The organism is Caballeronia sp. J97 (genome assembly GCF_905220305.1).
Taxonomy (GTDB): Bacteria; Pseudomonadota; Gammaproteobacteria; order Burkholderiales; family Burkholderiaceae; genus Caballeronia.
Map to the genome: position 1 here is coordinate 1 of NZ_CAJMZL010000040.1, position 56,473 is coordinate 56,473.

Genomic DNA, 56,473 nt, shown 5'->3' on the forward strand with positions numbered 1-56,473 from the left:
AGCAATACACCACCGCAACGCGTAAACTGCGCGTCTCTCAAGCGTTAGAATTCCCTCTACGTTTTCCGAAAGCGCGGCCAGCGCCGTCGATGTCCCCATGCTACGTCTAAGCGAACTCAAGCTCTCGCTCGATCATCCCGAATCGGCTATCGAACCTGCGGTTCTCGCGCGTCTCGCGGAGATCGGGGTCGGTGCGAACGAACTCGTGAGCTTCCGCATATTTCGCCGGGCGCACGATGCTCGCAAGCGCGCCGATATCAAACTTACCTACATCATCGATGTCGAGCTGAAAGACGAGGCGTCGGTATTGAAACGCCTCGAGACGCATCCGTATCCGCACTGCGGTGTGACGCCGGATATGGCGTATCGTTTCGTGGCGAAAGCGCCGGCATTGTCGACGCTGCTGCGTCCGGTCGTCATCGGCATGGGTCCGTGCGGGCTGTTTGCTGGTTTGATCCTCGCGCAAATGGGTTTCCGGCCGATCATTCTCGAGCGCGGCAAAGCCGTGCGGGAGCGAACGAAAGACACGTGGGGTCTCTGGCGACGCAACGAACTCAATCCAGAGTCAAACGTGCAATTCGGCGAGGGCGGCGCTGGTACGTTCTCGGACGGCAAACTCTATAGCCAGATCAAGGATCCGAAACACTACGGTCGCAAAGTGCTCGACGAGTTCGTCAAAGCCGGCGCGCCGGAAGACATCTTGTACTTGAGCCGCCCGCACATCGGTACGTTCCGGCTGGTGAGCATGGTCGAGAAGATGCGTGCACAGATCCATCAACTCGGCGGTGAAGTGAGATTCCAGCATCGCGTCGAAGATATCGAGATCGAGGCTGGCAAGGTCCGCGGGCTCAAGCTTTCGACCGGCGAGACGCTGCGCTGCGATCACGTCGTACTTGCCGTCGGGCACAGTGCGCGAGACACGTTCCAGATGTTGCACGATCGCGGTGTCTACATGGAAGCCAAGCCGTTTTCGCTCGGCTTTCGCATCGAGCATCCGCAAGGTGTGATCGACAGAAGCCGCTTCGGCAAATTCGCCGGACATGAAAAGCTCGGCGCAGCGGACTACAAAGTGGTCCATCACTGCAGCAATGGCCGCGCAGTCTATAGCTTTTGCATGTGCCCGGGCGGCACGGTCGTCGCGGCGACGTCTGAACCCGGACGCGTCGTGACGAACGGCATGAGCCAGTATTCTCGCGCCGAGCGCAACGCGAACGCCGGGATCGTCGTGGGCATTACGCCGGACGACTATCCGGGCGGCCCGCTTGCCGGCATCGCGTTTCAGCGTAAATGGGAAGAGCGCGCGTTCGAATTGGGCGGCGGCGACTACTCCGCACCGGGACAGCTCGTCGGCGATTTCATCGCGGGCCGCGCATCCACTTCACTCGGTTCTGTGGCGCCGTCTTATAAGCCAGGCGTGAAGCCGACCGACCTGAGCACCGCGCTGCCCGATTACGTGATCGAAGCGATTCGCGAAGCTTTGCCCGAGCTCGACAAGAAAATCAAGGGATTCGCGATGCATGACGCCGTGCTGACCGGCGTAGAGACGCGCACATCTTCGCCGATTCGCGTGCGCCGCAAGGACGACTATCAGAGTGTCAACGTCGAAGGTCTGTATCCGGCGGGAGAGGGTGCGGGCTACGCTGGCGGGATCTATTCCGCGGCGATCGATGGCATCGAGGTCGCCGAGGCGGTGGCCATCCAGATGATGGCGCAGCACGCGGCGACCGCCTGACGACAAAAAAGGCGCATCGGCAAGAGCGATGCGCCTCGACATACTCGTCAGGTCACCACGCCCACCTGCCAGGGCACGAACTCACTCTGCCCATATCCATGCAGCTCGCTCTTCGACGCCACGCCTGACGCGCAGTCGAGCATCATCTGAAAGATTGCATCGCCGAGCTGTTCGATCGTCGCGGAGCCGTCGATCACGCCGCCGCAGTTGATGTCCATATCCTCTTCCTGCCGTTCCCACAGCGCAGTGTTCGTCGCGAGTTTCAAGGAAGGCGAGGGCGCGCATCCATAAGCCGACCCGCGACCGGTCGTGAAGCAGATCAGATTTGCGCCCGACGCGACCTGTCCCGTCGCGGACATCGGATCGTAGCCGGGCGAATCCATGAAAACGAAGCCCTTTGCGTCGATTCGCTGAGCGTACTCATACACTTCGACGAGATTCGTGGTGCCACCTTTCGCGACCGCGCCGAGCGACTTTTCGAGGATCGTCGTCAATCCGCCGACCTTGTTCCCTGCTGACGGATTGTTGTCCATCGCCGCGCCGTTGCGCGCGCAGTATTCTTCCCACCACTTGATGCGCGCGAGCAGCTTTTCACCGACTTCGCGGCTCACAGCGCGGCGCGTGAGCAGATGCTCCGCGCCGTAGACTTCAGGCGTTTCCGACAGAATCGCAGTGCCGCCATGCGCGACGAGTTTGTCGACCGCGGCGCCCAAAGCGGGATTTGCCGAAATGCCCGAATAGCCATCCGATCCGCCGCACTGCAACCCGACGATCAGATGCGACGCCGGCAGCGGCTCGCGCTGCACGCGATTCGCATCGGCGAGCATTTCCTTCACCATCGCGATGCCGCGTTCGATCGTCTTGCGCGTGCCGCCGCTATCCTGGATCGTAAAACTGCGCAGCTTCTCGCCGTCCTTCAGACCGCTCGATTCGAGCACGCCCGAAATCTGGTTCGTCTCGCATCCCAGACCGACGAACAGCACCGAATGAAAATTCGGATGCACCGCGTAGCCCGAAAGCGTGCGGCGCAGAATGCCGAGCCCTTCGCCCTGCATGTCGATGCCGCATCCGAGACCATGCGTGAGGGCGATCACGCCATCCACGTTCGGATATTCCGCGAGCGCTTCCGGATGCACGTCGCGCCGGAAGTGATCGGCGATCGCGCGCGCGACCGTGGCCGAGCAATTCACGCTCGTCAGCACGCCGACGAAGTTGCGCGTCGCGACGCGGCCGTCGTCGCGGCGGATGCCCATGAAGGTCGCGGGCTCGTCGACGAACGGCGTCGGGTGCAGATCGACGCCGAACTCGTGCTCGCGCGCGAAATCGGCCATCGACAGATTGTGCGTGTGCACGTGCTGTCCGCGCGCAATCGCCTCGCGCGCCACGCCGATGATCTGGTTGTAGCGCTTCACGGGCGCGCCCGCGGCGATATCGCGCGTCGCGATCTTGTGACCCGGCGGAATCAGCCCCGCGACGACGAGGTCCTCCGACGCGATGCGCGCGCCGGAGAGCAACTGACGCGTCGCGATCACGACATCGTCGTTCGGATGCAGCCGGATGACCGCATGGTCGGTGGATGGGGTGGACATGGTTTTGGTCTCGGACTCAGATCGTGGAAGGCGCGCGGCTGTCGCGGCGGGATTGCTCGTCTTCGGCGCGATTGAGCGGCTCGATCTTGCCGACGATTACAAGATAGCTGAACGCGCCGAGGAAGCAGAAGCCGCCCGCGACGCACAGCGGAATCACGAACGAGCCCTTGGTGATCGCGAGCATCACGCCGGTGAAGGTCGTGATGACGATGCCCGCCAGGTTCGACGCGAAATTTTGAATGCCGCCGATGGATGCGACATGATCCGGCGTCGGCGCGACGTCGCTCGGCAGCGACCAGATGCTGGCGGCGGCGAACGCGAGGCTGGCGTAAGCGATGCCGAAAAACGCGAGCATCAGATAAATGTTGGTTACGAACGCGCACAGCGTGATGACCGATGACATCAGCATGCCACCGACCATGCATGTCTTGCGTGCGGCGGTCAGGCTCCAGCCGCGCTTGAAGAGCGAATCCGACACGACGCCGCCGAGCCAGCCGCCCGGAATCGACATCAGCGCGGGAATCGTGCCGAGCGTGCCGAGCGATTTCAGCGAGAAGCCGTGCGCCTGCACGAGATAGCTCGGGAACCAGGTGATGAAAAAGTAGATGACGAAGTTCAGGCAGAAGAAGCCGAGCATCATGCCCCACAGCGTGCGGTACTTGAACAGCGAGGCCCACGACACCTTGTTCTTCGGCGCAACCGGTTGCACCGGCGCGACGTCCGTTTCGCCGGTCAGATCGCCTTTCGACTTGTTTCGGTAGATCAGGAACCAGCCGAGAATCCAGACGAAGCCGATCACGCCGGTGATGACGAACGACGCTTCCCAACCGAACGAACTGATGATCAGCGCGACGACCGGAATCGAGAGCGCCGAGCCGACGCGCGAACCGCTATCGAAGATGCTGGTCGCGAACGCGCGCTGCTCCTTCTTGAACCATTGCGACACGAGTTTCGCGCACGACGGATACGCCCCCGCCTCGCCGACACCCAGCATCAATCGGCAGCCGAACATGCCGACCACGCTCGACGCGACGGCGGTGAGCGCGGTGAACACCGACCACCAGCCCACGGCGAGCGGCAGCGCGATGCGCGCGCCGACGCGATCGACGAACCAGCCGAAGGGCATTTGCATGAGCGCGTAGCTCCAGAAGAAGCCGCTCAGGATGAAGCCCATTTCAGCCGGTCCGATGCCGAGCGCCTTTTCGATTTGCGGCGCGGCGACCGCGAGGTTTGCGCGATCGATGTAATTGATCGCGATTGCCAGAAAAGCCAGAAATATCACTACCCAACGCATTTTGCGCATCGTTTTGTCTCCTCAGTGGGCGGCACTTCATGTATTTCGGCTCGAGCCGCGATGCCGACGCGGTGAGCCGTGATTCGAAAATGGTCGTACCGCTCTTCAGGCGGTTTTGAGCGCCTCGCGCAAACGCTTTTGCTCGATGTCGAGATTCAGTTCGCGCGCGAGATCGATGACGGGCTGAAAGCGTCGAACCTTTTTCTCATCGTGATTGCGCGCGATGTCGGCGAGCCGATGAACGAGAAACGGATTTTCGAAGCGATCGCGCACGCTAGCGAGATAGTCCGTGGCGACATCGCGCTGGCCGAGCGCCGCGAATACCGGCAGCACTTCGTCGCGCCACGTCGCTTCCAGCGGCTCGCGATACGCCGGTTCGCGCATCGCGTCGAGCACGGTCATGTCGGGCGAACCGTCGTGCGTGCGCCAGATTTGCGCGAGCATCGTGTGGCCGAGATTCAGCATCAGGAGCTTGAGACGCTCGTAGTGCGCGAGATCGTCGGTGATGACGATGTCCTCGTGCTCGCACGGCAGCACCATGCCGGCCCGGCGCTCGATCGCCCACAGCGCGTACGGCTCGGCAATCGCGCCGACCGGCTGGATCGGCTCCGACACGATGCGGTCCACAAGCGAATTCACCCAGACACAGCCTTTCGTCAGATAGCCGATGAACGCCTCGTCGACGTTCCAGCCGCGCGCAACGCCGATGACGAGATCGCGCAGCGTGTCGCCGTTGCGCGAAACCAGTTCGCAAGGCAGGAGCGTAATCGGCTCGGCGCCGGCGCGATATCGCGCGTGGAGCAACACTGCGAGCTTGGCCGCGAAGCCGCGCGGTGTGCGCTGGCCATCGAGCAGATCGGCGGTGTCTTCGTTGAAGAGCGCGTAGCCGGCATCCGCCGTGTTCGAGACGATCACTTTCACGTCGCGGTTCATGCGCTCGATCAGCAATGGCCAATCTTCGTTCGCGTGGAGCGCCTCGGTGATGGAATCGCACTCGACCGTCGTATCGATGGTTTCATTCCGCTGACGGCCACGGATGCGTACCGGATAGCGCCCGGCCGATCGCAGCGCCTCGACGCGCGCGCGGCTGTCGGCGCTGGACGTCGTCTGAACGACGGTAATCTTGCCGAGCGCTTTCGCCGGGTCGCGTCGCGCCGCGACGGTCACGAAAAAATCGATGTGCGCCTGCAGAAACCGGCTCGTGCCGAACTGGAGAATCGGATTGTTCATGTTTGCGCGTGCCGCTCGTCGTGTCGGCCTGATCCGGGCTGGTTCGTGTGGGAACGGTTCCAGATCGCCCAAAAAAAATTGGCCACCTGGCCTTACCGGATTGCATACTAGTGTCTTGAAATAGAATTGGTCAAGCCACTTGTAAAAGGTTCGCGAACGGCAAACGCCCGTCGCACGGTGCGTCAGCCCTTCCACTGATTACAATCCACGTTTTCCCCGAGACAAAAGCAGGAGCCAGCACGTGAGCGTGAAACCAGCCGAAACGCGCCGCCTCTATCTACAGATCGCCGACAAGCTGCGCGGGCTGATCGAGCAGCAGGATTTCGCCCCGAACGGCCGCTTGCCGTCCGAGCGCGAGCTGGCGCAGACGCTCGGCGTATCGCGGCCGTCCGTGCGCGAGGCGCTCGTTGCGCTGGAGCTGGAAGGGCGTGTCGAAATCCGCATGGGATCGGGCGTGTATATCGTCGCGACGCCGGCGGCCAAGCCCGCGGCGACCGAGGCGGAACTGGGCGAAAGTCCGATCGAGATCATGAACGCGCGCAGCGTGATCGAGGGCGCGATCGCGGCGAGTATCGCGCCCTTCGCGAAGCCGAAGCAGTTGAAGGCGCTGCGCGCGGTGTACGAAACGATGGCGCGCGAAGTCGCGCACGGCCAGGTGCCGATGGCGGCCGATCGCGCATTTCACATCGCGATCGCGCAGATGACGGGCAACGACGTGCTCGTGCGCACGGTAGGCAGTCTGTACGACGAACGGCACAGCCCGCTGTCATCGACGTTGCGTGGGCACTTCGAAGGGGAAGAAACGTGGGCGGCCGCGCTCGGCGAGCATCGCGAGATTCTGGAGGCGCTGGAGGCGCGCGACGCAATACAGGCGCAAGCCGCGATGCAGCGGCACATGCGTCAGTCCGCAGCGCGCCTCATGACCAGGCGCAAAAACTGACCCGGGCGCGCGCTCGAAAGGCGCGCCGGTTTCGAAAGCGTGAGCGCTTCAGCCAGGATAGGCTTCATCGACCTTCAGACCCGCTAGCTTGAAGATCACGCGCAGCGTCTGCGGCGCGATCTCCCGCCGCGAGGCGAGCGTCGTCAGGACGAAATCCATCACTTTGGCGTACTTCAGCATCGTCAGGCACGTTTCGATGTCGGTGGAGCCGTCGCGCATCGACTCGGCGAGGCGCAACATTTCCACGGATATCTCTCGGGCCATCTCCAGTTCCAACTGCTGCTTTTCGCTCCACGCGGGCATCGCGGTCAGTGCCGCGAGCATCTCCTGGAATTGTTTCTCTGCTTTCTTGTCCGGGATCGCATCCATCGCCGTCCTCTCATGTTCATGGCGTCGGCGAGTCGCATTCGCCGCGCTGTGCGTTAGGTGTTACGTAACAAGGCTGGGCGCGGTGACGACGTTGCACGTCTCGAGGCGCGGCTTGCTACTGGCTTGTTGCTCCTGCTTGCTGCATCGGTACGCGGCCTGCGGCCACGCTGTGTCGTCTTTCCAATGGTCTCATTGTCGGACGTTGCACAATCTGTTCCATGCGTTTTGCTGCCACGCATTGGCGATCAGCCGGGCTGGAACAAGAGCGTCTTCGCGCTTTTGGGTAAACTTCCCCTTTTGAGACGGCAGAACCAGCGGTTAGCGCACATTCGGCGCGAACAAGCTCCGCTTTTTTTATTCGACACACCTTCAAGATGACCAGGAAGTCCTCCGCGCCGGCTTCGGGTACGCCCGACCCCTCCACCAAACACGAGATTCGTCCAGGTCAGTCGATCGAACTGCTGAAGGAACTCCACATCCTTACGCGCGACGGCAAGATGAACCAGGACAGCCGCCGCAAACTGAAGCAGGTCTACCACCTCTATCAGTTCATCGAACCGCTTCTCGCCGAAGTGCATGCGAGCCAAGGGGCCGTATCACTCGTCGACCATGGCGCGGGAAAATCCTATCTTGGGTTTATTCTCTACGATCTCTTCTTCAAGACTCTGCGCGATCGGTCACACATCTTTGGAATCGAGACGCGCGAAGAGCTTGTAAAAAAATCCGAAGAATTGGCGCAGCGCCTCGGGTTTACAGGGATGTCATTTCTGAATCTGTCGGTGGCCGAATCAATCGATTCGGATCGTCTACCTGATTCGATCGATGTCGTCACCGCGCTGCATGCGTGCAACACGGCGACCGACGACGCCATCCACTTCGCTCTGCAAAAGAAAGCGAAATACATCGTCGTGGTGCCGTGCTGTCAGGCCGAAGTGGCTTCGGTGCTGCGCAAGAACAAAGGGCACTCGCTCTCGAAAAACGTGCTGACGGAAATATGGCGGCATCCGTTGCACACACGTGAATTTGGGAGCCAGATCACCAACGTGCTGCGTTGTCTGCAGCTCGAATCGCACGGATATCAGGTGAGCGTGACGGAACTCGTCGGCTGGGAGCACTCGATGAAAAACGAGCTCATCATCGCGCAATTCAAGGATTTGCCGCGCGGGCGGCCCGCGCAGAGACTCTCGGACGTGCTCGAATCGCTCGGGCTGGACGAACTGCGAGCGCGTTTTTTCACGTCCGCGAACTGATCAGGTTTTGTCCTTCATCCACGCTGCGAGGCCGTCGTGTCCGAGACGGCGCAGCGTTTCGATATTCCGCTCATAAATATCGGATGCTTCGGGGAACGCATCGACGGCGCGATCGATGCTCGCTTCGCGCAGCAGATGAAAGATCGGATACGGCGCGCGATTCGTGTAGTTGTCGATATCGTCGGGCGCGGTGCCTTCGAACCGATACTGCGGATGGAAGCTCGCGATCTGCAATTCGCCCGCCAACCCCAATTGGTCGAGCAGGCGCTCGGCGAAAAAAAGGGCGTCGTTGTAGTCGGCAAAATCCGCGAACGCGCGCGGCGTGATGAAAAGCGTGGTGTCGACGGTTTCGTGATCCGCGTCGTGCAAGAGGCGAAGCTCGTCCGTCAGTTCTACGACCAAATCGTCCACATCGCGCGCCTCGCTCACCACATAGCGAATCTGCTTTTTGACATGCACGCTCTTCGCGAACGGGCACAAATTGAGACCGATCACCGCGCGGGTGAGCCAGTGTCGAGTCGCCGCGATCACATCGTCGCGGGTGGTGCTGTCAGTCATTACCTTCCTCTTTGCCATGCGCGGGACAAGCCGCGGCGATCAGCGTGCGCGCGATGCGCGGCGCGGCGCGCAGCGGACCCGAGCCGGGGCCGTATGTCTGGCTCGTCGCGTAGATGCCGTCTACCAGCAATGCGAGCGATTCAGCCAGCTCAGCGGGATTATCCGCTCCGGCCGCCGTCGAAATCTCGACGAGGCGCGTCATCAGGTAACTTTTATTGCGCTCGACCAATTGCCGCGCGGGATGCGCCGGATCGCCGAATTCGCATGCGATGTTGACGAACGGGCAGCCGCGATAGTCCGGCGAGGATGCGCGTTTCACCAGATCTTCCAGTCCCTGGACGAGCTGCTTCGCCGGTTCGCCCGGATGTTTCGCGACGCTCGCCTCGAAGCGGCGCCGAAATCCTTCATCCATGCGTTCCAGATAGGCGACGACGAGCTCGTCCTTCGACGCGAACCGCCGGTACAAGCTCATCTTGTTGACGCCCGCGCGCTCGACGACGGCATCGACGCCGATTGCGCGGATGCCGTCGCGATAAAACAGCTCCTGCGCGGCGTCGAGCAATTGCTCCTGCGCGGTCGCGCCGTCGGTGCGGACACTGCGGCGGGCGTGGTTCTTCGGCTGGTCGGAGGTTGATCGGGTCAAGGTCGGATCCTCGAGGATTTCCGTTGCATGCTTGACATGTTACCGATCGGTAACTAAGCTCGCAACTCTGATGTGACAGAGCGGTAACGTCGCGAGACAAAAATCAACCTCACGGAGCAGCGATGAACTGGGTAGCGAGACGGCTGAATGGCCGGGTGCATTACGGCTGGGTGGCGGTGGGCGTCGTGTTTTTCGTGCTGCTCGCGGCGGCCGGCACGCGCGCGACGCCGAGCGTCATGATGTTGCCGCTCGAAAAGCAGTTCGGCTGGTCGCGCGGCACGATTTCGCTCGCGATCTCGATCAACCTCGCGCTCTACGGTCTGGCTGGCCCGTTCGCCGCGGCGGCGATGCAGCGCTTCGGCGTGCGCCCGACGGTGCTCGCGGCGATCGCGACGCTGGCCGCCGGCGTCGGCATTTCGTCGATGATGACCGAGCCGTGGCAAATGGTGCTCGTCTGGGGCGTGATGGTCGGCAGCGCGACGGGCGTTGCCGCGCTCACGCTGTCGGCGACGATCGTGAACCGCTGGTTCACCACGCATCGCGGTCTCGCGATGGGCATTCTCACCGCGAGTTCGGCGACCGGCCAGCTCGTGTTCCTGCCGTTTCTGGCGTCGATTTCCGAACGCTTCGGCTGGCGTCCGGTCGTGTTCGTCGTGGCGGCTGCTGCGGCGGTCGTGCTGCCGCTCGTCGCGTGGCTGTTGCCAGAGCGCCCGGCTGATCTTTCGCTGCGCCCGATCGGTGAAAAGGCGGATCTCCCGCCCGGCGCGCTTCCGGTGCCGAAAAATCCGATCAAGGTCGCGTTCGGCACGCTTGCTTCGGCCAGCAAGACGCGCGATTTCTGGCTGCTTTTCTTCAGCTTCTTCGTCTGCGGCGCGAGCACGAACGGGTACGTCGGCACGCATCTGATCGCGATGTGCTCCGACTACGGCATGACGCAAGTGCAAGGCGCGACGCTGCTCGCCGCGATGGGCATCTTCGATCTTTTCGGCACGACGCTTTCCGGCTGGCTTTCCGACCGCTTCAATGCGCGCGTGCTGCTGTTCTGGTACTACGGCCTGCGCGGACTGTCGCTGATCTATCTGCCGTATGCGTTCGGCATCGATTTCTTCGGTCTGCCGCTGTTCGCCGTGTTCTACGGTCTCGACTGGATCGCCACCGTGCCGCCGACCGTGCGTCTCGCCACCGATGTCTACGGCAAGGAATCGGCGCCGATCGTGTTCGGCTGGGTCGTCGCGGGCCACCAGCTCGGCGCGGCGTTCGCGGCGCTCGGCGGCGGCATGCTGCGTTCGAGCCTCGGCAGCTACACCGTCGCGACGATGATCTCGGGCGGACTGTGCCTCGTCGCGGCCGTCACGGTGCTGCGCATCAATCGCGCGGGCCGGTCGATGGGCGTCGCCGCCACCTGAGGTCCTGCACGCGCGCGCGAGCTTGTTTATCCTTGTCGCCTTGAACGGCGCGCATTCTTGCCGATGCGCGCCGTTCTTCTTTCATCAAGCCAACCAGGACCGAACATGAGCAAAAAGCCCGCGCCCGCCGATGTCGACATCCATGAACTGATCGCCGGCCGCTGGAGTCCGCGCGCCTTCTCCGATGCGCCGATCGAGCGCGCGCAGTTGCATCGCCTGCTCGAAGCGGCGCGCTGGGCGCCTTCGTCGAACAATCTGCAGCCGTGGCGCTTCATCGCGTTCGATCGTCGGCGCGACGAAGCCGCGTTCAAGCGCGCGTTCGACACGCTCGCGCCGTCGAACCAGAAATGGAACGTGAGCGTGCCGCTGCTCGTGTGCGTGACGGCCTCGACACTGACGCCGAAGGGCGACACGAACCGCACCGCGACTTACGACACCGGCGCGGCCGCGATGGCGCTCGTGCTTCAGGCGCACGCGCTGGGACTGGCGACGCATCAGATGGGCGGTTTCGATCGCGAAGCCTTCCGCCAGGCGTTCTCCGTTCCCGCCGATGTCGACATCATCGCGATGATCGCGATCGGTCATCATGGCGACGCCAGCCAGCTCGACGAAACGCTGCGCGAGCGCGAGGCGGCGCCGCGCGCGCGTAAATCGCTGGGCGAGACGGCTTTCGAAGGCGCGTGGGACAAGGCGTTCAAGTAATTGCGCTCAATGCTCGTCCGCCGCCGAAAGCGGACGAGCGACCTCTTCGAGCGATTTGCGCTCCGCCGCGACGCCCCAGATTCCGGCGACGACCGCTGCCGCGAGCATGAGCAGCGAGCCGATCAGATATCCGACGAACACAGCGCCGCGCTCGTGGGTGTCGATCAGTTGCCCGAAAAGCGTCGGCCCGACGATGCCGCCGAGCGCAGTGCCGAACGCGTAGAACACCGCGATGGCGAGCGCGCGGATCTCCAGCGGGAACGTTTCGCTCACCGTCAGATATGCCGAGCTGGCTGCCGCCGACGCGAAAAAGAAAATCACCATCCACGCGATGGTCTGCGTCGTCACAGTCAGCATGCCCTGCATGAACATCCAGCCACTGACGGTCAGCAGCACGCCCGACATCGCATAAGTGAAGGCGATCATCCGGCGCCGGCCGAGCACGTCGAAAAGCTTGCCGAGCAGCACGGGACCGAGGAAATTTCCGGCAGCGAACGGCAGCACATACCAGCCGATGTGATCGCCCGGCACGTGATAGAAATCGGTGAGCACGAGCGCGTAGGTGAAGAAAATCGCGTTATAGAAGAACGCCTGCGCCGTCATCAGCATCAGTCCGACGAGCGAACGGCTGCGATGCGCCTTGAACAGCGTATGCACGACCTCGCGGATTGGCGTTTCCTCCCGCGCGTGCAGACGCAGCGAATTCACGGGCGTGTCGGGAATCTCGACGCCGTGCTGCCGGAAATGCGCCTCGATCTCCTCGACGACCCGTTTCGCTTCTTCTGCGCGATTGTGCGTGATCAGCCATCGCGGACTTTCCGGCACCCACATCCGCATGAAGAGAATCGTGAGTCCGAGCGCCGCGCCGATCAGGAAGCACGCGCGCCAACCCCAATCGGGCGGCAGCAGGGCGGGATCGAGCAGCACGATCGAACCTGCCGCGCCGATGCCCGCGCCGACCCAGAACGTGCCGTTGATCGCGAGATCGGTCCAGCCGCGCAGGCGGGCGGGCGTGAATTCCTGAATCGTCGAATTGATCGCGGTGTATTCGCCGCCTATTCCCGCGCCTGTCAGGAATCGAAACAGCACGAAGGTCGCGAGATTCCACGAAAACGCGGTGGCGGCGGTCGCGGCCACGTAGAGAAAAAGGGTGATGAAAAACAGCTTGCGTCGGCCGAGCCGGTCCGTGAGCCAGCCGAAGCCGAGCGCGCCGAGCACCGCGCCCGCGATATACGCACTGCCCGCGATGCCGACATCGGCGTTCGAAAACCGCAGCGCCGGGCTCGACTTGAGCGCGCTCGCGACCGAGCCCGCGAGCGTCACCTCGAGACCGTCGAGCAGCCATGTAATGCCGAGCGCGAGCACGATCAGCGTGTGAAAGCGCCCCCACGGCAGACGATCGAGCCGTCCGGGCAAGTCCGTTTCGATGATGCCCGGATGATCGGTGACTTGATCGCTCAAACGAATCTCCTGTTGCGCGGCGGTTTCGTTCATGCCTGGAAGGCGTGCATTTCACAGCGGCAAGCGGCGTTTCGCACGCGAAAAAGTGAACAAATTGCCTTAAGGCGAGCAAATTGCATTCCGTTTTCGTCGAATAAACCTATTGGTTTAAAATTATCCAAAATGCGGTTGATGCGCCTTCCGGAACGTGATAAAAACGCCGTCCATGTTTGAATGCGGCGTCCGTCACGACGTCGCCGATGCCCATGACTTATTGCGCGATCGATTTCGGCACGTCGAACTCCGCGGTGGCTCTCCCTGACGGCTTGTCGATCCGGCTGGCGCCCGTCGAAGGGGAGGCGACCACGTTGCCTACCGCCGTTTTCTTCAATACCGACGAGAATAACCAGTCCTACGGCCGCGCGGCGCTCGAGGCGTACATCGACGGCTTCGATGGCCGCCTGATGCGCTCGATGAAGAGCATTCTCGGCTCGCCGCTCGCGGACAACAGCACCGACCTCGGCGATGGCTCCGCGATCAAGTACACGGACGTCATCACGCTCTTTCTGCAGCATTTGAAGCAGAAGGCGCAGGCGATCGCCGCCGAGCCGCTCACGCGCGCGGTGCTGGGCCGCCCGGTGTTTTTCGTCGACGACGATCCGCGCGCGGACCACCTGGCGCAAAAGCAGCTCGAAGCGTGCGCGCATGCGATCGGCTTGCGTGAGATCCACTTCCAGTACGAGCCGATCGCCGCAGCCTTCGACTACGAAGCCGGCCTGACGCAAGAAGGCCTCGTTCTGGTGGCGGATATCGGCGGCGGCACGTCGGACTTTTCGCTCGTGCGCGTCGGGCCGGAGCGTGCGCGCCATCTGGAGCGCAAGGGCGATGTGCTCGCGCATCATGGCGTTCACGTCGCCGGGACGGACTTCGACCGGCGCGTCGAACTTGCGACCGTGCTGCGCGAACTCGGCTACCAATCGCTCGATCCGAAAGGGCGCGAAGTGCCAAGCCCGGTGTATTTCGACCTCGCGACCTGGCATCTGATCAACACGGTGTACACGCCCAGGCGCGTGGGCGAATTGCAACTGATGCGCCATCTCTACACCGATGTGCGTCATCACGACCGCCTGATGCGCGTCGTCGATCGCCGGCTCGGGCACGCGCTGACCGCGCATGCCGAAGAAGCGAAGATCGATGTCGCCGCGGGCGGCACGACCGAGATCGACATGGAAGAGGTGGAAGAAGCGCTGCGCGTCGCATTCGACGAGGCGCAACTTATTGCAGCCGGCGCGGATGAGACGCGGCGCATCGTCGAGGCGGCGCAGGAAACGCTGAAGCGGGCGGGCGTCGCTCCCGCGGACGTCGGCGCAATCTATTTCACCGGCGGCACGACGGGACTGAGATTCCTGTCGGAAGCGTTGTCGGCGGCTTTTCCCGGCGCGCGGCCGGTATTCGGTGACCGCCTCGCCAGTGTGGCGAAGGGACTCGGGATCTACGCGCAACGTGTCTTCGTGTGACGCCGGATTGCTGATCGCATCCGGAAAACAAAAAACCCCGCCGAAGCGGGGTTTTCTGTACGAATTCTAGCGGGTCTTAGACCGGCTTGATGTTCGCGGCTTGCTTGCCCTTCGGGCCAGTCTTCACTTCGTAGGAAACCTTTTGGTTTTCCTGAAGCGTCTTGAAGCCTTCGATGCGGATTTCCGAGAAGTGCGCGAACAGATCTTCGCCGCCGCCATCCGGAGTGATGAAGCCAAAGCCCTTTGCGTCATTGAACCACTTGACGGTACCGGTTTCCATGTTACTTGTTCCAAAAAAATGATGAATAAGGCCGAAGCCCAGGGGTGCGGAAAATCAAGGAAGGGGCAATGGGACCAACCGGAGTACCGTGATGGCGAACTCGAAAGAACCAATTCACTCGCCACTTGAAATCCTGCAAGAAGGTTTATACGGCGAAACCATTTCGCGGTCAATTAATATCCGACTAGTCTGAGGGGATTTTTTTGAGACGCGTAACGAAACCTTACAAGACTTGCAATTACGGACACGATCACCTCGAAAAACACAATATTGAGGCAAATTTTCTTTCCAGTCTGCACCGCATTCGAAAGGTGCAACCGTTAAACTACGCGCCTTTTAGAGGGTTGCACCTGGCATCGCCCGATCGCCGGGAACGTTCCTCGCATCCCTCGGCGAGCGCGGCTTCGTCGGCCGCGAGCGATGCGCGTGCAGCGCGAGACACTGGAGAGAGATTTGAAGAGTTCGATACAGAGAAATATCGGTCCGATGGCGCTACTGCTGACCGGCCTCGGGTCCATCATCGGTTCAGGCTGGCTATTCGGGGCGTGGAAGGCCGCCAAGATCGCCGGGCCAGCCGCGATCGTCGCTTGGGTGATCGGCGCCGTCGTCATTCTGGCAATCGCGCTGACTTACGCGGAACTCGGCGCAATGTTCCCCGAGTCCGGCGGAATGGTGCGCTACGCGCGTTACTCGCACGGTGCGCTCGTCGGGTTCATCAGCGCGTGGGCGAACTGGATCGCGATCGTGTCGGTGATTCCGATCGAAGCCGAAGCGTCCATTCAATATATGAGCACCTGGCCGTACGACTGGGCGCACGCGCTCTTCGTCAACGAGTCGCTCACCCCGATGGGCCTCGTGTTGTCGGCGCTGCTCGTGATCGTCTATTTCATGCTGAATTATTGGGGCGTGAAGGTGTTCGCGCGTGCGAATTCCGCGATCACGATCTTCAAGTTCCTGATTCCGGGCGCGACCATCGCGGGCCTCATCTTCACCGGATTTCACTCGGAAAACCTCGGCACCGCGTCGAGTTTCGCACCGTACGGCTGGCCGGCCGTGTTGACCGCGGTGGCGACGAGCGGCATCGTGTTCAGCTTCAACGGCTTTCAGAGCCCGGTGAACCTCGCCGGCGAGGCGCGTCATCCGGCGCGCAGCGTGCCGTTTGCCGTGATCGGATCGATTCTGCTCGCGCTCGTGATCTACGTGCTGCTGCAAATCGCGTATATCGGCGCGGTGAGTCCTGGCGACGTCGCGAAGGGCTGGTCGCACTTCAATTTCGCGTCGCCGTTTGCGGAACTGGCGCTCGCGCTGAACATGAACTGGCTCGCGATCCTGCTGTACGTCGATGCGTTCGTCAGCCCGAGCGGCACCGGCACAACCTACATGGCGACGACCACGCGCATGATCTACGCGATGCAGCGCAATAACACGATGCCGAAGATTTTTGGCGTCGTGCATCCGTTCTACGGTGTGCCGCGTCCGGCGATGTGGTTCAACCTGCTCGTCGCGTTCATCTTCCTGTTCTTCTTCCGCGGCTGGAGTTCGCTCGCGGCGGTGATTTCGGTCGCGACTGTCATCTCCTATCTCACTGGCCCCGTCAGCCTGATGGCGCTGCGCCGCGCGGCCACCGATCTCGATCGCCCGCTCAAGCTGCCGATGATGGGCGCGATCGCGCCGTTCGCGTTCGTGTGCGCGTCGCTCGTGCTGTTTTGGGCGAAGTGGCCGCTGACCGGCGAAATCATCCTGCTGATGGTCGTCGCGCTTCCTGTCTACTTTTACTTTCAGGGCAAGACGGGTTTCGAGGGCTGGGGCCGCGATCTGAAGGCCGCGTGGTGGCTGGTGGCCTATTTGCCGTCGATGGCGGTGATGTCGCTGATCGGCAGCAAGGACTTCGGCGGAAACGGTTTGCTGCCGTACGGCTGGGACATGGCGGCGGTCGCCGTGCTCGCGCTGATTTTCTACTACTGGGGCGTGCACACCGGCTATCGCACGACCTATCTCGACGAACGCGAAAGCCGCGACGACATTCTTCACGAAGTCGGCGCCTGAGCGCTTCGGTTCGACGGCCAGGAGCCCGCTTGAGCGATCAGGCGGGCTTTTTTGCGATCAATCGTCGGTGAAGACGTAGTTGGTCATCGCAAGCGCGCGCTGGAACGTGCCGAGCGACTGGATGCCGAGCCGATAGTCATCCGCCGCCGCGCCGAGCGCACCGAATACCGGCAGCAGATGTTCATCGGTCGGATGCATCAGCGCGGCATGCGGCGCACGAGCGCGATAGTCGAGCAGGGCGTCGATGTCGCGCTCGGCCATGCGGCCCTCGAACCAGTCGGTGAATTCGGTCACGCGCGGATCGGCGTCTTCCGGGCGCGCGCTGAAATCGGCCATGCGCAGATTGTGCGTGATCTGCCCGGAACCCACGATCATCACGCCGTCATCGCGCAAATCGCGCAATGCGCGTCCGACGCGGAAGTGATGCGCGGCATCGAGCTGCGGTTGGATCGAAAGCTGCGCGACGGGCACGTCGGCATCCGGAAACATCAGGAGCATCGGCACCCATGCGCCGTGATCGAGTCCGTGGTCCGTCGTCGCGGCGGGAATCCCTTGCGCACCGAGCAGCGCGGCGGCGCGTTTCGCGAGATCGGGCGCGCCGGGCGCCGGATAGCGAAGTTCATAGAGCGCGCGCGGAAAGCCGTAGAAGTCGTGGATCGTTTCGGGGCGTTCGGACGTGCTCGCGACTGGCTGGCCAGTGCCCCAATGGGCGGACAGCACCAAAATGGCGCGCGGACGCGGCAGCGATTTTCCGAGCGACGCGAATTCGGATGACGGCATCGACGGATCGATCGGCAGCGTCGGTGCGCCGTGGGAAATGAAGACGGTAGGCAATCGGCTCATGGCAGCAAAAATTCCGTGGGATCTGCCATCAATGTAGTGCCGTCGGCCGGGTTGATAAATGGGCGAGCCGGCAACCAATTGTGTCGCCGCCGTTGTCAATCACCGGATGTCAGTCCGTTTCGCCGCGCAGACCTTGCCAGGCGGACGCAACCGGTTGCCCGAATCCAAATAGATCGATGACGCGCGCGACGGTGTGATCGACCATTTCGTCGATGGTCGCGGGCTTCTGGTAGAACGCGGGCAAAGGCGGAAAGATCACGCCGCCCATTTCGGTGACGGCCGTCATATTGCGCAGATGCGCGAGATTGAAGGGCGTTTCGCGCACGAGCAGCACAAGACGCCGGCGCTCTTTCAGCACGACATCGGCGGCGCGCGTGATGAGGTTGTCGGACAGACCGTGCGCGATGCTCGCGAGCGTGCGCATCGAGCAGGGCGCGACGACCATGCCGTCGGTCGCGAAAGAACCCGACGCGATGGTCGCGCCGACATCGCGCACGCTATGAACGACGTCGGCGAGTGCGTGAACCGCGGTTTTGTCGAGATCGAGTTCGTGCTGAATATTGAGCCAGCCGGCGCTGGAGACGAGCAGATGTGTTTCGACGCCGGAGAGGCGGCGTAGCGTCTCGAGCAGACGCACGCCGTAGATGGCGCCCGTTGCGCCGGTAATCGCGACGATGAGCCGTCGTTTTGCAGCAGCGGGCGCGCTCACTTGCAGAGCACTTAGGCGGCGGCGAAAAGCTGCTGCAGTTCGCCCGATTGATACATCTCCATCATGATGTCCGAGCCGCCGATGAACTCACCCTTCACGTAGAGTTGCGGAATGGTCGGCCAGTTGGAGAATTCCTTGATGCCCTGGCGGATCTCGTCGTCTTCGAGGACGTTCACGGTCATGATCTGATCGACACCGCATGCCTTGAGCACTTGAATCGCACGGCCGGAGAAGCCGCACATCGGGAATTGCGCCGTGCCCTTCATGAAGAGGACGACCGCGTTTTGATCGACGATTTGTTTGATGCGTTCTTGCGTATCCATGGCGTTCCTGCGCTTGAATGTCGTTGGAGGCTGATGGTTGAAATGATAGCGGATTTCGCTGTCCCGGGCTGACGACGGCATTGTGCTCAGGCCGTGAACACTCCGCCCGAGCAGCGTTCGATGCCGGCGAGATCGCGCATCGAGCGTACGTCCGTGAAGCCGCGCGCCTCCAGCAACGCGCGCACGGATGCCGCCTGATCATAGCCATGCTCCAGCCAGAGCGCGCCGTTGTTTGCGAGCAGAAACGGCGCTGTCTCGATGATCGTGCGGATCGCGGATGAACCGTCGGCGTCGTCGGTGAGTGCGCCGCGCGGTTCGAAGCGCAGGTCGCCCTGCTCCAGATGCGGGTCATCGCTGGCGATGTACGGCGGATTGCTGACGATCGCTTCGAACAGCAGCGACGGATCGATGTTCGCGGTCCAGTCGCTTTCGATGAAAGCCAGCGGGCCGCCTGCGCGCTTTGCGTCCAGCAGACGTCGCGCATTGCCGCGCGCGACATCGAGCGCTTCGATCGACCGATCCACGGCCCACACGCGCGCATCGTGACGCGCATGCCCGATCGATACCGCGATCGCGCCGGTTCCCGTGCCGAGATCCAGCACGCGCGGGTTGGCGGCATCGGCGATGGCTTCGAGCGCGAGTTCCACGAGCAATTCGGTTTCCGGCCGCGGGATCAGCACGTCCGGCGTCACGCTGAATTCGAGGCCGAAGAATTCTCGCGTGCCGGTCAGTTGCGCGATCGGCTCGCCCTTCAGACGTCGCGCGGCAAGCGCTTCGAAACGCGCGACGGCATCCTGCGGCAGCACTTCACGATCGCGCGTGATGAGCTCCGTGCGCCGCCAGCCGAGCACATGCATCAACAGGACGCGTGCTTCGAGTTGCGGCAGCGCGCACGCCCGCAACAATGCGGCGGCATCGCTCACTCCGATTCTCCGAGCGCCGCGAGCTGCTCCGCCTGATGCTCGGATACGAGCGCGCCGATCAGTTCATCGAGATCGCCGTCCATGATGTATTCGAGCTTGTACAGCGTCAGGTTGATGCGGTGATCCGTCATGCGCCCCTGCGGAAAGTTGTAGGTGCGGATGCGCTCGGAACGGTCGCCCGAGCCGATCAGGCTCTTGCGCGTCGCGGCTTCCTTCGCGTGCTGCTCGTGGTACTGCTTGTCCTTGATGCGCGCGGCGAGCACCTTCAGCGCGCGATCCTTGTTTTTGTGCTGGGAACGATCGTCCTGACATTCGACGACGATGCCCGTGGGCAAGTGCGTGACGCGCACGGCCGAATCGGTCTTGTTGATATGCTGCCCGCCCGCGCCGGATGCCCGGAACGTGTCGATGCGCAAATCGGCCGGATTGATCACGACTTCGCTGATTTCATCGGCTTCCGGCATTACCGCGACCGTGCACGCGGACGTGTGGATGCGCCCTTGTGTTTCCGTCGCCGGAACCCGTTGTACGCGATGCCCGCCCGATTCGAACTTGAGCCGCGAATAGGCGCCTTGCCCCGCGATGCGCACGATCACTTCCTTGTAGCCGCCGAGATCGGACACGCTTTCCGACATCGTCTCGGCGGTCCAGCGATTGCGCTCCGCGTAACGCAGATACATGCGCAGCAAATCGCCCGCGAACAGCGCGGATTCGTCGCCGCCCGTGCCTGCGCGAATTTCGATGAAGATGTTGCGATCGTCGTTCGGATCCTTCGGCAACAGCATCGTTTGCAAGTCCCCTTCGATCTTCGTCATGCGCTCGCGCGCCTCGCCGATTTCCTCTTCGGCGAAATCACGCATCGACGGATCGGAGAGCAGGTCCTGCGCGGTGGCTTCGTCGGTCAGAGCCTGACGCCAGAGCGCGTATTGATCGACGATCGGGCTGATTTCCGCGTGTTCGCGCGTGAGTTTCCGATATTGGTCCATATCGGCGGTCACATCTTCGCGGCTCAACAGTTCGTTGAGATCGACCTGCCGTTTTGCAAGCTGGTCGAGCTTGCTTTGCATGCTCGTTTTCATCGGACGGAAATGACGCGGTCAGCGCCAGGAAATACTGCTGTCGGGGAAGCCGCCGCGCGAGCCGCGCGGAGCCTTTGAGAATAGCAAAGAGAAGGCCGCTAACGTTCCGACGAATCGGACGACGAGCCGTGCCGGTAAAAGCCACTCATCAGGTCGATGAGCTGGCCGCGCTCCTCGCTGCTCGCGCGATTGAGCGCGTGCGTGGGACCGTGAATCAGCTTGTTCGTAAGCGATTGCGACAGTGCTTCGAGCACGGCGGCGGGATCGTCGCCGCGCGCGAGCATCTTGCGCGCGCGCTCGACCTCGGCGCGGCGCAGCGCGTCCGCCTGCGTGTGCATGTGGCGGATGACCGGCACGATGCTGCGCGCATCGAGCCACTGCATGAAATTCGCGACGCGCGTCTCGATGATCGACTCGGCCTGCGCGACCGCCGCCTGACGCGACGCGTTGCCTTCGCGCACGATCGCGCCGAGATCGTCGACGGTGTAGAGAAACACGTCGTGCAGATTGCCGACTTCCGGCTCGATGTCGCGCGGCACGGCGAGATCGACCATGAAGATCGGCCGATGGCGGCGCGCGCGCACCGCACGCTCGACCGCGCCGAGACCGATGATCGGCAACGTGGACGCGGTGCAGGACACGATGATGTCGAACTCATGCATGCGCGCCGGCAGTTCGGAAAGCGGAATCGCGCGGCCGTTGAAGCGGCCGGCGAGCTTCTCGCCGCGTTCGGCCGTGCGGTTCGCGACGACCAGTTCGCGCGGATTTTGCGCGGCGAAATGGGTCGCGCAGAGTTCGATCATTTCGCCTGCGCCGATGAACAGCACGCGCTGGCTGGAAATATTCTCGAAGATGCGCTGCGCGAGGCGCACGGCGGCCGCAGCCATTGACACCGACTGCGCGCCGATTTCCGTCGTCGTGCGCACTTCCTTCGCGACGGCGAAGGTGCGCTGGAACAACTGGTTGAGATAGGTGCCGAGCGCGCCGGCTTCGGACGCGGTGCGCACCGCATCCTTCATTTGTCCGACGATTTGCGTTTCGCCGAGCACCATCGAATCCAGCCCCGATGCGACACGGAACGCGTGACGCACGGCTTCCGACTGCGGCAGCGCGTAGACGTGCGGCGCGAGTTCGGGAACCGGGATGCTGTGATACTTCGAGAGCCACTGGAGCGCGGCCTCACGGGCGGCGGAGTCGTCGGTGGCGCAGTAGAGCTCGGTGCGGTTGCAGGTCGAGAGGATCGCCGCTTCGGGCGACACCTTCGCGAGCGGGCCCAGCCAGATGTCCTTCAGCGCCCCTAGCGCGGGCTTCAACTGTTCGAGCGGAAACGCCACGCGTTCGCGCAGAGCGACAGGCGCAGTGTGGTGGTTGATTCCGATCGTGAGGAGCTGCATTGTTTTGGACTGATGCTTTGGGCCTAAGCCGATGGCCTTTCAGATAGCCCAATATTATAGCCTTTTGCGTATTTCTTCATTTATAGGTGGCATTTGGGGTGCGACCAGCCCGGAAACGGCGCAAACCTCCGCGCGACGTGGCATAGCTGCCGTTCGCCAGGGTTGCGTGTGACAGAAGGCCGCGCCGCTCAGCCGAAATATTTCGACAACTCGAGCGCCCGCGCTTGCAGAGCCTCGATGGGAAGATCTCCCGTTCGAAACGCCTGTTGCCGATTCTTTGCGCAATGTTCCTCCTCGAGAATTTCGATACGAGAGGCCGAGTCGTGATTCAGATGGAACAGCGACGAATTCGGGCCCGCGAGCGAATGCCAGCGCGCGCCGAGCCGGGTGGCGCGAAGAAACAAATCGTCGTCCTCGCCGCCCCAACCGATGAAGCTCGGATCCAGGCCGCCGATACGAACGAACACCGCGCGCTTGAACAGATTGATTGCGCCCGGCGTATTGAGGTACAGCATATTCATATCGTCCGGCAAATCACCTTCCATGAATGGGGCGAATTCGTCGAAATTTCCAGACTCGACGAACGACTTGCGCCGGCCGCCTGAAACATTCAATACGCGAGAAAAAGGACAGAGCACGTCGCTACCATCCCTGTCCATCAGGGCATCGACCGCCAATTTCATCATGTCGGGATTGGCAATCATGTCCGCATCGTGCAGGCAGATAATCGGGCTTTTCGCCATGAGCGCGCCGAGATTGACGAGTTTCGCTCTCGAAAAAGGGCCGGTGTCATGCACGAACAAGTGCCGGATTCTCGGATTGCCGAATTCCGTCCAACTGAACGTGGGCACGGCGTCAGCCTCGATCAGCCAGAGTTGATAGTCCGAATAGGTGCGGTCGAGATGACGCAGAACGCCGCGCAGATTGTCGCGCCGCTCCTGGCTGGAACCGCGATACGTGATGATCAGTTCGAGTCCGCGCAGCGAAATCAGATTGGTTTCGGGCATTTTGAAATCGATATCCTTGAAATCGCCATCGAGAGCACGATTAACGAAACAGGCAAAAGCGTGTAGCCGAAGTTCGCTTTTTGCGGCGATTATTACGATCGCGCCGAGAAGACGAAAAAAGGCCGATATTCCAGAAATCATAGCAGTGGAATACCGCGCTGGAATTCGGAGAATTCATAGAATCATCTCAGCGTGAAAGCCACTTTCCGTTGGCTTTCGCGAGTTCCGGGCTGAGCTCTTTCAGAGCCTTGCGCTCGCAGAATCAGGCCCCTAAACTCAACCGCTACGTCCCGTCGAGAATTGCCGAAGCCATGCCCATTCCCCGAAATGCCCCAATTTCCCAGAAACAGGCTTTGGCGGAGTCCTGTCGCTGATGGGCTGGACCGGACTGATTTTCCTCGGCGCGGTCATCGGCGCGACGGGTTGGTGGCTGCATCCGCTGCGGCGTGCGGGGCGTGTCGCGCGCGGTCCGGCGGGATATATCTGGACGGCCATCGCCGCTGGCATACTGGCGACGATCATCGCGCGCATGCTCGGCAATATCGTCGACGTGTACCACGACGGCGATACGCTCGAATGGCTGGCTTGCGCGGTCTTCGCGCTGCTCGTAGTGACCACGACGGTCGGGCTGGCGGCGCGCCGCTGATCTCTTTTTCTGGCGCGCAGCGGGCGATCCTCGCCACGCGTCGTGCTCTTCGCGCCCCACGCGGGCTTTCAAGCAGGTGACTTCATGAACGATCGCATTGCAGATTCAGCCATTCCGGAGCCCGCGATGTTCGCGCGGCGCATCGAGTCGTTGCGCGGCCAGATGGCGCTCGAAAAGCTCGCCGCCGTGCTCATTCCGTCGGCGGATCCGCATCTTTCCGAATATCTGCCCGAGCGCTGGCAGGGGCGGCAATGGCTCTCGGGCTTCACGGGTTCGGTCGGCACGCTCGTGGTGACGGCGGATTTCGCGGGTGTCTGGGTCGACAGCCGTTACTGGACGCAGGCCGAAACGCAACTCGCGGGCACCGGCATTGTGCTCATGAAGATGATGGGCGGCCAGCAGACCGCGCCGCACGTCGAATGGCTCGCGGAGCACGTGGCGACGGGTGCGACCGTCGCGGTCGACGGCAGCGTGCTCGGCGTCGCGGCGGCGCGCGCGTTGTCCGATGCGCTCACCGCGCGCGGTATCGTGCTGCGCACCGATCTCGACCTGCTGGATTCCGTGTGGCCTGCGCGCCCGGGTTTGCCCGACGCGCCCGTCTACGAACATGCCGCGCCGCATGCGAGCGTCGCGCGCGCGGACAAGCTCGCGCAAATGCGCGACACGATGCGCGCGAAGGGCGCGCAATGGCACTTCGTTTCCACGCTCGATGACCTCGCGTGGATTTTCAATCTGCGTGGCGGCGACGTGAGCTATAACCCGGTTTTCGTCGCGCACGCGCTGATCGGTCTCGATGGCGCGACGATCTTCGTCGCCGACGGCAAGGTTCCGGCCGCGCTCGTCGAATCGCTTGCACGCGACGGCGTGCGCGTCGCGCCCTATGCCGCCGCGCCCGAATCGCTCGCGTCGCTGCCCGCCGGCTCGACGCTGCTGATCGATCCGCGCCGTATCACGCACGGCCTGCTCGAGCGAGTGCCTGCGACGGTGACGATCGTCGAGGCGGTGAATCCATCGACGTTCGCCAAGTCGCGCAAGACCGCGGCTGAAGCGGAGCACATCCGCGCGACGATGGAGCAGGACGGCGCCGCGCTCGCCGAATTCTTCGCGTGGTTCGAAGAGGCGCTCGGGCGCGAGCGCATCACCGAACTGACCATCGACGAGAAGCTGACCGCCGCGCGCGCGCGCCGGCCGGGCTTCGTCACGTTGAGCTTCGGCACGATCGCCGGTTTCAACGCGAACGGCGCGATGCCGCACTACCGCGCGACCGAGGCGTCGCACGCGGTGATCGAAGGCAACGGCCTGCTGCTGATCGATTCGGGCGGCCAATATCTGAGCGGCACGACGGACATCACGCGCGTGGTGCCGATCGGCGTGATCACGGCGGAGCACAAGCGCGATTTCACCGTCGTGCTGAAGGGCACGATGGCGCTCTCCCGCGCTCGCTTTCCGCGCGGCATTCGCTCTCCGATGCTCGATTCGATCGCGCGTGCGCCGATCTGGGAAGCGGGCGCGGATTACGGCCACGGCACGGGGCACGGCGTCGGCTACTTCCTGAACGTCCACGAAGGCCCGCAGGTGATTTCGCACTATGCGCCCGCCGAATCGTGGACAGCGATGGAAGAGGGCATGATCACGTCGATCGAGCCGGGGATTTATCGGCCGGGCAAGTGGGGCATCCGCATCGAGAATCTCGTGATGAATCAGGCGGCGGGCAAGACCGAATTCGGCGATTTCCTCGAATTCGAAACGCTGACGTTGTGCCCGATCGATACCCGCTGCATCGACTTGTCGCTGTTGCGCGAGGACGAGCGCGCCTGGCTCAACGCGTATCACGAGACGGTGCGTCGCCGGGTGTCGCCGCATGTGTCGGGCAAGGCGCTGGCGTGGCTCGAAGCGCGAACGAAGGCGATTTGATCCCCGGGAGCCGCGAACAATGACCATCAAGGCAGTCGTATTCGATTTCGGCGGCGTGCTGATCGACTGGAATCGCGAGTATCTCTACAAGCATCTGATTCCGGACGAAACCGAGCGGCGCTGGTTTCTCGACAACGTCTGCAAGATGGATTGGGTCGTGCAGCAGGACGGCGGGCAGACGATCGAGGAAGGCACCGCCGAGCTGATCGCGGTCTATCCCGAGCACGAAACGCTGATCCGCGCGTTCTACGCCCGCTGGCCGGAAATGGTGTCGGGCGTGCTGGAAGCGGGCGTCGCGCTCGTCGACCGGCTGGAGGCAGCGGGCGTGCCGCTTTTCGGCCTCACGAACTGGTCGGCCGAGACGTTTCCCTACGCGTGGGAGCGCTTCGGCGTGCTGCGGAAGTTTCGCGAGATCGTCGTGTCGGGGCGCGTCGGTCTCGTGAAGCCCGATCCGCAAATTTTCGGCTTGATGCGCGCGGAAATCGAACGGCATCTGCCGGGCATCCGGCCGAACGAGCTCGTGTTCATTGACGATAACCTCAACAATGCGCAAGCCGCGACCGCGCTCGGCTGGCACGGCGTGCACTACACCGGCGCGCTCGACACCGAATCGAAGCTGCGCGCGCTGAATCTGCCGCTCTGACGCATCGAAGGCGACGCGCTACTGCCCCAGCAGGTTCTTCAGCGCGTTGCCGATTCCCCGCACCGTATCGCCCGCGCCGCGCACGACGCCTTCCGCGCTCACGCCGAGCGCCTTCGCGAAGCCCGCCGCAAGCTTCTTCGAGAGGCTTTCGCTCAGCGAAAACTTGGGATCGCGCAGGTCGCCGTCGAGCACGAAATCGAGCTTGATCTGCTCCTTGCGGTCCTTCAGTGCGGCGATCGCGGCCTTGGTGGGGATCGAGAGGAACGTGTCGAGCGCGTTGCCGGTATCGCTGATCTGCAGGTGATTCAGCGACAACGTTCCGGGCGCGTGGATGCGGTAATTCTTCACGGTCGCATCGATCGTCATGTCGATGGTGCCGCCCGTCACCGCCGCTTTCGCGCCCGCCTTCTTCAGCAGATAAGGATCGAGCGTCGCGACGTCGACGTTGCGCAGCGTCGCGCGCGTCTGCGAATCCTTGTTCGCGATGATCATCCAGCCGCTCCACGTGACGTTGCCAGTGTGCGACGGGCCTTTGATGGAGCCGGTCATCGAGAGCTCGGTGCGGTCGGTGAGCGCGGGCAGATGAATATGATCGACGGTGGCGCGCGCGTCGCCGATCAGCACGCGATAGGGCGGGTCCTGCACGGAGCTGTCGAAGAACTCCATCGCGCCGCGCTCGAACGACACGCGATCGATGAGCTTTTCCTCTCGCGCGTGTTCCTCGCGCTCCTTGCTGTCGGGGCTGGCGTCGGCTTCACGCGCGGTTTCCTTGAGGCCCGGCAGGATGCGCACGCGGCCGTCGGCGGAGCGCGCGATCGACAGATAGTAGTTGTCGACGCTGACGCTGCGCAGATGAATCGGCTTCGAGATGAGCGAATGCATGTCGACGTCGAGCACGATGCGCTCGGCGCGCATCGCGTCGCTGGCGGGCCAGTCTTTCGGTCCGCGAAGGCGCACGCGCGAGAGCGTGACGTGGCCGAAGCCGACGTCGATTTCCTCGACCGTTCCGTTCGGGCCGAGCGTCTCGAGGATGCGCTCCTTCATCTGATGCACGACGAAAAGCCAGCCGCCGATCACCAGGACGACGAGCGCCACGACGATCCCGATTGCCCAAAGCGCTCCCCGCTGCGCGCTCGATCCCGCCATCTGCGTGTGTCTCCCGTGCCGGCTTATTGAATACGCCGCTCGAAAAAGAAAGTGGCGACTGCGTCGTACACAGTCGCCACTTTTGTGCCTGATGTCGGTGCGCGCGCCCGCATAGGCTCTTTTGTCAGACGTTAGCGCGTGATCGGCTTGTAGCGCAGACGTTTCGGTTTCGCGGCTTCTTCGCCCAGGCGCTTGCGCTTGTCGGCCTCGTATTCCTGATAGTTGCCGTCGAAGAATTCGACATGCGAATCGCCTTCGAAGGCGAGGATGTGCGTGGCGATCCGGTCGAGGAACCAGCGATCGTGCGAGATCACCATCACCGAGCCGGCGAATTCGAGCAGCGCGTCTTCGAGCGCGCGCAGCGTTTCGACGTCGAGGTCGTTCGACGGTTCGTCGAGCAGCAGCATGTTGCCGCCCGCGATGAGCGTCTTCGCCAGATGCAGACGCCCGCGCTCGCCGCCCGACAGATTGCCGACGAGTTTCTGCTGGTCGCTGCCCTTGAAGTTGAAGCGGCCGATATACGCGCGCGACGGCGTTTCGTACTTGCCGACCGTGAGGACGTCCGCGCCGCCGGAGATTTCCTCGAACACGGTTTTATCGGCTGCGAGCGCATCGCGGCTCTGATCGACGTACGCGAGCTTGACCGTCGGTCCCTTGACGATTTCGCCCGAATCCGGCTGTTCCTTGCCGGTCAGCATGCGGAAGAGCGTCGATTTGCCCGCGCCGTTCGGCCCGATGATGCCGACGATCGCGCCCGCCGGAATCTTCATGTTCAAATTGTCGACGAGCAGACGGTCGCCGTACGCCTTGCTGACATTCTTGAACTCGATGACTTCATTGCCGAGCCGATCGCCGACCGGGATGAAGATTTCCTGCGTTTCGTTGCGCTTCTGATATTCCTGGCTGTTGAGTTCCTCGAATCGCGCGATACGCGCTTTCGATTTCGCCTGACGGCCCTTCGGGTTCTGGCGGACCCATTCGAGTTCTTTCTTGATCGCCTTCTGGCGCGCGGATTCGCTGGCTTCTTCCTGCTTCAGGCGGTCTTCCTTCTGATCGAGCCAGCTCGAGTAATTGCCCTTCCACGGAATGCCGTGGCCGCGGTCGAGCTCGAGAATCCACTCGGCGGCGTTATCGAGGAAGTAGCGATCGTGCGTCACCGCGACCACGGTGCCGGGATAGCGCGTGAGGAATTGCTCGAGCCATTCGACGGATTCGGCGTCGAGGTGGTTGGTCGGCTCGTCGAGCAGCAGCATGTCGGGCTTTTGCAAGAGCAGTTTGCAGAGCGCGACACGGCGCTTTTCGCCGCCCGACAGATGTTCGATCTTCGCGTCCCATGCGGGCAGGCGCAGCGCGTCGGCGGCGACTTCGAGCTGCTGCTCGGGGCTGCCGCCGTCGCTCGTCGCGAGGATGGCTTCGTATTTGGCCTGCTCGGCGGCGAGGGCGTCGAAGTCCGCGTCGGGTTCCGCGTAGGCGGCGTAGATTTCGTCGAGCTTCTTCTGCGCCTGGAAGACATCGCCGAGACCTTCTTCGACGGCCTGACGCACGGTCTGCTGCGGATCCAGTTGCGGTTCCTGCGGCAGATAGCCGATGTTCAGGTTGGGCATCGGTGTGGCTTCGCCTTCGATGTCCTTATCGACGCCGGCCATGATTCTGATGAGCGTGGACTTGCCCGAGCCATTCAGGCCGAGCAGGCCGATCTTCGCGCCGGGAAAGAACGAAAGGGAGATGTCTTTCAGGATCTGACGCTTCGGCGGGACGATCTTGCCGACGCGGTTCATGGTGAAGACGTATTGGGCCATGGATATCTATGTGAGTGCGTTGATCGATGAACAAGGACTGTGTTCCCTGCGACGCATATGCGTGCGATCAGCGGCCTTGCCGACGAGTTTTCGGCGCCGCCTCATTTCCCGATGGGAGGGTTTGAACGTTATTGTACGTCCGCGGCGTCGTCGGGTTCGCTGTCGCTACACCGACGGCTGAATCGCTCGTTGCAGTTCTCACGTCGGTATTGATGAAGCATCATGTTGACGTCAGGTCTGCGGTCGTCGCCTGAACACATCGTAATCGTATTTTTCGTTGCCACACATGCATTTTTCTGACGCGCCCCTGACTCACGATTTACCTCCGCTCATGGCGTTGCGCGCCTTCGAAGCCGTAGCGCGCCACTCGAGTTTCATCCGCGCCGCGGCAGAACTCGCTGTAACGCAAAGCGCGATCAGTCATCAAATACAAAAGCTCGAACAGCACCTCGGCGTGTTGCTTTTCATTCGCCGCACGCGAAGCATCGAACTTACTCCAGCAGGCAGTGCGTACTACGCCAAGGTCCGCAGGGCGCTCGAATGGATCGCGGATGGTACGCGACAGATTCGCGACGCAAAGACACAAAAAAACCCACTGAAAGTCAGTCTGCTCTCATCGTTCGCAACTCACTGGCTGGCGCCTCGTCTGGCTGCCTTCAGCGCCGACCATCCCGACATTTCTCTGCACTTGATGCCGTCGATCGAATTGGCGAATGTCGGTTCCGGCACAGCAGATGTGGCGATCCGGTACGGGACGGGCGGTTGGCCGAACGTTCAGTCGTCGTTTCTGATGCGCGAACGCTTGTCGCCGGTCTGCAGTCCGGAGTATCTGGCAGCGCACGGCCCTTTCACGAATTCGATTGAACTGAGCAAGGGGCCCTTGCTCATGTCTTACGCGCCGCATCATTTCGAATGGGATGCCTGGTGCAGCCACTTCGGATGTGATCTGACGAACGCTCCGAGGCTCATGCTCCATGACTACAACATCGTTCTGGAGGCTGCAGCTGCGGGCCAAGGTATTGCCATGGGACGGCACCGTCTGATCGAACGGCGGCTGGCCGCTCGAGCGCTCGTTGAAGCTATGCCCGATTCAAGATATGAAGGGACGATCGGATATTGGTTCGTGACGCCAGGTGGCCCGTTGCAGGAAAACACTGAACGGTTCCTGAATTGGATGCGAGAGGCAGGAAAAAGAGACGTGCTCGTGCCTGCGGCACGACGCGATAGATGAGGTAAATCGATGCATTGAATTCAAATTTTTGATTTGTCAATACGCGTGCTGTTTGATTAGGATTGCTTTGTGTTTGGGGGAATTTAAAGAAGACTGATTTTGCAGACATTCAAGTTGACGTTTATGCCGCAGAGGCGCGAAGTATTTCTTCCTGTCGATAGCTCTTTGGTCGAGCTTGAATTCGAACTGCATGGTCATGAAGCAATCGCTTTCGGTTGCCGATCGGGCGCATGCGGCGCATGTGTGATTGAAGTACTGAGCGGCGACGATGCGCTCGGTTCACGCGGGGCTGCTGAAGAAGCCTTTTTAATAAATCTGGGTTTTTCTGGCGAGCACTTTCGGCTCGCGTGTCAGTGTCGAATCTCTGGCGATGTCACAGTCTCAGCGGCCAAGCGTTGACGCGCGAACCCAGAACCGATAACGGCATAAATCGGCTACACGTTCTCGATGAATCAAGTCGGCGCGTCGATCGGCTTTTCATTGGTATCTCAGGAGGCAATAAAGTGTCAAATCGTGTCAAACATGTTGGGTTGGAGCATAGAACACCATATTTGAGTGCCGCCGCCTCGGCGCACTTGCGTTCGGAGATCGATTCGCTGATTGATCGTCAGATCGATCAATGGTATGAAACCGTGCCGTATGCCGCGCATCTCGAGGGAAAATCTGTGGACTCGGAATACTACCAGCGCCATCTTATCGAGACGGCATGGCGAATCCGGCTCCTGCGCGTATCAGAGTCTAAAGCGCTGGCTGAAATTGCCAAGCGTAGCCCAGAAGCAGCGCAGGTCTGGGCGAACTACGAACGGGAAGAAATGCTGCATGACGAATTGTTCATTCAGGATCTGGCGCGTGCCGGCGTCTCTCGCGAGCAATTTCTGGCGACTGAGCCCTACCTGTCGACCAAGCTGCTGACCGGCTTTTTTTCCTATCTTCTGGATCACGAAGGCCCGTTGGGTGTGGTCGCGTATTCTTATCTTGTCGAGTATGTCAACGTCAAGCTCGAGCCCAGAAAGCTTCAGGCGCTGAAGGAGTCGGTGGGCGAGGCGAAGATTGTCGGGCAGGTCTCGCACTCCCACACCGACATCAATGACGACCACCCCGGAGAGGTATGGCAGGCTCTTCGTCATCTCATTCGAAGCGACGAAGACGTGCAGAATCTGAAGCGCTACCTTGCCGAACATCAGGCCGTGCTGGCGCTGTACTTCAAGGAACTTCACGACGACAAGATCCTGAACACGCAGCTCAAGGTAGCGTGAGGGAGGCGCGGTGATGACGAATGGCGGCGTTTTACTTCTCAGCCACTGTGGCTTTTCCTTTATGGAGGATCTCGTCGCCGCGCTCAACGCGCGCGGCTTGCGCAGCTTCGTGCTGTCGTCATCGCCGTTGCCGGAGCAGGCGGAGAAGCGGCTCGAAGCACTGTCTCGCATGAGCGCTCGGCTCATCACGACGAAGGCGGGTGAGCTGACTTGGGACGATGTCGGCGGGATGCTTCGGGAACTGCAAGAGAGCGGTGAGCGCGTTTTAGCTTGCATCACTGTCTGGGAGGGATATCGCGAACTGATGGCGCGAGCTAATACCGAGCTTGGTGTCCTCGATCTTGCTGCCGATCAAGTGAGCCAGCTTCGCGACAAACTCAGCTTGCGCAACAGGTTGGCTCAAGCAGCCCTCTCGAACGCGCGGGCAGTTGCGCTGACTCAAAAGAATTTCGAAGCGTTGAAGTCCGATGCACGGCGCTATTTCATCAAGCCTGTGTGCGGAATTGCTTCCTATGCAGCGTTCTCGCTACGTCCCGATTTTGAATGGAGCACATTGGAGCGCATTTCGAGCGAGGCTAAGAACGACCGAATATATCGGTCGGCGTTCGGCTCCGATCTGACTTTCATGGCTGAAGATTTCGTACCCGGGCGGGAATTCAGTTTCGAATTGCTTGTCGTGAATGGGCGGCTGCACGTATTGGCAATCCACGAAAAGTGCGAGCTGACAGAGACAGCCGGCACAGTGCTAGAAGACTGTTGCATTAGCCCACCGGTTTCCATCGATTCCGACGCGTGCGCAGCTGGAATTGATTGGGTGAATAGAGTCTTCAGGGAACTTGGGCTTCGATGGGGATGCTTTCATTTCGAGGCTCGGTATGACGGTGCGCGATGGGACTTGATCGAAATAAATCCACGCGTCGGCGGATGTCTGATATCGCCGAGCGTGCAAGCGCTGAACGGTGTGGCCAGCATGCTGGAATTGTGGCTTGATCTGCTGATGGCGTCGGCAGATGAAGATTCGGTGGTGCTCGCTGAACTTGAACGCACAGTCGAAACGCTGTCGTACCGAGCGAACGGAATGCCACCGAGTCATTACGCAACGTTCTTCCGTGCCTACTTTGCAAAGCCCGGAAAGCTGGAGTCAGTCGATCTGCGTGAGATCGAGCCCGTACCGATCGTGCGCCAACTATTTCTCAAGCCAGGCGACGAGATTGCCGAATCTTCCCGGGAAGTCTTTCTTGGTCAGATGCTATGGCGCGTTCCATTCAGTGAATACAAGTTGCAACTGCCTGACCTCATACGTGTATCCGCGCGAGCTGTCGAAGTGCGCTATGCCGCAGATGGCTTGGCGAATGCCGCAACGTACAACGAAGTCATCGAGAAAACGCTATGAACGGATCTCGCAAAATGCTGCTGATCATTGACTACAACCTTTCGCGTGTTGCAGACGTGGCTCATATGCGCGACCGCGCCCGCCACCATCACGGCGCGGACACCATTCTCATTCGGGCGAACCCCGGAAACGCGGACGCGCGATTGTGTGATCACTTGATCGCTGTCGATCCTCTAGCGCACGATTTCGTCGATCGAGCGTATGAAGCCCTCACACCTTGGCTGAGTCACATCTGCGGCGGAGTTGTATTTTCGGATAACGCCGTTCGAAGTGGTGCAGCGCTGCTTGAGCGCATAGGCGTGAAAGTGGATTCTGCGGCGCTGGCCCTAGGCGCATTTAGCAAGCTTGAATACAGACGTTGCGAAGCTCGTTGTCACGACCTGTTCGCGTCTCAGAGAGTCTTGGCGCCCGATTGCGTATCGATCGACTCTCTCGATGAACTCCGAAGCTTTTCGCAACTGCACCCGGAAGGATTTGTCGTGAAGCCGTCCTGCGAAGGCAATAACCGTGGCGTCGTGCTTGTTCAGCCCGGTGATGATTTGCCGCGGGTCTTCGACGAAGTAGCACCTTACCTCGCGGCAGGCGTTATTTGCGAGCAACTCATTCCATATCAAAGGGAATTTTCGTTCGACGGAGTCGGCGGACTGTCGTTTGCGACGGAAAAGGTAAGTGCCGCAGGAAGATACCCGGTTGAAGTCGCGCAAGTGGTGCCGGCCCGCATCACGCAATCCGCATACGAAACGTTGCGACGCGCAGGAGAACTTGCGAACTGGCTCGTCGGGCAACGAGATGGTCCGTTCCACAACGAGGTCAAGTTGAGTGATGACGGCATGTTCGGCGCGGTGGTCGAGCCCAATCGTCGTCCTGCAGGAATGAGGATTTGGACGCTCGCGGCGTTGGTGTATGGAGTCGATTTCTATCACCTGTGGGTCGACTCCGTGCTCGGCAACGAGTCCAAGCCTTCAGGATTGAAGCCGACTTGCCAAGCGGCCACGGTCATGCTTGGCGTGAAGCGCGATCGTTGGTTTGCGCCCTCGGATCTGGCGAGTGGCGATGAATTGTTCCAGGCAACACTCAGGCAGACCGCGAGGCGCTACGGATTGAACGAGGACGTGTTACGACCAATCGAATTCTCTTGGCTCAGCTTGGAAAGGCGGCGAGTGCCTTCTGTGCCGCGCGACAACAGCGATTTTGTTGCTCACGCATGCATAACGCTTCACGCGCTCGATTGCGATATCGGCGAGATCGTTTCTGGTTTGCGCGAAGATTGGTCCGCCGCATTGGAAAAGGCAGCGTTCTCAGAGCTTTCGACCGATTCTGACGTCATGCACCAAACTGGTGATCAGGCGCGAGTCGGCGTCTAAAGGAGCAGCCAGTGAACGTTTTGATTCTGCATCGAATTCCTTACCAAAAGATCGATTATCACCGAGGCATCGACCATGAACGACATGAGGTGACCTATTTCGGCAAGAAGGAGGCACTCGCAACAATTCCACTGGGGCTACGTTGCAAGATGATCGAACGACCGGGTGCGGCGTCTGCGTTCGAAGAAGGACGCAGTTGGCTCGGCGCGAGTCCGCAACAAATCGACCGCATAATTTCACTGTCGGAATACGAATTGCTAGACGCAGCGTACCTCAGGGAATGGCTCGGCGTTCCCGGGGCCGAGGTCAGTCAGGTATCGCTGGCGCGCGACAAGATGCTCATGAAGGAAGCAGTGTCACAGGCCGGACTCCGCGTCCCGGGATTCGTCTCTCTGCCAGACTTTCTCGCATCGGACGGCCACGCGTCTTGGAGAGGGAAGACAGTGCTGAAACCTCTTCTTGGCGCTTCAAGCGAAGATGTCGTTGTATTTTCAGGTCCGAACGATGCCTTCGCGGCCATCGCTGCGGGGCGCTCGGGTGCCGCTCAATTGGATAGTACGCGGAGCCCAAGCAACTACGAAGTCGAAGAGTTCATTGAAGGCGCAATTCTGCACTTCGATGGGTTGGTGCATCGCGGCTGTCTGCTGGCGATGACAGCGAGTGAATACATCGGAACCTGTCTCTCCTTTGCGAATGGAGAACCGCTCGGTTCCTATCACTATCCGTTCACGGACGCGGAGCGGCAATGGGTCCAGCGCGTCCTAAGTGCGACGGCCATCCATAACGGCAGTTTTCATTTGGAAGCCATCCGACATGGCCCAGAGTTGGTGTTTTTGGAAATCGCCAACCGCGCGGGAGGTGCGGACGTGGTCAGAACGTTTGAACTGGCGACGGGAATACACCTTCCGACGCACGAATTGCGGATTCTGATTGATGAACCCTACAACGTGCTGGAACACTCGATATCGAACGGCCGCTGGCACGGATGGTTCGTCTTCCCTGGGCATCATTTGAAAGAAGGAATGAATCGTGGGCTTGTCGGCGCCAATGAGTTCCGAGGAAATGAGGCCGTTGTTCATTGGCATGAACTCGATATCGGCGCTCCACTAGTACGAGATATTACTTACCAGTCACATGAGGTTCCTCTCGCGGGTGTCGTCGCCACTCGTTGCGCGGAAGACACCCGCGCGTGGATTGAAAGGCTGTTTCGTTCGGCCTCTTACCCATTCGAAACGCTGCAAGTCACAGCTTAACGTTCTATGACTCTGTTCTTACTTGCCACCTTTGTCTATCGATTTGCCAATGGCCTTCTGTTTCTCGCTGTCGCTTGGAGCCTCGTGCACTCAGCGAATGGCGGCGCGATGCCGCTGGCATTATCGGCAATCGGAGGCTTCTTGCCGGCGGTTGTGGCAGCGCCGTTCGCTCGTCGACTGCTCGAGCGGGTCGACACGCGCAAACTGACGCTGTGGGGAATCGCAGTATTGTGCCTTTGCGCACTTGTGTTCATGCCGGTCCTTCATGTGTCTTCTGCGCTGTTGGCAATAAATTTCCTTGTCCTGTCCGTATTCTTTCTTCTGGAAGGGGCATGGGATGCCTTGCTTGCCGCGATCGTGAAGCGTCTTCCACCCGTTGTGGGCGACAAATTGAATTCGCGTCAGAGCGCCGCGACGCAAGCCGGGCTGATGCTCGGCGGCCTGCCGATTGGTTTGCTGATTCAATACGGTGGGAGCGCAGCGCCGTTCCTTGCGTCGGCCGTGCTTTACGTCGTCACGCTGTCGCTTCTCACGCTGCCGGCTCTGCGCGACATCTCCGCCGGCAACAGGCACGCCGATTCGATCGAAAAGGCATCGCAGACGGAAGCCAACGTGGATGAGCATTCGACATCGCCCGCATGGACCACAGTCGTCGCGCTGGCGCTGATTTGGCCATGTCTTACCCTTGTAAATATGGCCGTGCCGCTCGTGGCCAATGCCCAAGGAAAAGGCACTGTCGAACATGCGGCATTAATCGATGCATCCATCGGACTCGGCATGGCGTGCATAGGCTTGCTGTACGAGAAGTTGATGCGATATTCCGCGCTTTTCCAGAAGTCCGCCGTTGTTACGGCTGCCGTTTTCATGCCCCTGCCGTTCGTAGCGTTGCTGACGATGCCGTATCGGCTTCCCGTTCTCTGTTCTGCCTTCTTCGTCTGCGGTATTGGCTTCGGTCTGTTGAGGGTCAGTTTGCGAAAGCAGCTCATCGCGACCCAGCCGGCGTATCGCGTGGGTCAGATCGTTGCATCGTGCAATGCCTACGGGTTTCCTGTTCTGGCGACCCTGGCGCTCCTTTACGCGCAAAGCTGGAAATCGGGTCCGTGGGTTCCTTTGGCTGCATTTCTCGCAACTGCGGTCATCGGTGTCCTGGCATTGTTCGGCGAGGTGGCAGGAGCGCGCACGCGGTCTGCAAGCCCGGGTGTTGGCTGATCCACGTTCAAGGTGTCGAGTCCGACCTGAGGTGCGTGTCTCTCGGATTCGGCCAATGCTCAGTCACGGTTTGTACCTGCCGGATTTCGCCGTTACTCCCAGTTCGCCACGCCGCCGTGTCGCGAGCAGGTGCCGCTGTGATGCTGGCTGAAACTGTAAGTGCCATCTCGGCATTGGGCGGTCGCGCCTGTGGGGACGGCACCCGAGCGCGTGTGCGCGGGTGAGTGTATGACATTGCCGTCGCGGTTCACGTAATGGCCGTGATTGTCGAGGCCGGACTCGTCGGGCTGCGGTTGATACTGGTATTGATAGCCGCGGTAGGCGAAGGCATCGTGCGTCCATACAGCACAAGTCGCGACGAGCGCGGTAATCGTGAACGCCCGAAGCGCGCTCATTGGCGCGTGTCTCAACATCTTCTTTGTCTCTCTCGTTGTTCTTATCTATCGCGCGTTGCCGCGCTGCCTCATCCGCACAAAAAAAAAGCGGAGTTCCCTTTATCGGGTACTCCGCTTTGCGAGGCAAGCATTGTGACAGTTCTTGACGCTTACACATTAAACAAGAAGTTCATGACATCCCCGTCATGCACCACATATTCCTTCCCTTCCGCCCGCATCTTGCCCGCTTCCTTCGCCCCTTGCTCGCCCTTATACGCGATGTAGTCATCGAACGAGATAGTCTGAGCGCGAATGAACCCGCGCTCGAAATCGGTGTGAATCGCGCCCGCGGCCTGAGGCGCCGTATCGCCGATATGAATCGTCCATGCGCGCACTTCCTTCACGCCCGCCGTGAAATACGTCTGCAAACCGAGCAGCTTGAACCCCGCGCGAATCACGCGATTCAACCCCGGCTCGTCCATGCCCATGTCGGCGAGGAATTCCAGCTTGTCGGCATCGTCGAGATCGGCGATTTCCGCTTCGATCGCCGCGCACACCGCCACCACCGGCGCATTTTCCGCTTCCGCGTGCTTGCGCACCGCGTCGAGGTACGGATTGTTCTCGAAGCCGTCGTCCTTCACGTTCGCGACGTACATCGTTGGCTTCGACGTGATCAGGCAGAACGGCTTGATAAGCAGCAGTTCTTCTTCGGTAAGCGACAGCCCGCGCACCGGCTTCGCCTGATCGAGCTGCGCGCGCACCTTTTCCAGCACGGCGACGAGCTTGATTGCTTCCTTGTCGTTGCCCGACTTCGCCGCCTTCGAATAACGCGCTTGCGCCTTCTCGACCGTCGCCAGATCGGCGAGCGCGAGTTCAGTGTTGATGACTTCGATATCCGCGATCGGGTCGATCTTGCCCGCGACGTGGATCACGTTTTCGTCCTCGAAGCAGCGCACGACGTGCGTGATCGCGTCTGTTTCGCGGATATTCGCGAGGAACTGATTGCCCAGACCTTCACCCTTCGACGCGCCCGCGACGAGCCCCGCGATATCGACGAATTCGACCACCGCCGGCAGGATGCGCTCAGGCTTCACGATTTCCGCGAGCGCATTCAGGCGTGCGTCCGGTACCTCGACCACGCCGACGTTCGGCTCGATCGTGCAGAACGGATAGTTCTCGGCGGCGATGCCCGCCTTGGTCAAAGCATTGAAAAGTGTGGACTTGCCGACGTTGGGCAAGCCGACGATGCCGCATTGGAGGCTCATGGGATCCTTCGAACTGGTGAGACGGCGCGGGCCGCGCGGGTTTCGTCAAAAATGGTGCGCAATGAGCGGGCGAGAACCGCCCGCCACGCTGCGGCCGCATCCGGCGGCCGGGCAAACCGCTATTGTACCGCCGCGCCGTCGCGCACAAGCGCCGCCCTCGGCGGCCAAACCCGTTCGAACCCCACGGCTATAATGCCCGCATGACTTCGCATCCCCTCAAATTTCACGCAGTCGTGGTCGGCGGCGGGCTCGTCGGCAAGACCGCGGCGCTCGCGCTCGCGCAATCCGGACTGCGCACGGCGCTCATCGCGTCGCGCGCAGCCGGCCTGCCGCCGGGCGCAGCGTTCGATTCGCGCATCTACGCGTTGTCGTCGAGTTCGCAGGCGCTGCTGGAACGGCTGCGCGTCTGGCAGGCGCTCGATCGCGCGCGTCTCGGTCCGGTGTTCGACATGCGCGTTTTCGGCGATGCGCAAGCGGAACTGCACTTTTCAGCCTTTCAGGCGTCGGTGCCGCAGCTCGCGTGGATCGTGGAATCGTCGCTGATCGAGCAATCGCTCGATGCCGCGTTGCGCTTTTCGCCGAGTCTCTCTTGGTTCGAATCGCGCGCGCAGGGCATGACGGTCGAGGCCGACGCCGCGCACGTCGCGCTCGCGAGCGGCGAAATGCTGGAAACCGATTTGATCGTCGGCGCGGATGGCGCGCATTCGTGGGTGCGTGCGCAGATGGGCGCGAAGATGGAGCGGCGCGATTATCGGCAGACTGGCGTCGTCGCCAATTTCAAGGTCGAAAAGCCGCACGGCGAAACGGCGTATCAATGGTTCCGGAATACCGAAATCATCGCGCTGCTGCCGCTGCCGGGCGATCACGTGTCGCTCGTGTGGTCCGCGCGCACCGAACACGCCGACGAACTGCTCGCGCTCGATCCCGCGCAACTCTCCGCCCAAGTCGAACAGGCGACGCAAAACCAGCTCGGCACGCTCGATTGCGTGACGCCCGCGCAGGGCTTTCCGCTCGGGTTGCAAACCGTCGACCGGCTGATCGCGCCGCGTGTCGCGCTCGTCGGCGATGCCGCGCATCTGATTCATCCGCTCGCGGGGCAGGGCATGAACCTCGGCTTGCGCGACGTGGCCGCGCTCGCGGATGTCATCGCGAACAAGGAGTCGTTCCGCGATCTCGGCGATCCGATCCTCCTTCGCCGTTACGAACGCGCGCGCCGCGAAGACATTCAGAAGCTCATGTTCGCGACCGATGGCCTGCAGCGGCTCTTCGCCGTGCCGGGCACGCTCGCGCGCGCGGTCCGCAACACCGGCATGGCGTTCGTCGGCGCGCAACCGCTCATCAAGCGCTGGCTCGTCTCGGCGGCGCTCGGCTGAAACAATCTCAATTTCTCGGGCGCGATGCCGCGCGACATACAGGAAACCGCATGAAAACCACTCTTCGCATTGCCCTCGCGACGGCCGCGGCGCTCGCCATGACGCTCGGCATCGGCTGTTCGGCGCAGGCCGACCAGACCACCGACAAGATCAAGTCGGCGCTCGAATCGCGCATGGGCGACGCCACCATCAAGAGCATCGAGAAGACGCCCATTCCCGGGCTCTACGAGGTGAATCTCGGCTCGCAAATCGTCTATAGCGACGCGAGCGGCAACTACGTGCTGATCGGCGATCTCGTCGATACCCGCAACAGCAAGAATCTCACCGAGGCGCGGCTCTCGGAAACCAACAAGATCGACTTCGCGAAACTGCCGTTCGAGAACGCGGTGAAGGTCGTGAAGGGCAACGGCAGCCGCAAGATCGCCGTGTTTTCCGACCCGAACTGCCCGTATTGCAAGCAACTCGAATCGACGTTGAAATCGATCGACAACGTGACGGTCTACACCTTCCTGTACCCGGTGCTTTCGCCCGATTCGACGGCCAAGTCGAAGTCGATCTGGTGTTCGCAGAATCGCGCGAACGCGTGGGAAGGCTGGATGCTCGACCGCAAGGCGCCGACCATGGCGGCATCGTGCGACACGACCGCCATCGACAAGAATCTGAAGCTCGGCCGGTCGATGAACGTCACCGGCACGCCGACCGTATTCCTCGCCGATGGCCGGCGTCTGCCGGGCGCCGTGCCCGCCGACCGGCTCGAAAAGGAATTGTCCGCCGCGCACTGAGCGCGAAACGAAACGAGGAAGGGAGGCGCATCATGCGCCTCCAGTGTTTTTACGGCCCTGCTTTTGCGAAAGCACAGCGTAAGCAGCAAGGCGCCGGGCGCGCCCATTCACGATGATGGCGCGCCCAGAACAAGAACAAGGACATCGAGATGACTACGCTCACGCAGACGGCGCAGCCCGTGCGCTACCGCATCGTTCCCAAGAATCCCGCCGCGCATCTCTTCGAAGTGACGCTGAGCGTCGCCGAGCCCGATCCGGCCGGCCAGCGCTTCATGCTGCCGGTCTGGATTCCGGGCAGCTACATGATCCGCGAGTTCGCGCGCAACATCGTGACGCTTCAGGCGTTCAACGCGACGGGCCGCAAGATCGCCATCGAAAAAGTCGACAAGCACGCGTGGCAGGCCGCACCGGCCGAGGGCCCGATCACGCTGCGCTACGAGGTCTACGCGTGGGACATGTCGGTGCGGGCCGCGCATCTCGACGACACCGTCGGCTTCTTCAACGGCACGAGCACGTTCCTCGCGGTGGAAGGGCAATCGGGCGCGCCGTGCATCGTCGATATCGAACCGCCGCAGGGCGGCGCGTATCGCAACTGGCGCGTCGCGACGGCGCTCACCGAGGCGCGCGGCACGAAGCGCTACGGCTTCGGCACCTATGAAGCGGCGAACTACGACGAACTCGTCGATCATCCCGTCACGCTCGGCGAGTTCGCGCTCGGCAGCTTCAGCGCGCACGGCGTGAAGCACGATATTGTGATCTCGGGGCGCGTCGTCAATCTCGACATGAACCGGCTCGCCGCGGATCTGAAGCGCGTCTGCGAAGCGCAGATCGCGCTCTTCGAACCGCGCACGAAGAAAGCGCCGGTCGATCGCTACGTGTTCATGACCGTCGCCGTCAGCGATGGTTACGGCGGGCTGGAGCATCGCGGATCGACGGCGCTGATCTGCAATCGCACGGATCTTCCGGTGCAGGGCCGCCCGGAAACCACCGAGGGCTACCGAGCCTATCTCGGCCTGTGCAGCCACGAGTACTTCCATACGTGGAACGTGAAGCGCATCAAGCCGGCGGTATTCGCGCCGTACGATCTGTCGCAGGAGAACTACACGACGCTGCTGTGGCTGTTCGAAGGCTTCACGTCCTACTACGACGATCTGATGCTCGTGCGCAGCGGCCTCATTTCGGCGGGCGACTACTTCAGCCTGCTCGGAAAGACGATAGGCGGCGTGCTGCGGGGCACGGGGCGTCTCAAGCAATCGGTCGCGCAGAGTTCGTTCGATGCCTGGGTGAAGTACTACCGCGCCGACGAGAACGCGCCGAACGCGATCGTCAGCTACTACCAGAAGGGCTCGCTCGTCGCGCTGGCGTTCGATCTGTCGATTCGCGCGCAGACCGATAACCGCAAATCGCTCGACGACGTGATGCGTCTGCTGTGGCAGCGCTACGGCCGCGACTTCTACAACGGCAGGCCGCGCGGCATCCGGGAGGAAGACGTGGAGGCGCTCTTCGCCGAAGCGACCGGCGCGGACCTGCGCTCGCTATTCCGCGACGGCGTGCGCGGCACGCGCGATCTGCCGCTCGACGCGCTGTTCGAGCCGTTCGGCATTGCGCTCGCGCCCGATTTGCCTGGCAACGGCGCGTCGGTGAAACCGTCGCTCGGCGCGCGCGTGCGCGGCGGCGCGGATTGCACGCTTGCGGTCGTCCACGAAGGCAGCGCGGCGCAGAAGGCGGGATTGTCGGCGGGCGACGTGCTCGTCGCGATCGACGGGCTGCGCGTCACCGGCTCGAATCTCGACGCGCTGCTGTCGCGCTATCTGCCGGGCGCGAAAGTCGAAGTCCACGCGTTCCGCCGCGACGAGCTGCGCCGCACCGAGGTGAAGCTCGACGGGCCGGAGGTCGCGCGCTATCTGCTCACGGCGATCGACGGACGCGGCCCGTCGAAACAATGGCGCGAGCGCTGGCTGAAAGGCTGAATCCGGAAAGTGTGGCGGATTGTTCTACCGATGCAACGATCCGTCACGACTGCACGGCTTTTTCCCGAGCGTCGAAATGCGAAGAATGCTTACCTAACGGACGCCGAGGGCGCCCGAACTCCACAGAGATAGGAAGCCATCATGACGACGATTCTGCAAATCAACTCCGCCGCCCGTTCGCAAGGCGCTCAATCCACGCTGCTCGCCGACGAACTGACCGCAAAACTGCAACAAAGCAACCCGGGCGCGAAGGTGGTCGTGCGCAATCTGCTGGGCGACGCCCTGCCGCACCTCGACGACGCCACGCTCGGCGCGTTCTTCACGCCCGCCGAGCAACGCACCGCGGAACAGGCCGCCATCAACGCGAAGAGCGAAGCGCTGATCGCCGAACTGCAAGCGGCGGACATCGTCGTGATCGCTGCGCCGCTGTACAACTTCGGTATTTCGTCGCAACTGAAGACGTATTTCGACTGGATCGCGCGTGCGGGCATCACGTTCCGCTACACCGCGAACGGCCCGGAAGGTCTCGTGAAGGGCAAGAAGGTGCACGTGGTTTCGGCGCGCGGCGGAAAATACGCGGGCACGCCGAACGATTCGCAGACGCCGTTCCTCACGACGTTCCTCGGCTTCCTCGGCATGACCGACGTGAACTTCATCTACGCCGAAGGCCTGAACATGGGACCGGAAGCGGCTGGCGCGGCACTGGCGTCGGCGCGTGAGGCGATCGCCGCGGTTTAACGCGCTTCTGCTTCGAGAAAAAACCCCGCTGGAGTGAATTCAGCGGGGTTTTCGTTTTCAGGCGAGCAATTCCGGTTCGACGGGCAAGCGCCAGTCGATCGGCTCGCGCCCGTGCTTCGTCAGATATTCGTTCGCGAGCGCGAAATGCCCGCAGCCGAAGAATCCGCGATACGCGGACAGCGGCGACGGATGCGCCGCCTCCAGCACGCAATGCGACTTCCCCGTGCCTTCGATCAAACCGCGCTTTGCCTGCGCGTGCGCGCCCCATAGCATGAACACGAGCCCGTCGTGACGCTGCGCCATTTCGTGGATCAGCGTGTCCGTGCATTGTTCCCAGCCGCGTTTGGCGTGACTTCCGGCTTTGTCGCGCTCGACCGTCAACGATGTGTTCAGCAACAGCACGCCTTGCTTCGCCCACGAATCGAGACAACCGTGCGCTGGCGCGGAAAAACCGAGGCTCGCGTGAATTTCCTTGAAGATGTTGCGCAACGACGGCGGCGGGCGCACCGGCGCGGGCACTGAGAACGCGAGGCCGTGCGCTTGCGGCGCGCCCTTGTCCTCGCCGTGATACGGGTCTTGCCCGAGGATGACGACCTTCACATCGCCCGGGCTCGTGAGACGCAACGCGCGGAAGACATCGGCGGGATAGACCGTTTTGCCGGCGGCGCGCTCGGCGTCGACGAACATGCACAGCGCCGCATAATGCTTGCCGTCGATGAACGGCTTCAGATGGCGGCGCCAGTCGGCGGGCAATGCGTCGAACTGGCTTTCGAGCGTCGTGAGATTCGACGACGCACTCACGGATTCGTTATCCGCAAAGAGGGAAGGCTGTTGGCTCATGCTCAGGCGTTGCGGGTTTTACTGTCGGACTGTTCGCGCAGGAGATAGCCGCGCTGGGCTTTGCTCAGATCCTCGGGCACGATTTCGGGAAACGCGCCGCGCAATTCCGCCGCGAGCATCGAAAGTGCGCTTTCCTCGCCGGATTTCAGCTCCAGCTCCAGCTCGCTGATGTCCGCGCGACGCATTTTCCCGTCGACGTCCGCCGTGATCTTGCCGAGGTCGAGCGCGACTTCGATTTGCGAACCCTCGCGCTCGATGTCCCACACGATGCGCCGGAAGTCGGTCTTGAAGAGCGCGATCAGATCCGGCGCGGCGCGTTCCAGCGCTTCGCGTGCGGCGTCGTCGTCGCAGGCGGAGATCAGTGCGTCGATTTCGAGCGCTTCGCCTTTCACCGGCAATTCCCACTCGTGCCGGTTGCTCAAACCGGCGACCGATTTTCCGAGCGTCTTGAAGGTTTGCAGCCATTGCTCCGGCGTGCGGCGCAGGCGCAGCGCCGACTTCGCCTTCGCGAGCGCGCAGTCCGGCGTGTCGAAGTAGACGTTGGCAAGCTCGATCGGCGTGCCCGCGCCGGTGCGCTCGTCGAAAAAGCGCGCCATGTCGTCGTGTTGCGACGGCGCAAGCGCAAGTTTCAGTTCCCGTTCGATGCCCATGCGGCTCCTGTCGATGAAATCAGAAGAACATGCGCGCGAGTTCCGCGCCGGGGTCGTCGGCGCGCATGAACGCTTCGCCGACGAGGAACGTGTGCACGCGCATCGCGCGCAGCCGGTCGACATCGACGCGCGACAGAATTCCCGATTCCGTCACGACGATGCGATCATCCGGCACCGATTCCAGCATGCCGATGGTGGTGTCGATCGTCGTCTCGAACGTGCGCAGATTGCGGTTGTTGATGCCGATGAGCGGCGTTTTCAGGGTGAGCGCGTCGCGCAATTCATCGGCATCGTGCACTTCGACCAGCACCGCGAGCCCGAGCGAGTGCGCGTAGGCTTCGAGATCCTGCATATGCGAAAGCTCGAGCGCGGCGGCGATCAGCAGAATGCAGTCCGCGCCCATCGCCCGCGCTTCGATGATCTGGTACGGATCGATGATGAAGTCCTTGCGCAGCACCGGCAGGCTGCACGCGGCGCGCGCTTCCTGCAGATAGGCGACGCTGCCTTTGAAGAACTGCACATCGGTGAGCACGGAAAGGCACGCGGCGCCGCCTTTTTCGTACGAACGCGCGATGTCGGCAGGCACGAAGTTCTCGCGCAGCACGCCTTTCGACGGACTCGCCTTCTTCACTTCGGCGATCACTGCCGCCTGACTTGCCGCGTGCTTCGCGCGCAATGCGCCGACGAAATCGCGCAGGTCGCGCGAACCGGCTTCGAGCTTCAGCTCTTCGAGCGGCGCGCTTTGTTCGGCCGCGCGGATTTCCTCGCGCTTGACCGCGATGATGCGATCCAGAATGTCACTCATATCGGCTTCCGTTATTTCTTTGCGAATTGCTGCGTGAACTGCACGAGCGTCTCGATCTTTTCGCGCGCCGCGCCGCTTTCGATTGCTTCGCGCGCGGCGGCCATTCCGGTTTCGATCGAATCGACGACATCCGCGGCATAAAGCGCGGTTCCCGCATTCAATGTGACGATCTCGCGCGCGACGCCCGCCTTGTTGTTCAGCGCGCCGAGCAGCATCGCCTTCGATTCCTGCGCGTCCTGCACTTTCAACGAGCGATTCGACACCATCTGCAGGCCGAAATCCTCCGGATGAATTTCGTACTCGGTCACTTCGCCGTTCTTCAACTCGCCGACTTTCGTCGCGGCGCCGAGCGACACTTCGTCCATCCCGTCCTTGCCGTACACCACGAGCACGTGTTTCGCGCCGAGACGCTGCATCACGCGCACCTGAATGCCCACGAGATCTTCGTGAAACACGCCCTGAAGCTGGTTCGGGGCGCCGGCCGGATTTGTCAGCGGCCCGAGAATGTTGAAGATGGTCCGCACGCCGAGCTCGCGGCGCACGGGCGCGATGTTCTTCATCGCCGGATGATGGTTCGGCGCGAACATGAAGCCCATGCCGGTTTCGGCAATCGACGCGGCCACTTGTTCCGGTGTCAGATCGATATTCACGCCGAGCGCCTCGAGCACGTCCGCGCTGCCGGATTTGCTCGACACGCCGCGGTTGCCGTGCTTCGCGACCTTCGCGCCCGCCGCGGCCGCGACGAACATCGACGCAGTGGAGATGTTGAACGTATGCGAGCCGTCGCCGCCCGTGCCGACGATGTCGACGAAATGCGAGTTGTCCTCGACTTCGACGTGATTGGCGAATTCGCGCATTACAGTTGCGGCGGCGGTGATCTCGCCGATGGTTTCCTTCTTCACGCGCAAGCCGGTGATGATCGCGGCGGCCATGACGGGCGACATCTCGCCGCGCATGATCTGGCGCATCAGATGCAGCATCTCGTCGTGGAAGATTTCGCGGTGCTCGATCGTGCGCTGCAGCGCTTCTTGTGCAGTAATCATGTCGTCAGGCCCGCCTGCCGGTCGTGGAGTTTTTCACGAAGTTTTCGAGCAGCGCGTGGCCGTGCTCGGAAAGAATCGATTCCGGATGGAACTGCACGCCTTCCACCTCCAGTTCCTTGTGACGCACGCCCATGATTTCGCCGTCGGGCGTCCATGCGGACACTTCGAGACAGTCGGGCAGAGACTCGCGCTCGATTGCCAGCGAGTGATAGCGCGTCACGTTGAAGTGTTTGGGTAGATCGGCGAACACACCTTTACAGTCGGTTTCGATTTGACTCACCTTCCCGTGCATGATGGTCTGCGCGCGCACGACCCGCCCGCCGAACGCCTCGCCGATCGCCTGATGGCCGAGGCATACGCCGAGAATAGGCAGCTTGCCGGAGAATTCGCGCAGCACGTCGAGCGTGATGCCGGCGTGTTGCGGATTGCTCGGTCCCGGTGAAAGGCAAATCCGCGCGGGGTTGAGCTTCGCGATCTCGTCGAGCGTGATTTCGTCGTTGCGGTACGTCCGCACGTCTTCGCCGAGTTCGCCGAAGTACTGGACCAGGTTGTAGGTGAAGGAATCGTAGTTGTCGATCATCAGCAGCATGGTCTTGTCTCCTCAGAAGTCGCTGTCGAGGCCGTCTTGCACTTGCTCGGCGGCGCGCAGCACGGCGCGCGCCTTGTTCTCCGTTTCCTGCCATTCGGATTCGGGTACCGAATCGGCGACGACCCCCGCTGCTGCCTGAACGTAGAGATTGCCCTTGTGGATGAGGCCGGTGCGGATTGCGATGGCCAGATCCATTTCGCCGCTGAAGGAGAGATAGCCGACTGCGCCGCCGTACAAACCGCGCTTGATCGGCTCCAGTTCGTCGATGAGTTCCATCGCGCGCACTTTCGGCGCGCCCGACAGCGTGCCGGCGGGGAACGTGGCGCGCAGCACGTCGAAGTTGTTCATGTCTTCCTTGAGCTTGCCTTCGACCGAACTCACGATGTGCTGCACGTGCGAGTATTTTTCGATGACCAGCTTGTCCGTCACGGCGACGGAACCAGTCTGCGCGATGCGGCCGACATCGTTGCGCGCGAGGTCGATCAGCATCACGTGCTCGGCGACTTCCTTCGGATCGTTCAGCAATTCGGTGGCGAGTTCGGCGTCGCGCTCGGGCGTGTTGCCGCGCGGACGCGTGCCGGCGAGCGGACGAATCGTCACGATGCGATCGTCGGCGCGTTTTTCCTGACGCACGAGAATTTCCGGCGACGCGCCGACCACATGCACTTCGCCGCCGAAGTTGTAGTAATACATGTAGGGCGACGGATTCAGCGAACGCAGCGCGCGATACAGCGAGAGCGGATTGTCGCGGAACGGCTTGATGAGGCGTTGGCCGACCTGCACCTGCATCAGCTCGCCTGCCGCGATATATTCCTTAGCGCGCCGCACGGCGTTCAGATAGTCGTCCTTCTTGAACTCGCGGAAGGTTTCGGTGCGCACGCTCGCGGACGTCACCGGCGGCTGAACCGTCACGCGCAGACGCGCGCGCAACTCACGCAGACGATGCTTCGCCTTTGCATACGCTTCGGGTTTTGTCGGATCGGCGTAGACGATCAGATAGAGCTTGCCCGCGAGATTGTCGATGACCGCGACTTCTTCCGTCAGCAGTAGTTGAATGTCGGGGAGATTGAGATCGTCGGGCGGTGCGCTGTGTGCGAGCTTTTTCTCGATATAGCGTACCGCGTCATAACCGAAGTAGCCCGCGAGACCACCGCAGAAACGCGGCAGGCCCGGACGCGTTGCGACCTTGAAACGCTTCTGATATCGCTCGATGAACGCGAGCGGATCGCCGTCATGCGTCTCCACGACGTTGCCGTCGGTCACGACTTGCGTCTTGCCGTTCTGCACGCTCACGGTCGTGCGGGCAGGAAGACCGATGAACGAGTAGCGGCCGAAACGCTCGCCACCGACGACGGATTCCAGCAGGAATGAGTTCGCACCGCTGCGCTCGGTTTGCGCGAGCTTGAGATAGAGCGAGAGTGGCGTTTCGAGGTCGGCGAGGGCTTCGGCGATGAGCGGAATGCGGTTGTAGCCTTCGTTCGCCAGCGATTGGAATTCGAGTTCGGTCATGTTGCGATCCTTGAGCGACGCGCGCTTTCCGGGTGGCGCGGCATCGGGGAGTGCGGGGCGCTGCGGTCGGTCGAATCCCGTGATGATCGCATACGACGGCCCCGCCGCTTCGAATTACCGAAGCGGAAAGGGCGATTCGCGCGGCACGAACGACGCGTGCCTGAGCGAGACTCGATACGACGAATTCAACGGAAACGGCGCGGGAGCGCGCAGCGAAACAAAAAACGGATGCTGAAGCGGGTGAAGCGAAATGCGGCAAGGCTTCAGCGGACCTCGAGCGAGGTTAGCGCGACCAGCGACGCCAGGGCCAGGCTCCCCGGTCGATGCTGCTCAGACTCCGTTTTCTGTTGAGAAACATGAATGGATGGACTTATTCAGTCAGTGTGGTATCCGGCGGCGCCAAGGTGGCGGCAATCGCCAGTGCTGCGGTGCGCAGCGAGGAAACTATACCATCGGATTTCACGGACTGTACAGGATTCCCATGGTTGTAACCGTACGGGACGGTCAAGGTCGCGAGACCGGCTGCGCGGCCCGCGAGCGCATCGTTTTCCGAGTCGCCGACCGCCACGGCCTCACGTGGCAAGACGTCCAGTCGTTCGCATGCGGTGAGCATCGGCAGCGGATCGGGCTTCTTCGCGGGCAGGGAATCGCCGCCGAGAATCACCTTGAAGAAATCCGCGATGCCGAAGTGCGCGAGCAACTCAACAGCGAACCGATGCGGCTTGTTGGTCACGCACGCGAGCGCGACGCCGCTTTCACGCATCGCTTCGAGGCCTTCCTTCACCTCCGGGAAGAGCGTCGAATGCTTGCCGTTGACCTTCGCGTATTCGCTTTGGTAGATCGCGAGCGCGTCGTCGAATTGCGCAATCGCTTGCGATGGCGACAGGCGTACCGCGAGCACGCTGCGAATCAGATTTTCCGAACCCTTGCCGACATAGCCCGTGACTTCGTCGCGCGTGACCGGTTGCTCAATGGCGATGCGTGCGAGCATCGCGTTCAGTGCCGCGACAAAATCGTCCGCGGTGTCGACCATCGTGCCGTCGAGATCGATGATGGCCGCACGGATCGGGCGGTTCACGAAAGGCGACGGCGCCGCTGCTATCTCACTCATGCTTTCGCTCCCGATTCCGCCTTCGCCAGTTCCGCGCGCATCGCGTCGATGACCGCTTTATAGTCGGGCTTGCCGAAAATGGCCGAGCCCGCGACGAACGAATCCGCGCCGGCGGCAGCGATTTCCGCGATGTTGTCGACCTTCACGCCGCCGTCGACTTCGAGGTGAATCTCACGGCCGGTGCGATCGCGATACGCATTGATGCGCGCGCGCGCCTCGCGCAGTTTGTTGAGCGCCTCGGGAATGAACGACTGTCCGCCGAACCCCGGATTCACCGACATGATCAGCACGAGATCGACTTTGTCCATCACGTGATCGAGGTAGTTCAGCGGCGTCGCCGGATTGAACACGAGGCCCGCCTTGCAGCCGTGATCGCGGATCAGCGACAGGGTGCGGTCGATATGATCCGAACCTTCCGGATGGAAACTGATCACATTGGCGCCGGCTTTCGCGAAATCGGGCACGATGCGGTCGACCGGCCGCACCATCAGATGCACGTCGATGGGCACGTCCACGTGCGGGCGGATGGCTTCGCACACCATCGGCCCGATCGTCAGGTTCGGCACGTAGTGGTTGTCCATGACGTCGAAGTGGATCCAGTCGGCGCCGGCGGCGACGACATTGCGGACTTCCTCGCCGAGGCGGGAAAAGTCGGCAGAAAGGATGCTGGGAGCGATGTGGAATTGCGCCATGGACGTATGCGGGTAGCGGCCGAAAGTCGTGATTTTAACCCGCGTTTTCCTTCGAGTCCTTCGTCCGAATGGCCAATGGATTACGCACCGATGTGGCGCAATGGCGCCAATCGTGTTGCGGGCGTCGCGCGCATCAAGCAGAATGCCAGACCAATAGTGGCGCGCCCGCGCGGCCGTGTCTGGCGCCGCAGCGGCCGATCGATCTGGAAATGGAACAACGATGAGCCAGTACGAATTCAGCGTTTCCGTGCAGACGCGTTATTTGCCGGAGCAGTCCGACCCGGATAGCCGACAGTACGCATTCGCCTACACGCTGACGATTCGCAACACAGGCCAGGTCGCGGCGCAGTTGATTTCGCGGCACTGGATCATCACCGACAGCAACGATCACGTGCAGGAAGTGAAGGGGCTCGGCGTCGTCGGGCATCAACCGCTTCTGCCACCGGGCGAGCAGTTCGAATACACGAGCTGGGCGGTGATCGCGACGCCGGTCGGCACGATGCGCGGCGAGTATTTCTGCGTGGCGGAAGACGGCGAGCGTTTCGAGGCGCCCGTAGCGGAATTCGCGTTGCATATGCCGCGCACGCTGCACTGAGCGAAAACCGGCAGCAAGCGGCGCAAATCAGCGCCGTTTCGCCGGATCGTTCGAACGATTTTGGTTTTTCTTCTTGCCCGATGCCGTCCATACGACGATGAAGATCAGCAAGGCGAGCGCCACGAGCGACTCGAGCGCAAAAATAAGCATTGGATATTCGTCGAACAGATCAGACATGGCGGTTCCCATCAAGAACGAGCATTGTATGCGTTTCGTGCGGCAGACCGCGCGAGCAGCGGCCTGGGCCGCATCGATTGCAACGGCTGTCCTCGTCGCCTCGTGCGGAGGCGGAAATTATGTGAAACCGGGACCGAACACGGCAACCGGCACGCCGATCGTTCCCGGACAGCGCGCTGCGTCGCGCCTGACGGCGGTGAGCTGGCAGCAGGTGCCGGGCTGGCAGGACGATTCGCTGATCGGCGCGACCGCGGCGCTGCGGCAGAACTGCAGCCGGCTCGCGCGGCAGGCCAACTGGCAGAAAGCGTGCGCGGCGGCGGTGCGGCTCGACGACCTCGACATGTCGGCGGCGCGCAGCTTCTTCGAAACCTATTTCACGCCGTTCCAGCTCGCCAACACCGACGGAACGCTCGATGGTCTCGTGACCGGCTACTACGAGCCGCTGCTGCGCGGTTCGCGTACGCGTCACGGGGTGTATCAATACGCGCTGTATCGCTGGCCGTACCGTTACAAACCGGGTTCCGCGCTGCCTGCGCGCGCGCAGCTCGAACGTTCGGGCGTGCTGAACGGTAACGAACTCGTGTGGGTCGACGACCCGATCGAAGCGTTTTTCCTGCAAGTACAGGGTTCCGGGCGCGTCGTCATGGAAGACGGCGGCGTGATGCGCGTCGGCTTCGGTGGCACGAACAACCAACCGTACCGGTCGATCGGCAAGGAACTGCTCGATCGCGGCGAACTCACGCCCGCGCAGGCGACGATGCAAGGCATCAAGGCATGGGCGAAGGCGAACCCGGCGCGTGTCGACGCGCTGCTCGATGTGAATCCGCGCTTCGTTTTCTTCCGCGAAATGCCCGCGAACGAAACGATGCCCGCGAGTCTGGGCGATGGGCCCGTCGGTGCGCTCGGCGTGCCGTTGACGCCGGAACGTTCGATCGCCGTCGATCCCTCGGCGATTCCGCTCGGGACGCCAGTGTTCCTTCAGACGACGCGTCCGCTCAGCAATCAGCCGATGAACCGGCTCGTGTTCGCCCAGGACACCGGTTCGGCGATCAAGGGCGGCGTGCGTGCGGATTACTTCTGGGGGCTCGGCGACGATGCAGGCGATCTCGCCGGGCGCATGAAGCAGGGCGGCCGGATGTGGCTGTTGATGCCCAACTCCTGATTTGCGCGGTTTTCTCCTCGGTCTACAAAAGCTCGCGGCCACTGAGGCTCGCGAGCTTTTTTGCATCATGACGCCATGTTGCGCCGGTCGATCACGCGCCGCGCCTTGCCGACCGAACGTTCGATGCCGTTCACGGCAAGCACGTTCACCACGGCGCTCACGCCGATCAACGCCTTGATGTCGTAAGCGAGCGCGGACTTTGCGCTTTCGAGCGCGGCGGCGTCCGGCGCCGATTCCGGGCAGGGCTCCACATTCAGCGTGAGCACGTCGAGCGGGCCTTCCTTGGTGAGCACGATCTGATAGTGCGGCGCGAGCACCGGACGCTTCAGCAGCAACTCTTCGATCTGCGTCGGGAAGACATTGACGCCGCGCACGATCATCATGTCGTCGGAGCGGCCGGTGATCTTTTCCATGCGCCGCATCGTGCGGGCGGTGCCGGGCAAAAGACGCGTCAGATCCCGCGTGCGATAGCGAATGATTGGCAGCGCTTCTTTCGTGAGCGACGTGAACACGAGTTCACCGAATTCTCCGTCGGGCAATACTTCACCCGTTTCCGGATCGATGATTTCGGGATAGAAGTGGTCTTCCCAGATCGTCGGGCCGTCCTTGGTCTCCGCGCATTCCGATGCCACCCCAGGCCCCATCACTTCCGAGAGTCCGTAGATGTCGACGGCGTCGATACCCATGCGCGTTTCGATCGCGCGGCGCATGTCGTTCGTCCACGGCTCCGCGCCGAAAATGCCGATGCGCAGCGAGCAGCTTGCCGGATCGATGCCCTGGCGCTCGAGCTCATCGGCGATCGAAAGCATATAGCTCGGCGTCACCATGATGATGTCCGGCCGAAAGTCCTGGATCAGTTGCACTTGCTTCTCGGTCTGGCCGCCGCCGAAAGGAATCACGGTCAGTCCTGCCCGCTCCGCGCCGTAGTGCGCGCCGAGTCCCCCAGTGAAGAGTCCGTAGCCGTAGCTCACGTGAACCTTGTCGCCGCGCCTCGCGCCGGCCGCTCGAATCGAACGCGCGACGAGGTTCGCCCAGTTATCCAGATCCTGTGCCGTATAGCCGACCACGGTGGGCTTGCCCGTCGTGCCCGATGAGGCGTGAATGCGCGAAATGCGCTCCTGAGGCACGGCGAACATGCCGAACGGATAGTTGTCGCGCAGATCCTTTTTGGTCGTGAACGGAAAGCGCGCGAGATCGGCGAGCGAAGTCACTTCATCCGGATGGACGCCGGCTTCGTCGAATTTGCGCCGATATACCGGGGAATTTTCGTACGCGTGTTTGAGCGACCATTTGAGGCGCTCCAGTTGCAGCGCCGCGAGTTCGTCGCGGCTCGCCTTCTCGATCGGATCGAGCGGCAGCGAGGTGGTCATTGCTGTCTCCTTGATGCTGACTACGCGGCTCGGCTTTTTCTTTGCGCCGAGTCCTTTCTATGAATGAATCCCGTCACGCGGGGATCACGGTGCCTCTGATCTGAGCCGACTTGCCGCGGAACATCGCGACCGGCTCGCCTTCCCGGTTCGTCACGCGGATATCGTAGATGCCCGTGCGGCCGCTCAGGGTTTGCTCGATCGCTTCGGCGGTCAGTCGATCGCCGCCTTGCACGGGGCGTAGAAACTCGATTGAGCAGCCCGCCGCGACCGTGCTGATGTTGTACGAGTTGCAGGCGAACGCGAACGCGGAATCGGCCAGCGTGAACATCAGGCCGCCGTGGCAAATCGCATGGCCGTTGAGAAAATCCGGGCGCACGTCCATTTCCAGCCGCGCATAGCCGGGCCGAACTTCGATCAGCTCGATGCCGAGCGCGCGCGTGCAAGCGTCCGATTCGTACATGGCCTTGGCTGTGGCTTCCGCGAGTTGTTGTGGCGTCACAAATCTCTCCAGATTAGTTCGGTTGTCACAGACCTTCGAAGTGCGGCGCGCGCTTCTCCTTGAACGCGGCGACACCCTCGATGTAGTCGTGTGACGCACCCAGTTCGCGCTGCAGATCGCGTTCGAGATCGAGTTGCTGGTCGAAGGTCTTGTTTGCGCTCGCGCGGATCGCTTGCTTGATCGCGACGACCGCGCGCGCCGGCTGCTGCGCCAGTTGGGCGGCCAGTTGCGCGGCTGTTTGTTGCAACTCGGCATCCTCGACGACGCGCCAGACAATGCCCCAGGCCTCCGCCTTTTCGGCGCTGAGCTTTTCACCCGTCAACGCAAGGCCGAGCGCACGCGCTTCACCGACGCGACGCGGCAAGAGCCATGTGCCACCTGAATCAGGCACGAGGCCGATCTTCACGAATGCCTGAATGAAGCTGGCCGAGCGCGCCGCGACGACGAGGTCGCACGCCATCGCGAGATTGGCGCCTGCGCCCGCAGCCGTGCCGTTCACGGCGGCAATGACCGGTATCGGCATGGCCTGAAGTCTGCGCACGAGAGGATTGAAGTATTCATCGACGAGCGCGCCGAGGTCCGACATCGAGCCCGGCGTGAAATCCAGGTCCGCGAGGTCCTGTCCCGCGCAAAATCCGCGGCCCGCGCCGGTAATGACGAGCGCGCGGGCATTGGACGCCTCGATTTCAGCCAGTGCCTGATTCAGCTCGCGATGCATTTCGCGCGTGAAGCTGTTCAGTTTGTCGGGACGGTTGAGCGTCAATGTCGCGACGCGTGTCTCGACGTCGACCTGAAACAACACGGACTTCTCTGTCATTGCTTTTCCTCTGATAGCCGATCCTCGGCCACGACGGTTGTTTGACGGCTTTCCTTACATGCCGATACTAGCCGCGCGGCCGCCGGCTTTCCATTAGGCCGAATGGCATAAGCCGTTTGAACGGCGATTCGGCCTCAGAACTTTTTGTGTCGATCGGCTTATGCCGTTTGGCCAGCTTCCGCAGGCGCCGCCTTCGGTGCAACATGGACCCGGCTTTGCACCACACGGAAGCGGTTCGCGACGAAGGCCGCATCCGAAAGCGCGGCATTGGCCGCAGGGTTGGCGCCCGTGCCGTGAAAGTCCGAGAACGCAGCCGTCTGATTGACGAAGACACCGCCGGTGAGATTGATCGAGAGCGCGACGCCGCCTTCGATTGCTGCTTCGTGCGCGGCTTCGATTACCTTGTCGTCGGTGCTGTAGACCGAGAACGTCAACGCGCCGTGCGTGCGCGCGATCGAGCCGGCGAGCTCCAGCGAATGCGCGGTCGAGTCGGTTGCGACGACGAACGAAATCGGACCGAACCATTCCTTGGTGAACTTGCCTTCGTCGGTGCGCGCGTCGAGTTTGAGCATCAGCGGGGTGTGAACCCGTGCATCGGGGAACGCCGGGTGCGCGAGGGACTGACTGTCGAGCAGGACGTTGCCGAGTTCGCGCGCTTCGGCGACGCGGCTCACGACGCCGTCGTTCTGAATCGCGCCCGTGAACTCGACGGCGCGGGCCGGATCGGACGCAAGCTTTTCGACGGCGCTCGCGAGCGCCTTCGCGACGTCGTCAAAGCTCAATTGACCGTCGGCGGTGCGGATGCCATCGCGCGGCACGTAGATGTTCTGCGGCGCCGTGCACATCTGGCCGGAATAGAGGGCGAGCGAAAAGGCGATGTTGCGCGCGACGGCCTTCATGTCATCCACGGAATCGATCACGATCTGGTTGACGCCCGCCTTTTCCGTGTACACCTGCGCCTGATGCGCGTTGCGCTCGAGCCAG

Annotated in this window: 54 protein-coding genes (1 of these 54 cut by a window edge); 23 read left to right on the top strand and 31 right to left on the bottom strand. The window is 61.9% G+C overall.

The annotated features are described in order from the left end of the window. Positions 1-97: 97 nt before the first annotated feature. Positions 98-1,732 (top strand): NAD(P)/FAD-dependent oxidoreductase, encoded by a 1,635-nt coding sequence (locus U4Y90_RS31985; protein WP_321800733.1) that lies wholly within the window; start codon positions 98-100, stop codon positions 1,730-1,732. Between the two features lie 47 nt (positions 1,733-1,779). Here the strand turns inward: U4Y90_RS31985 and U4Y90_RS31990 are convergent, their stop codons facing one another. The 3 genes from U4Y90_RS31990 to U4Y90_RS32000 all read right to left on the bottom strand — a co-directional run bounded on the left by U4Y90_RS31990 (position 1,780) and on the right by U4Y90_RS32000 (position 5,845). Next, on the bottom strand, positions 1,780-3,321 hold the full coding sequence (locus tag U4Y90_RS31990; RefSeq protein WP_321800735.1) for an altronate dehydratase family protein: 1,542 nt from the start codon (positions 3,319-3,321) through the stop codon (positions 1,780-1,782). Between the two features lie 16 nt (positions 3,322-3,337). Beyond that, the gene (locus tag U4Y90_RS31995) at positions 3,338-4,624 is read right to left on the bottom strand and encodes an MFS transporter (protein ID WP_321800737.1); all 1,287 of its coding nucleotides are present in this window, start codon (positions 4,622-4,624) and stop codon (positions 3,338-3,340) included. Positions 4,625-4,720: 96 nt separating this feature from the next. Beyond that, positions 4,721-5,845 (bottom strand): mannitol dehydrogenase family protein, encoded by a 1,125-nt coding sequence (locus U4Y90_RS32000; RefSeq protein WP_321800739.1) that lies wholly within the window; start codon positions 5,843-5,845, stop codon positions 4,721-4,723. Between the two features lie 241 nt (positions 5,846-6,086). Between U4Y90_RS32000 and U4Y90_RS32005 the strand changes: the two genes are divergently transcribed. After that, a complete protein-coding gene (locus U4Y90_RS32005; protein ID WP_321800741.1) occupies positions 6,087-6,785 on the top strand; it encodes a FadR/GntR family transcriptional regulator in 699 nt (232 codons plus the stop codon). 48 nt (positions 6,786-6,833) lie between these two features. Here the strand turns inward: U4Y90_RS32005 and U4Y90_RS32010 are convergent, their stop codons facing one another. Continuing rightward, positions 6,834-7,154, bottom strand: a complete 321-nt coding sequence (locus tag U4Y90_RS32010; RefSeq protein ID WP_008344375.1) for a hypothetical protein — start codon at positions 7,152-7,154, stop codon at positions 6,834-6,836. A 374-nt stretch (positions 7,155-7,528) separates the two neighbouring features. On the opposite strand from U4Y90_RS32010, the gene U4Y90_RS32015 reads away from it, so the two are divergent. Beyond that, positions 7,529-8,404 (top strand): SAM-dependent methyltransferase, encoded by an 876-nt coding sequence (locus tag U4Y90_RS32015; RefSeq protein ID WP_321800744.1) that lies wholly within the window; start codon positions 7,529-7,531, stop codon positions 8,402-8,404. On the opposite strand, the gene U4Y90_RS32020 is transcribed toward U4Y90_RS32015, so the two are convergent. Together U4Y90_RS32020 and U4Y90_RS32025 are read right to left on the bottom strand one after the other, a co-directional pair. Further along, positions 8,405-8,962: a DUF1415 domain-containing protein gene (locus tag U4Y90_RS32020; protein WP_321800745.1), complete on the bottom strand. Its 558-nt coding sequence runs from the start codon at positions 8,960-8,962 to the stop codon at positions 8,405-8,407. It abuts the gene before it with no gap. Next, positions 8,955-9,605, bottom strand: a complete 651-nt coding sequence (locus U4Y90_RS32025; RefSeq protein WP_321800747.1) for a TetR/AcrR family transcriptional regulator — start codon at positions 9,603-9,605, stop codon at positions 8,955-8,957. The genes U4Y90_RS32020 and U4Y90_RS32025 overlap by 8 nt, the downstream gene beginning before the upstream one ends. A gap of 122 nt (positions 9,606-9,727) precedes the next feature. On the opposite strand from U4Y90_RS32025, the gene U4Y90_RS32030 reads away from it, so the two are divergent. Together U4Y90_RS32030 and U4Y90_RS32035 are read left to right on the top strand one after the other, a co-directional pair. Further along, positions 9,728-11,011, top strand: a complete 1,284-nt coding sequence (locus U4Y90_RS32030; protein WP_321800749.1) for an MFS transporter — start codon at positions 9,728-9,730, stop codon at positions 11,009-11,011. 105 nt (positions 11,012-11,116) lie between these two features. Further along, a complete protein-coding gene (locus tag U4Y90_RS32035) occupies positions 11,117-11,713 on the top strand; it encodes a nitroreductase family protein (protein ID WP_321800750.1) in 597 nt (198 codons plus the stop codon). A 6-nt stretch (positions 11,714-11,719) separates the two neighbouring features. Here the strand turns inward: U4Y90_RS32035 and U4Y90_RS32040 are convergent, their stop codons facing one another. Next, positions 11,720-13,207 carry an MFS transporter gene (locus U4Y90_RS32040; RefSeq protein WP_321800751.1) on the bottom strand — a complete coding sequence of 496 codons (1,488 nt, stop codon included), beginning with the start codon at positions 13,205-13,207 and terminating at the stop codon, positions 11,720-11,722. A 212-nt stretch (positions 13,208-13,419) separates the two neighbouring features. On the opposite strand from U4Y90_RS32040, the gene U4Y90_RS32045 reads away from it, so the two are divergent. Further along, positions 13,420-14,670, top strand: coding sequence for an Hsp70 family protein (locus U4Y90_RS32045; RefSeq protein WP_321800812.1), 1,251 nt, complete (start codon positions 13,420-13,422; stop codon positions 14,668-14,670). A 76-nt stretch (positions 14,671-14,746) separates the two neighbouring features. Here U4Y90_RS32045 and U4Y90_RS32050 read toward each other — a convergent pair whose 3' ends face one another. Beyond that, positions 14,747-14,950: a cold-shock protein gene (locus U4Y90_RS32050; RefSeq protein WP_007000074.1), complete on the bottom strand. Its 204-nt coding sequence runs from the start codon at positions 14,948-14,950 to the stop codon at positions 14,747-14,749. A 453-nt stretch (positions 14,951-15,403) separates the two neighbouring features. On the opposite strand from U4Y90_RS32050, the gene U4Y90_RS32055 reads away from it, so the two are divergent. Continuing rightward, on the top strand, positions 15,404-16,996 hold the full coding sequence (locus U4Y90_RS32055) for an APC family permease (RefSeq protein WP_321800754.1): 1,593 nt from the start codon (positions 15,404-15,406) through the stop codon (positions 16,994-16,996). Positions 16,997-17,053: 57 nt separating this feature from the next. On the opposite strand, the gene U4Y90_RS32060 is transcribed toward U4Y90_RS32055, so the two are convergent. From U4Y90_RS32060 to U4Y90_RS32090, 7 genes are all read right to left on the bottom strand, one after another. Further along, positions 17,054-17,839 carry a class III extradiol ring-cleavage dioxygenase gene (locus U4Y90_RS32060; protein WP_321800755.1) on the bottom strand — a complete coding sequence of 262 codons (786 nt, stop codon included), beginning with the start codon at positions 17,837-17,839 and terminating at the stop codon, positions 17,054-17,056. A gap of 109 nt (positions 17,840-17,948) precedes the next feature. Next, the gene (locus tag U4Y90_RS32065) at positions 17,949-18,548 is read right to left on the bottom strand and encodes a UbiX family flavin prenyltransferase (protein WP_321800756.1); all 600 of its coding nucleotides are present in this window, start codon (positions 18,546-18,548) and stop codon (positions 17,949-17,951) included. An 11-nt stretch (positions 18,549-18,559) separates the two neighbouring features. Further along, a complete protein-coding gene (grxD, locus tag U4Y90_RS32070) occupies positions 18,560-18,871 on the bottom strand; it encodes a Grx4 family monothiol glutaredoxin (RefSeq protein ID WP_321800757.1) in 312 nt (103 codons plus the stop codon). Positions 18,872-18,957: 86 nt separating this feature from the next. After that, a complete protein-coding gene (prmC, locus tag U4Y90_RS32075; RefSeq protein ID WP_321800758.1) occupies positions 18,958-19,794 on the bottom strand; it encodes a peptide chain release factor N(5)-glutamine methyltransferase in 837 nt (278 codons plus the stop codon). Beyond that, positions 19,791-20,873, bottom strand: coding sequence for a peptide chain release factor 1 (prfA, locus tag U4Y90_RS32080; RefSeq protein ID WP_321800759.1), 1,083 nt, complete (start codon positions 20,871-20,873; stop codon positions 19,791-19,793). The genes prmC and prfA overlap by 4 nt, the downstream gene beginning before the upstream one ends. Positions 20,874-20,971: 98 nt before the next feature. Then, positions 20,972-22,267 (bottom strand): glutamyl-tRNA reductase, encoded by a 1,296-nt coding sequence (hemA, locus tag U4Y90_RS32085; protein WP_321800760.1) that lies wholly within the window; start codon positions 22,265-22,267, stop codon positions 20,972-20,974. A 188-nt stretch (positions 22,268-22,455) separates the two neighbouring features. Continuing rightward, the gene (locus U4Y90_RS32090) at positions 22,456-23,274 is read right to left on the bottom strand and encodes a glycosyltransferase family 2 protein (protein ID WP_321800761.1); all 819 of its coding nucleotides are present in this window, start codon (positions 23,272-23,274) and stop codon (positions 22,456-22,458) included. A gap of 373 nt (positions 23,275-23,647) precedes the next feature. Between U4Y90_RS32090 and U4Y90_RS32095 the strand changes: the two genes are divergently transcribed. The 3 genes from U4Y90_RS32095 (at position 23,648) to U4Y90_RS32105 (ending at position 26,477) form a co-directional block, all read left to right on the top strand. After that, positions 23,648-23,920 carry a hypothetical protein gene (locus U4Y90_RS32095; RefSeq protein WP_321800763.1) on the top strand — a complete coding sequence of 91 codons (273 nt, stop codon included), beginning with the start codon at positions 23,648-23,650 and terminating at the stop codon, positions 23,918-23,920. A 126-nt stretch (positions 23,921-24,046) separates the two neighbouring features. Continuing rightward, positions 24,047-25,834 (top strand): aminopeptidase P family protein, encoded by a 1,788-nt coding sequence (locus U4Y90_RS32100; RefSeq protein ID WP_321800813.1) that lies wholly within the window; start codon positions 24,047-24,049, stop codon positions 25,832-25,834. Between the two features lie 19 nt (positions 25,835-25,853). Beyond that, positions 25,854-26,477, top strand: coding sequence for an HAD family phosphatase (locus tag U4Y90_RS32105; protein ID WP_321800764.1), 624 nt, complete (start codon positions 25,854-25,856; stop codon positions 26,475-26,477). An 18-nt stretch (positions 26,478-26,495) separates the two neighbouring features. Here U4Y90_RS32105 and U4Y90_RS32110 read toward each other — a convergent pair whose 3' ends face one another. Together U4Y90_RS32110 and ettA are read right to left on the bottom strand one after the other, a co-directional pair. After that, a complete protein-coding gene (locus U4Y90_RS32110; RefSeq protein ID WP_321800765.1) occupies positions 26,496-27,623 on the bottom strand; it encodes a DUF748 domain-containing protein in 1,128 nt (375 codons plus the stop codon). A 131-nt stretch (positions 27,624-27,754) separates the two neighbouring features. Continuing rightward, the gene (gene ettA, locus U4Y90_RS32115; RefSeq protein WP_321800766.1) at positions 27,755-29,422 is read right to left on the bottom strand and encodes an energy-dependent translational throttle protein EttA; all 1,668 of its coding nucleotides are present in this window, start codon (positions 29,420-29,422) and stop codon (positions 27,755-27,757) included. A gap of 331 nt (positions 29,423-29,753) precedes the next feature. Here ettA and U4Y90_RS32120 point away from each other — a divergent pair, with 331 nt between their 5' ends. The 7 genes from U4Y90_RS32120 to U4Y90_RS32150 all read left to right on the top strand — a co-directional run bounded on the left by U4Y90_RS32120 (position 29,754) and on the right by U4Y90_RS32150 (position 37,128). Further along, the gene (locus tag U4Y90_RS32120; protein ID WP_321800767.1) at positions 29,754-30,653 is read left to right on the top strand and encodes a LysR substrate-binding domain-containing protein; all 900 of its coding nucleotides are present in this window, start codon (positions 29,754-29,756) and stop codon (positions 30,651-30,653) included. Positions 30,654-30,752: 99 nt separating this feature from the next. Beyond that, entirely contained in the window at positions 30,753-31,052 is a 300-nt protein-coding gene (locus U4Y90_RS32125; RefSeq protein ID WP_321800768.1) for a 2Fe-2S iron-sulfur cluster-binding protein, read from the top strand. 152 nt (positions 31,053-31,204) lie between these two features. Continuing rightward, a complete protein-coding gene (locus U4Y90_RS32130) occupies positions 31,205-31,909 on the top strand; it encodes a hypothetical protein (RefSeq protein WP_321800769.1) in 705 nt (234 codons plus the stop codon). Between the two features lie 13 nt (positions 31,910-31,922). Beyond that, positions 31,923-33,302, top strand: a complete 1,380-nt coding sequence (locus U4Y90_RS32135; RefSeq protein ID WP_321800771.1) for an ATP-grasp domain-containing protein — start codon at positions 31,923-31,925, stop codon at positions 33,300-33,302. Between the two features lie 14 nt (positions 33,303-33,316). After that, a complete protein-coding gene (locus U4Y90_RS32140) occupies positions 33,317-34,666 on the top strand; it encodes a biotin carboxylase (RefSeq protein ID WP_321800772.1) in 1,350 nt (449 codons plus the stop codon). Between the two features lie 11 nt (positions 34,667-34,677). Further along, entirely contained in the window at positions 34,678-35,919 is a 1,242-nt protein-coding gene (locus U4Y90_RS32145) for an ATP-grasp domain-containing protein (protein WP_321800774.1), read from the top strand. A 6-nt stretch (positions 35,920-35,925) separates the two neighbouring features. Beyond that, complete coding sequence (locus U4Y90_RS32150; RefSeq protein ID WP_321800776.1) at positions 35,926-37,128, top strand: MFS transporter; 1,203 nt, start codon at positions 35,926-35,928, stop codon at positions 37,126-37,128. A gap of 92 nt (positions 37,129-37,220) precedes the next feature. Here U4Y90_RS32150 and U4Y90_RS32155 read toward each other — a convergent pair whose 3' ends face one another. Both U4Y90_RS32155 and ychF read right to left on the bottom strand, forming a co-directional pair. Next, the gene (locus U4Y90_RS32155; protein ID WP_321800777.1) at positions 37,221-37,523 is read right to left on the bottom strand and encodes a DUF3761 domain-containing protein; all 303 of its coding nucleotides are present in this window, start codon (positions 37,521-37,523) and stop codon (positions 37,221-37,223) included. A gap of 149 nt (positions 37,524-37,672) precedes the next feature. Beyond that, positions 37,673-38,767 (bottom strand): redox-regulated ATPase YchF, encoded by a 1,095-nt coding sequence (gene ychF, locus U4Y90_RS32160; RefSeq protein WP_321800778.1) that lies wholly within the window; start codon positions 38,765-38,767, stop codon positions 37,673-37,675. Between the two features lie 200 nt (positions 38,768-38,967). On the opposite strand from ychF, the gene U4Y90_RS32165 reads away from it, so the two are divergent. From U4Y90_RS32165 to U4Y90_RS32180, 4 genes are all read left to right on the top strand, one after another. Beyond that, positions 38,968-40,140 carry a UbiH/UbiF family hydroxylase gene (locus tag U4Y90_RS32165; protein ID WP_321800780.1) on the top strand — a complete coding sequence of 391 codons (1,173 nt, stop codon included), beginning with the start codon at positions 38,968-38,970 and terminating at the stop codon, positions 40,138-40,140. Positions 40,141-40,190: 50 nt separating this feature from the next. Next, a complete protein-coding gene (locus tag U4Y90_RS32170; protein ID WP_321800781.1) occupies positions 40,191-40,922 on the top strand; it encodes a DsbC family protein in 732 nt (243 codons plus the stop codon). Positions 40,923-41,071: 149 nt separating this feature from the next. Then, entirely contained in the window at positions 41,072-42,892 is a 1,821-nt protein-coding gene (locus U4Y90_RS32175) for a M61 family metallopeptidase (RefSeq protein WP_321800782.1), read from the top strand. A gap of 141 nt (positions 42,893-43,033) precedes the next feature. Continuing rightward, on the top strand, positions 43,034-43,630 hold the full coding sequence (locus tag U4Y90_RS32180) for an FMN-dependent NADH-azoreductase (protein WP_321800783.1): 597 nt from the start codon (positions 43,034-43,036) through the stop codon (positions 43,628-43,630). A gap of 57 nt (positions 43,631-43,687) precedes the next feature. Here U4Y90_RS32180 and U4Y90_RS32185 read toward each other — a convergent pair whose 3' ends face one another. The 8 genes from U4Y90_RS32185 to rpe all read right to left on the bottom strand — a co-directional run bounded on the left by U4Y90_RS32185 (position 43,688) and on the right by rpe (position 50,869). Further along, a complete protein-coding gene (locus U4Y90_RS32185; protein WP_321800785.1) occupies positions 43,688-44,470 on the bottom strand; it encodes a uracil-DNA glycosylase in 783 nt (260 codons plus the stop codon). A gap of 2 nt (positions 44,471-44,472) precedes the next feature. Next, positions 44,473-45,120: a CYTH domain-containing protein gene (locus U4Y90_RS32190; protein WP_321800787.1), complete on the bottom strand. Its 648-nt coding sequence runs from the start codon at positions 45,118-45,120 to the stop codon at positions 44,473-44,475. A 19-nt stretch (positions 45,121-45,139) separates the two neighbouring features. Continuing rightward, positions 45,140-45,925: an indole-3-glycerol phosphate synthase TrpC gene (gene trpC / locus U4Y90_RS32195; RefSeq protein ID WP_321800789.1), complete on the bottom strand. Its 786-nt coding sequence runs from the start codon at positions 45,923-45,925 to the stop codon at positions 45,140-45,142. Between the two features lie 11 nt (positions 45,926-45,936). Further along, positions 45,937-46,968 (bottom strand): anthranilate phosphoribosyltransferase, encoded by a 1,032-nt coding sequence (gene trpD, locus U4Y90_RS32200; RefSeq protein ID WP_321800791.1) that lies wholly within the window; start codon positions 46,966-46,968, stop codon positions 45,937-45,939. 4 nt (positions 46,969-46,972) lie between these two features. Then, the gene (locus U4Y90_RS32205) at positions 46,973-47,557 is read right to left on the bottom strand and encodes an aminodeoxychorismate/anthranilate synthase component II (RefSeq protein WP_321800793.1); all 585 of its coding nucleotides are present in this window, start codon (positions 47,555-47,557) and stop codon (positions 46,973-46,975) included. A 12-nt stretch (positions 47,558-47,569) separates the two neighbouring features. Then, positions 47,570-49,066, bottom strand: a complete 1,497-nt coding sequence (gene trpE, locus U4Y90_RS32210; RefSeq protein ID WP_321800795.1) for an anthranilate synthase component I — start codon at positions 49,064-49,066, stop codon at positions 47,570-47,572. Between the two features lie 370 nt (positions 49,067-49,436). Further along, a complete protein-coding gene (locus U4Y90_RS32215) occupies positions 49,437-50,177 on the bottom strand; it encodes a phosphoglycolate phosphatase (protein ID WP_321800797.1) in 741 nt (246 codons plus the stop codon). Then, positions 50,174-50,869, bottom strand: a complete 696-nt coding sequence (gene rpe, locus U4Y90_RS32220; RefSeq protein ID WP_321800799.1) for a ribulose-phosphate 3-epimerase — start codon at positions 50,867-50,869, stop codon at positions 50,174-50,176. The genes U4Y90_RS32215 and rpe overlap by 4 nt, the downstream gene beginning before the upstream one ends. A gap of 220 nt (positions 50,870-51,089) precedes the next feature. On the opposite strand from rpe, the gene apaG reads away from it, so the two are divergent. Continuing rightward, positions 51,090-51,464, top strand: a complete 375-nt coding sequence (gene apaG / locus U4Y90_RS32225; protein ID WP_321800800.1) for a Co2+/Mg2+ efflux protein ApaG — start codon at positions 51,090-51,092, stop codon at positions 51,462-51,464. Between the two features lie 97 nt (positions 51,465-51,561). Beyond that, on the top strand, positions 51,562-52,803 hold the full coding sequence (locus tag U4Y90_RS32230) for a murein transglycosylase A (protein WP_321800802.1): 1,242 nt from the start codon (positions 51,562-51,564) through the stop codon (positions 52,801-52,803). Positions 52,804-52,868: 65 nt separating this feature from the next. On the opposite strand, the gene paaK is transcribed toward U4Y90_RS32230, so the two are convergent. The 4 genes from paaK to paaN form a co-directional block, all read right to left on the bottom strand. Beyond that, a complete protein-coding gene (paaK, locus tag U4Y90_RS32235; protein WP_321800804.1) occupies positions 52,869-54,173 on the bottom strand; it encodes a phenylacetate--CoA ligase PaaK in 1,305 nt (434 codons plus the stop codon). 73 nt (positions 54,174-54,246) lie between these two features. Then, on the bottom strand, positions 54,247-54,633 hold the full coding sequence (gene paaI, locus U4Y90_RS32240; RefSeq protein ID WP_321800815.1) for a hydroxyphenylacetyl-CoA thioesterase PaaI: 387 nt from the start codon (positions 54,631-54,633) through the stop codon (positions 54,247-54,249). 64 nt (positions 54,634-54,697) lie between these two features. After that, positions 54,698-55,489 (bottom strand): 2-(1,2-epoxy-1,2-dihydrophenyl)acetyl-CoA isomerase PaaG, encoded by a 792-nt coding sequence (paaG, locus tag U4Y90_RS32245; protein ID WP_321800806.1) that lies wholly within the window; start codon positions 55,487-55,489, stop codon positions 54,698-54,700. A gap of 158 nt (positions 55,490-55,647) precedes the next feature. Next, positions 55,648-56,473, bottom strand: the 3' end of a protein-coding gene (paaN, locus tag U4Y90_RS32250; protein ID WP_321800808.1) for a phenylacetic acid degradation protein PaaN. Its footprint extends 884 nt past the window's final position; 826 of the gene's 1,710 nt are visible here — the last part of the coding sequence; its start codon lies off the right edge, out of view; the stop codon is at positions 55,648-55,650.

Bases quoted from the DNA above. Each gene is read 5' to 3' on its own strand.
- U4Y90_RS31985 (WP_321800733.1), top strand. From the start codon at position 98: ATGCTACGTCTAAGCGAACTCAAGCTCTCGCTCGATCATCCCGAATCG.
- U4Y90_RS31990 (WP_321800735.1), bottom strand. From the start codon at position 3,321: ATGTCCACCCCATCCACCGACCATGCGGTCATCCGGCTGCATCCGAAC.
- U4Y90_RS31995 (WP_321800737.1), bottom strand. From the start codon at position 4,624: ATGCGCAAAATGCGTTGGGTAGTGATATTTCTGGCTTTTCTGGCAATC.
- U4Y90_RS32000 (WP_321800739.1), bottom strand. From the start codon at position 5,845: ATGAACAATCCGATTCTCCAGTTCGGCACGAGCCGGTTTCTGCAGGCG.
- U4Y90_RS32010 (WP_008344375.1), bottom strand. From the start codon at position 7,154: ATGGATGCGATCCCGGACAAGAAAGCAGAGAAACAATTCCAGGAGATG.
- U4Y90_RS32015 (WP_321800744.1), top strand. From the start codon at position 7,529: ATGACCAGGAAGTCCTCCGCGCCGGCTTCGGGTACGCCCGACCCCTCC.
- U4Y90_RS32020 (WP_321800745.1), bottom strand. From the start codon at position 8,962: ATGACTGACAGCACCACCCGCGACGATGTGATCGCGGCGACTCGACAC.
- U4Y90_RS32030 (WP_321800749.1), top strand. From the start codon at position 9,728: ATGAACTGGGTAGCGAGACGGCTGAATGGCCGGGTGCATTACGGCTGG.
- U4Y90_RS32035 (WP_321800750.1), top strand. From the start codon at position 11,117: ATGAGCAAAAAGCCCGCGCCCGCCGATGTCGACATCCATGAACTGATC.
- U4Y90_RS32040 (WP_321800751.1), bottom strand. From the start codon at position 13,207: ATGAACGAAACCGCCGCGCAACAGGAGATTCGTTTGAGCGATCAAGTC.
- U4Y90_RS32045 (WP_321800812.1), top strand. From the start codon at position 13,420: ATGACTTATTGCGCGATCGATTTCGGCACGTCGAACTCCGCGGTGGCT.
- U4Y90_RS32050 (WP_007000074.1), bottom strand. From the start codon at position 14,950: ATGGAAACCGGTACCGTCAAGTGGTTCAATGACGCAAAGGGCTTTGGC.
- U4Y90_RS32060 (WP_321800755.1), bottom strand. From the start codon at position 17,839: ATGAGCCGATTGCCTACCGTCTTCATTTCCCACGGCGCACCGACGCTG.
- grxD (WP_321800757.1), bottom strand. From the start codon at position 18,871: ATGGATACGCAAGAACGCATCAAACAAATCGTCGATCAAAACGCGGTC.
- prfA (WP_321800759.1), bottom strand. From the start codon at position 20,873: ATGAAAACGAGCATGCAAAGCAAGCTCGACCAGCTTGCAAAACGGCAG.
- hemA (WP_321800760.1), bottom strand. From the start codon at position 22,267: ATGCAGCTCCTCACGATCGGAATCAACCACCACACTGCGCCTGTCGCT.
- U4Y90_RS32090 (WP_321800761.1), bottom strand. From the start codon at position 23,274: ATGCCCGAAACCAATCTGATTTCGCTGCGCGGACTCGAACTGATCATC.
- U4Y90_RS32095 (WP_321800763.1), top strand. From the start codon at position 23,648: ATGGGCTGGACCGGACTGATTTTCCTCGGCGCGGTCATCGGCGCGACG.
- U4Y90_RS32100 (WP_321800813.1), top strand. From the start codon at position 24,047: ATGTTCGCGCGGCGCATCGAGTCGTTGCGCGGCCAGATGGCGCTCGAA.
- U4Y90_RS32105 (WP_321800764.1), top strand. From the start codon at position 25,854: ATGACCATCAAGGCAGTCGTATTCGATTTCGGCGGCGTGCTGATCGAC.
- U4Y90_RS32110 (WP_321800765.1), bottom strand. From the start codon at position 27,623: ATGGCGGGATCGAGCGCGCAGCGGGGAGCGCTTTGGGCAATCGGGATC.
- ettA (WP_321800766.1), bottom strand. From the start codon at position 29,422: ATGGCCCAATACGTCTTCACCATGAACCGCGTCGGCAAGATCGTCCCG.
- U4Y90_RS32120 (WP_321800767.1), top strand. From the start codon at position 29,754: ATGGCGTTGCGCGCCTTCGAAGCCGTAGCGCGCCACTCGAGTTTCATC.
- U4Y90_RS32135 (WP_321800771.1), top strand. From the start codon at position 31,923: ATGACGAATGGCGGCGTTTTACTTCTCAGCCACTGTGGCTTTTCCTTT.
- U4Y90_RS32140 (WP_321800772.1), top strand. From the start codon at position 33,317: ATGCTGCTGATCATTGACTACAACCTTTCGCGTGTTGCAGACGTGGCT.
- U4Y90_RS32150 (WP_321800776.1), top strand. From the start codon at position 35,926: ATGACTCTGTTCTTACTTGCCACCTTTGTCTATCGATTTGCCAATGGC.
- U4Y90_RS32155 (WP_321800777.1), bottom strand. From the start codon at position 37,523: ATGAGCGCGCTTCGGGCGTTCACGATTACCGCGCTCGTCGCGACTTGT.
- ychF (WP_321800778.1), bottom strand. From the start codon at position 38,767: ATGAGCCTCCAATGCGGCATCGTCGGCTTGCCCAACGTCGGCAAGTCC.
- U4Y90_RS32165 (WP_321800780.1), top strand. From the start codon at position 38,968: ATGACTTCGCATCCCCTCAAATTTCACGCAGTCGTGGTCGGCGGCGGG.
- U4Y90_RS32170 (WP_321800781.1), top strand. From the start codon at position 40,191: ATGAAAACCACTCTTCGCATTGCCCTCGCGACGGCCGCGGCGCTCGCC.
- U4Y90_RS32175 (WP_321800782.1), top strand. From the start codon at position 41,072: ATGACTACGCTCACGCAGACGGCGCAGCCCGTGCGCTACCGCATCGTT.
- U4Y90_RS32180 (WP_321800783.1), top strand. From the start codon at position 43,034: ATGACGACGATTCTGCAAATCAACTCCGCCGCCCGTTCGCAAGGCGCT.
- U4Y90_RS32185 (WP_321800785.1), bottom strand. From the start codon at position 44,470: ATGAGCCAACAGCCTTCCCTCTTTGCGGATAACGAATCCGTGAGTGCG.
- U4Y90_RS32190 (WP_321800787.1), bottom strand. From the start codon at position 45,120: ATGGGCATCGAACGGGAACTGAAACTTGCGCTTGCGCCGTCGCAACAC.
- trpC (WP_321800789.1), bottom strand. From the start codon at position 45,925: ATGAGTGACATTCTGGATCGCATCATCGCGGTCAAGCGCGAGGAAATC.
- trpD (WP_321800791.1), bottom strand. From the start codon at position 46,968: ATGATTACTGCACAAGAAGCGCTGCAGCGCACGATCGAGCACCGCGAA.
- U4Y90_RS32205 (WP_321800793.1), bottom strand. From the start codon at position 47,557: ATGCTGCTGATGATCGACAACTACGATTCCTTCACCTACAACCTGGTC.
- trpE (WP_321800795.1), bottom strand. From the start codon at position 49,066: ATGACCGAACTCGAATTCCAATCGCTGGCGAACGAAGGCTACAACCGC.
- U4Y90_RS32215 (WP_321800797.1), bottom strand. From the start codon at position 50,177: ATGAGTGAGATAGCAGCGGCGCCGTCGCCTTTCGTGAACCGCCCGATC.
- rpe (WP_321800799.1), bottom strand. From the start codon at position 50,869: ATGGCGCAATTCCACATCGCTCCCAGCATCCTTTCTGCCGACTTTTCC.
- apaG (WP_321800800.1), top strand. From the start codon at position 51,090: ATGAGCCAGTACGAATTCAGCGTTTCCGTGCAGACGCGTTATTTGCCG.
- U4Y90_RS32230 (WP_321800802.1), top strand. From the start codon at position 51,562: ATGAAGATCAGCAAGGCGAGCGCCACGAGCGACTCGAGCGCAAAAATA.
- paaK (WP_321800804.1), bottom strand. From the start codon at position 54,173: ATGACCACCTCGCTGCCGCTCGATCCGATCGAGAAGGCGAGCCGCGAC.
- paaI (WP_321800815.1), bottom strand. From the start codon at position 54,633: ATGTACGAATCGGACGCTTGCACGCGCGCGCTCGGCATCGAGCTGATC.
- paaG (WP_321800806.1), bottom strand. From the start codon at position 55,489: ATGACAGAGAAGTCCGTGTTGTTTCAGGTCGACGTCGAGACACGCGTC.